This is a genomic window from Aldersonia kunmingensis, from assembly GCF_001646865.1.
Taxonomy (GTDB): Bacteria; Actinomycetota; Actinomycetes; order Mycobacteriales; family Mycobacteriaceae; genus Aldersonia; species Aldersonia kunmingensis.
The window spans coordinates 1-56,248 of sequence record NZ_LRRB01000301.1 but is presented as its reverse complement, the minus strand read 5'-3'; the positions used below and the strand labels follow the sequence as shown (position 1 = coordinate 56,248).

Below are 56,248 nucleotides of genomic sequence, written 5' to 3'. Positions count from 1 at the left end.
GCCGTGGCCAGTCGCTCATCGTGTGGGCGATCGCGGAGGGCCGAGCCGCGGCTGCCGCCGTCGACACGTTCCTCGAGGGCGAGAGCGCCCTGCCGTCTCCGATCGTGCCGACGGCAATCGCGCAGAAGTAATTCGGCTCAGACCGAAGGCTGTAACCGAAGGCCACCACCGTTCGCGGTGGTGGCCTTCGGTCTTTTCGGCGTTCAGTCGAGATCCATTGCAGTGGTACGTGTTTCAACTGTCTGCCCGGTCGACAGCATTGGTACCGACCAGTAGGCTTTCTGGGAGTCAAATGCCGGACAGGGGGAAGGCAGATGAGTTCTACTGGTGCGCCATTGCGAGTCGTCACCGAAGAGGTGAAAGCCGTTGGGCGGTATGCCGGCGACCTCGCCGAGCAGCTGAAATCCGGCTCGATGTCGTTGGACCGCGACGTGCTGGAGTTGTTCGGCAGTTGGAAGGGGACTGCTGCCGACGCGTACCGAAGCGGTTGGGAAGAAATGCATGACGGCGCACTCAAGGCTTGGGATGCGCTGATCGAGCTCGCCGAAAAGCTCGGTGTCACTGCCGAGGCGTATAAGGCGCAGGACGATGCGACCACAGCGGCGGTTGCCTCGGTCCGAACGGACTGAGGCCCATGACATCTAAGTTCGAGTTCGATCTCGACGAGATCGAGCTGGTGACAACACGTGTCCGGGGTTTCAGTGGTTTCGTCACGGATCTCCTCGACGGTCTCGACACCCGCGTTGGGCAGCTTGTCCAGGAGGGCAAGTGGAGCGGGGTCGCGGCCGAGGCATATGCGGAGGCGCACCAGATTTGGGCGGTGGCGGCGCGCGAGGTCGTTGATGGGCTGACCCAGATGGAAGCCGCTGCGCGCTCGGCCGGCGAACACTATGCGGACGCAATGGAAGTCAACAAGCGGATGACGGGCGGCTGACATGGTTGCCGTAGAGCCGCAGTCGTATTACTCCGCCGCGCAGAGCTGCTACAACCTGTCCCGCGACTTCCAAACCGCCTTCAATCCGCTGCAGACCGCGCTGCTCGAGACCGGTGGGATGGCCGGCGGCTATCAGGCGGCGAAGGCTTGGGCCACGAGCTACGACCAGCGTGCGCTCGCCGTGGTCATGGCCGCCACCGATTTCGCCAGGGCCACTCAACGTCTCGGCGATGTCTTCATCGCGTGCGGCTACAACTGGGACTGGAAGAACTACGCCGCGAACCGCGACCCCAACAAGGGGGCGGGACCAATGCGTCCCAGCAGCATCCCGACCGACCTGCCGTACCCCCCGACCGCCATCACCGGCGTTGTGACCTCGAAGAAGAACGGCAACGGCCTCGAAACGGACTATCCGGAGTTGCTCGAGAAGGCGACCGCCAAGGTCGCGGGCGGCGAGATTCCGGACGGCAACACCGACCGGCTCGCCCGCGCCGCAACCGCGTGGCGGACATTCGCCGCCCATGACACGGTCAACAACGCAGCGAACACACTGCGGACCCTGCAGCACGTCCTGAGCTTCCTCGATGCGCCCGACATCTCGAACCTCAACGGGCATATCGACACACTTGCCAAGGGCGTCAAAGAGATTCAACTGGCCTCGAACGACATCTCGAAGTCCGTGGAGGCGCACAACATTGCGCTGACGGCATTCCGGTCGGAAGTGAACACTCAGGTCACCGCCATCATCGTGGGGTCCGCAATTTCGATCGGCGTCATTGCCGTCTCGATTGTCGGCGGCACGCGGGCGGCCACCGCTGGGGCGTCGATCGAGTCCGCGGCAACATCGATAGCCAGTCTGGCCGGGTCCTTCCTGTCGACGCTGGCCGGGATTTCGTTCAGTGCCGAGGCGGTCTCGACGGCGGCGCTCGTTGCGATCACCGGTTTGACGCTGGCGACTGTCGCGGGCGATGACGCGCAGTCGAAGTCACCCCACACTCAGCCGTCGCAGGCGGCCGATCCCGCAGCCAAACCATCGGGAACGCCCGAGACGATCCGTCCGCAGGACGACGACGAGACGACGCGAGGCAAGGCTCGTGAGAACGAAGCTGCCGATGTCCTGGCAAGGGGCGGTTACGAAGTCGAGCACGGACCCAAGGTCGCAGGCGACAAGAATCCCGACTACCGCATCGAGGGCGAGATCTTTGATGCCTATTCGCCGTCGACCGACAATGTCCGCAATATCGGGGCCAACATCGAAAAGAAGGTGGCGGACGGGCAGACGGACCGTATCGTCCTGAATCTGGCCGATTCGAACGCCACCCCCGAGGCGGTCGGCAAGCAGTTGCGTGACTGGCCAGTTCCAGGATTGAAGGAAGTAATCGTTGTCGACAAGGCGGGCAATATCGTGCCCATCTACCCCTAACCGCCGGAGAGGCGAGTTGTATGGCCATTTCCTATAGCTTCGATATTGCGACGCTTGCCAGTGCGGCCGAGGTCGCGCGTGAGCTGTTGTCGATTGCGCAGAGCAGCGCGCTGTTCGACGCCGAGGTCACCGCCGAAACCCTCCTGGACAGCGGGGCAAAGACCGTGCATGGCACGTGGATTCGCGTGACCCCGGCTACGCCGTTGAATTGGGATCGGACCGGCGAGAGCCTCGGTTTCACGCCAACCGTCTGGATTGTGTTCCGATTCGGACGGGAGTCCGACAATTCGGAGCAGTCGGCAGACAAGCTCCGGATCGTCTCGGGGCTGCTGGATCGGATTTCGGGCGATGCCGTGCTCTACTTCGGCGACGGCGACGAGAACATCTGGCTGGTTCGCCGAAACGACGAACTCACGTTGAACGAGCTCGACGACATCTGGCGTCCCGAGCGGCTCGCACTGATTACCCAGCCCTACAGTCGCGAGACCCAGCACTGGACCGAGTAGACGCGCGGCGCACAGGTCAGGCCGGCGCGTTGACGTGCTCGAGGATCACCTCGACCGCGCGCGCCGCGCTTTGGCAGGCGCCCTCCATCGTCGTGGTCCAGTCGGTGCGGGTCCAGTCACCCGCCAGCGCGAGGCCGCGCACCGCGGTGCGCTGCTCCGGCCGGATTCCGGAGGTGCCGGGACGTTGGGCGAACGTGGATTTCGGCATTCGCACCACGTGACTGTGGATCACCTGAGCATCGGCGGCTTCGGGGTAGTAGCGCCGCAGCATGTCCATCTGGATCTCGGTGATCTCGGTGTTCGACTTGGCGGTCAGCTCGTACGCGGCGGACACCGTCGTCGAATAGAAGTGGTGCCGCGCCGAATCGCGGCCGTGCATCCGCTGGCGATCCCACACCTGTTCCAGCACACCCTCGCCGCCGTGCAGGATCTCGCCCCAGTCGCTCATTCCGATCGATCGGTCCAGGTAGAGGTTGACGCTGACGATCGGGACCGGCGTCAATTGCTCAGCGGCCGCATAGATCTGCTCGTGGCCGGGCACCTGGTCGAGCAAACCGCGGATGTTCCACACCGGCACGGCGCAGACGACGGCGTCGGCGGCGATGCGCTCGCCGTCATTGAGCGTGACGCCGGTGACCGCGCCGTCGGACACGTCGATCGATGCGACGACGGCCCGGTGGCGCACGTCGACGCCGGCGTCGGCGAACACCTTTTCGGCACCGTCGATGAACAGGGTGTCGAGGTCGACGGTGGGGTAGCCGATCGAGATCGGGGTCCGGGTCGCCAATGCACGCCGGATCCCTGTCACCAGGAGATCGGCGGGCACCTTGGCCGAGGAGATGTCGGTCTTGTCGCCGGTCAGGCCGATCACGATGCCGTCCCACAACGCGTCACGGGCCGACTGCGGCAAGCCGATTCGGCGGAACCACTCGTCGGCGGTGACCTCGTCGAGCCAGTCCGGTTGCTTCAGCGCCTGGCGGATCAGGGTCACTTGCGCACGCGCCGTGCGCAGCCTGTCCAGGCCGCTGACACCGGGCAGGTCGCCGACCGCTGTCCGTAGGCCCGAGAGCCCGGAGAACGAATTGCGGCGGGCATCGCCGCCGGGCATGCGGATGGTCATGTGTCCGGGGAAGTGGACGTGCTCGCGCGTGCCCACACTGTCGAGGTAGCGCATGAGGTGCTCGTAACCGCTCGCAAAGACATGCTGGCCGTTGTCGGGCACGTCGTCGACGGCCGCCAGGGGCATGGCGATCGTGCGGCCACCGAGCGAGCCGCGCCGCTCGAGCACCGTAACCCGTTGTCCCGCTTCGGCAAGCCAGACTGCCGACGCCAGTCCGGCGAGACCACCACCCACGACGATGCAATGCATCCGGCAAGGCTAACCGGGGCCAAGCCACTGTCCTAGCGAGTTAGGTTACCCTTCCTGAAGGCTCGGGCGAGAGGGAGACGAGATGACTCGCGGCTTCAACGGTGCGCTCATGCGTGCGTTCGGCGCGCAGGACCACATCGCGACGGTCACCGAGGTGACGAACGTGGCCTCGCACTGCAAGCGTGTGCGGTTCCGTTCCGACACCCTCTTCAACGAAGCGCTGCCCGGTCCGACCGCCTGGATTCGCGGCTGGTTCCCGGACGGGGAGGGCAAGGAGTTCCAGCGCGGATACACCTTCTCCGAACAGAACCCGGATGCCGGGGAATTCGCCATCGATTTCGTGATGCACGAGCCCGCCGGACCCGCCTCCCGGTGGGCGAGCGCGGTCGAGCCCGGTGCGACGCTGGCGATGATGTCGATGAGTTCGGTGCCTTTCGAGGTGCCCGCGGAGAACCCGCCACTGGGTTACCTGCTGGTCGGCGACTCCGCCTCGTTGCCCGCGATGAATTCGATCGTCGCGGTGGTGCCCGACGAGATTCCGGTCGAGCTGTATATCGAGCAGCACGAACCGGCCGATCGCGAACTCCCGCTCGCCACCCACCCGCGGCTGCGTGTGCACTGGGTGCCGCGCACGGACGCCACGTCGCTGGCGGCGGCGCTCGAGGTTCGTGACTGGTCGGATTGGTACGTGTGGACCGGCCCCGAGACGGGCTCGCTCAAGGAGATCCGCAAGCGGATCAAGGAATTCGGTTTCCCCAAGTCGGAGATCCACGCCCAGGCGTACTGGGTGCAGGGCAAGGCGATGGGCAAGGAACGCGATCCGGAGGCCGTCACACCAGCGGTGGATCCAGCGCAGCCCGCCGCAGCCGAAACCGCGGAACCGGTCGCGGACCCGTCCACGGCAGAAGCCTCGGGGGCCGCGCAGGGCCGTTGGCGCGCAAACGCGGCCGGTCGTCTGCTCGCCCCCCTGCGCCCGACGCTGATCGCCGCCGGATTCCTGCAGGCGATCGTGACTCTGGTTCAGTTCGCGCCGTACCTGCTGCTCGTTGAACTCGGCCGACGACTCCTCGCGGGCGCACCGAGTTCGGAGTTGTGGTCGGTCGGCATCCTCGCGCTGATCCTGCTCGGCGTCGGCACCGCGCTGGAGTCGGCGTTGCTGTTCTGGCTGCACGCCGTGGATGGCAAGTTCGCCCGTGACCTGCGCCAGCGCTTGCTCGGCAAGCTTGCACGACTTCCGTTGGGCTGGTTCACCGCACGTAATTCCGGCAGCATCAAGTCGCTCATCCAGGACAACACGCTGTCGCTGCACTACCTGGTGACGCACGCGGTGGTCGACGCGGTAGCGGCCATTGTCGCCCCGCTGGCGGTGCTGATCTATCTGTTCACCGTCGACGCCGGTCTGGCCATGTTCCTGCTGCTGCCGGTACTCGGCTACATCGTGACGATGTGGCGGATGATGGTGCAGTCGGGCTCGAAGGTCGCGATGGCGCAGACATGGGCCGAGCGCATGAACGGCGAGGCCGCGTCCTACCTCGATGCGCAGCCGGTGATCCGGATCTTCGGCGGCGTCATGGCGTCGAACTTCCGGCGAAACCTCGACGGCTACATCGATTTTCTCGAGGGCTGGCAGCGGCCGTTCGTCCGCGCGAAGACCATCATGGATCTGGTTACCCGGCCGACGACCTTCCTCTGGCTGATCGCGGCGATGGGCACCTTCTTCGTCATCTGGGGTTGGATCACGCCCGTCGATCTGCTGCCGTTCCTGTTGCTTGGCACCACCTTCGGCGCCCGATTGCTCGGAATCGGCTACGGCCTGGCCGGATTGCGCGGCGGCATGCTCGCCGCCCGGGACATCCAGATCGCGCTGGATGAGCCCGAGTTGCCGACGCGTGACACAGCCGCGACACCGGGTCGGCCGGCCGGCGAGGTTGCCATCGAACATCTCCGGTTCGGATACCGGCCGGATCTGCCGGTGCTGCATGACATCTCCCTCACCCTTGCCCCAGGGACGGTGACGGCATTGGTCGGGCCCTCTGGCTCGGGAAAGTCGACGCTGGCCGCGTTGCTGGCCCGTTTCCACGATGTCGATGCGGGCAGCATCCGCATCGGCGGGCGCGACATCACGACGATGGCTCCCGACGAGCTCTATCGCCACGTGGGATTCGTGTTGCAGCAGACCCAGTTGGTCGCGGCAACCGTCGCGCAGAACATCGCGCTCGCGGTACCCGACGCGTCAAGGGAACAGATCGAGGAGGCGGCCCGCGCGGCCAACATCCACGACCGGATCCTGCGGTTGCCGCAGGGCTACGACACACCGCTCGGGCCGGATGCCGCGCTGTCCGGCGGTGAGCGCCAGCGACTCGCCATCGCGCGGGCGCTGCTCGCGGATGCGCCGGTGCTGATCCTCGACGAGGCCACCGCCTTCGCCGACCCCGAGTCGGAGTACCTGGTGCAGCAGTCGCTGAGCAGGCTCGCCACCAACCGGACGGTGCTCGTGATCGCGCACCGTCTACACACCGTGGTCGACGCGGACCGGATCGTCGTGCTCGACGGCGGACGGATCGCCGAATCCGGTACCCACACCGAACTGATCGCGGCCAGTGGCCGCTACCGGGCCCTGTGGGAATCCGCCTCGACCGAGGCCCTGACGACGGGAGCACGGCCATGATCCGCACCTTGCTGACCCTGCTACCGGCGGACGAGCGGCGGACCGTCTGGAGGTTCGCAACGCTGGCGATCATTTCGGTGATCGCGCGCGCCGCAGGAGTTGTGCTTCTCGTCCCGCTTGTCGCGGCCCTGATCGACGGGCACAACGACGACGCTGTGGCCTGGCTGGCAGCGCTCACCGTCGCCACCATCATCGGGTGGGCGGTCGACGCGATGGCCTCGCGGCTGGGCTACGACCTGGGTTTCGGTTTGCTGAACAGCGCGCAGCACGGTGTCGCCGAGCGGCTCTCGCGTATTCGGCTGACGTGGTTCACCGGGGCGAACACCGCGACCGCCCGCCAGGCGATCGCCGCGACCGGCCCGGATCTGGTGGGCGTGATCATCTACCTGGTGGTCCCTGTCCTCAGCGCCTTGTTGCTGCCGGTCGCCATCGCGATCGCGCTGATCCCGATTCAATGGCAACTCGCGCTCGTGGCGCTCGCCGGAGTGCCGCTGCTGCTCGGTTCGATGTGGGCCACCACCGCGATCACCCAAAAGGCCGAGCACACCGCGGATGAGGCGAACACGCGGCTGAACGAACGAGTCGTCGAATTCGCCCGCACCCAGGCGACATTGCGGGTGTCGCGGCGGGTGGAGCCCGAGCGTTCGCTGGCCGGAGATGCCTTGGCGCAGCAGCATGGGGCGACCGTTCGGTTGCTGCTGATGCAAGTGCCCGGCCAGTTGCTGTTCAGCATCGCGAGCCAGGTCGCCCTGTTCGCACTCGCCGCGACCGCGGCGTGGCTCACCGTGGACGGCGACCTCGGGACCGCGCAGGCTGTTGCGCTGATCGTTGTCGCCGTGCGCTACCTCGAACCGTTCACGGCCCTCGCGGGCCTGGCGCCCGGGCTCGAGTCGACCCGGTTGACGTTGCGCCGGATCGGTGCGGTTCTCGACGGTCCACTGGGTTCGCCGGGTGAGAACGCATACGCCGTATCCGGTTCGCCGCGAATCGAATTCGATCACGTGACGTTCCGCTATGGCGATACCGACCAGGCCGTGCTCGACGACCTGAGCCTGGTCTTCGAACCCGGTACCACGACGGCGATCGTCGGTCCGTCCGGATCGGGTAAGAGCACCATCCTCGCCTTGATCGCCGGTCTGCAGGAACCGGATTCGGGCCGTGTCCTCGTCGACGGCGTGGACATCGCGACCCTCGCACACGAGACGCGACGAGCACTGTCGAGCGTCGTGTTCCAGCAGCCGTATCTGTTTGCCGGAAGCATCGAGGAGAACATCCTGGCGGGCGACCCGGCGGCGACACCGGACCGGATCGCGGAGGCCGGCGCACTCGCGCGTGTCGACGAGATCGTCGAGCGACTGCCGGATGGTATGCGATCCGAGGTCGGCGAGGGCGGTGCGGTGCTGTCCGGGGGCGAGCGCCAGCGGATCAGCATCGCGCGGGCGCTGCTGAAACCGGCGCCGATCCTGTTGATCGATGAGGCGACGAGCGCGCTCGACAACGAGAACGAGCGGGCGGTGGTGGACGCGCTGTCCGCGGACGACATCGCGCGCACCCGGGTGATCGTCGCGCACCGGCAGGCCGGTATTCGCCGGGCCGACCGGGTTGTGGTGATCGAAGACGGGCGGGTCACCGAGTCGGGAACGCCCGCCGACCTTCGGGCCGCCGGCGGTGCCTTCGCCAAGTTCTGGGAGCACCAGGGGGCAGCGGCATCGTGGAAGCTCACCGAGGTCCCGATCGACTGAGAAATCGCCGCACCCGCCCCGTGCCAAACTCCACGTATGAGCGTGTCGCGGGTTTGGTACGTCGCATACGGCTCGAACATGTCGGCCGCCCGCCTGGCCTGCTACCTGGAAGGTGGCTGCCCGCCGGGCGGCCGCATCGTTCACGCCGGTGCTCGCGATGGTTCCGCGCCGCTGCGCACCCTCGCGGTCATGTTGCCGGGCACGATCTTCTTCGCCGGCGAATCCAAGACATGGGGTGGTGGGCGCGCCTACTACGACCCGCTCGTCGATGGCCCGACACCGGCGCGCGCGTACCTCGTTACGCGCGAGCAGTTCGAGGACATCCGGGATCAGGAGCCGCCGGTGTACGACCGACTGCTCGAGGTCGGTGTGCTCGACAAGGCGCCGATGTACACGTTCACCAGCGCACACGGCAGTGCCGAGGTTGCGCCGACCCGGCCCGCATCGGCGTATCTGCGCACCATTGCGGAGGGGCTTGCCGAGGCCCACGGCTGGACCGACGACCGCATCTCCGAGTACCTCGCGCGACTGTCGGGTGGCCGTGGCGGAGCATTCGGGTAACTGGGACGTGAGACACGCCGTGGCTGGCTAGCGACCTTCGCCGAGCCGGAGTAATTTCTGATTGCCGAGTCCGAAATGACACAAAAGCGTGACGTCGACCCCGGGCCGGTGAGATGCCGAGGTGGCATCCCGAGATTTGTCGAAGGCCGAGGTTCATGCGCGCACGTCGAATGCTTTCCCTGTTCGCAGCGGCTACTTGTTTCGCGGCGACCGTCGTCGCCGGTGTGACCACCGGATCCGGTTCTGCTGCAGCACAACCCGGCTGCCCGAGCCTGTACGTCGTGGCGATCCCGGGCACGTGGGAGACCTCCGACAACCCTGATAAGCGGCCCGTCCCGGGCATGCTCGCCGCAGTCACCAATGGCCTGCCGCGCAATGTCCGCACCGATTACGTCGTCTATGCCGCGACCGCCTTCCCGTGGGAAGGCGATATCTACTCACGCTCGAAGGGCGAGGCCGTATCCCGGGCGCGCGGCATGGTGGCCGCGATGGGCGGCGCCTGCCCGGGTACGCGAATCGCGCTGCTCGGCTTCAGCCAGGGCGCGGACGCCGCCGGTGATCTCGCCGCGGAGATCGGCACTGGCATTGGTGTCGTGCCGCCGAACCGGGTCGCCGCGGTTGGACTGCTCTCGGATCCTCGCCGCTCGCCGACGGACGCGCTCGTCGGCCCACCCGTCGGCGGTGCCGGTGCCGGGGGTCCGCGCATCGGAGGGTTCGGGTTGGTGAGCCCGCAGACCCGCACCTTCTGCGCGCCCGGCGACCTGTACTGCTCGACCGCAAGCGACGACTACTTCTTCCGCATCGCGGGTTTCCTGGCGCAGCTGTCCGACCCAAGCCCGGCGAACGTGTGGCGCTACGCCCAGGAGGCCGGCGTGATTGCGGGTGACCTCCTGGCGGGCGGGGGCATCGGCCTGCTGCAGCAGCAGTTCAACGACCAGAGCAATCAGCAGCGCGAGCAGCAGCTACGCAACTTCTACCGGTCGGGCGTGCACTCCGACTACCGGAACTTCGCCGTCGAGCGCAACGGCACATCGGCGACCCAGTGGCTGCACAACTGGCTGATCGATCTGAGCTGAGCCCGGACCTGAAAGCGGCCGGAGCAGGGCTTCCCGGGTGCAAACCTTGTTCCCGGGGCCAAAATTTCGACCAATCGAACACAATTTGCACCCGTTTGGCGGGCGCTAGCGGGGCTTTGCAGCGGCCCGGTCGATATTGCGCGGTAGGAGGTCCCACACGTGCGCGGTCTCGTTCACCGAGGCGACCGCGCGGCGGCCCGAGCGGGACACCAGGATGCGGGTCATCGAGCAGTAGTCGATCTGGAATCCGAGACTGCGCTGGTTCCCGAGGATGTGCTGCAGGTAGCAATTGATCACGCCGCCGTGCGCGAAGACGGCAACGGTCTCGGTGTGCTCGCACGTGTCGACGATCGAGTCGATGCCGGCGATGACCCGCCCCTTGAACGCGGCCTCGTCGATCTGCTCGGGCAGCTCACCCTGCATCAGCCGCTCGAAGCCACCCTGCACTTTGGCGTCCTCGACCGGAATGTAGAACGGCAGCTCGCGGTCGTACTCGGCGATGCCGTCGATGATCCCGACCTCGTGGCCGAACCGCGCGGCGCTGGGCTCGGCGGTCTGCTGGGCGCGTAACTGCGGGCTGCTGAACAGCCGCGAGACACCGAATCGCTCGATCGCGGCCGGTACTCGGTCGGACTGCTGCCGGCCGAGGTCGTCCAGCGCCGGGTCCGCTGCCGTCTCGGAGGTTCTCCCGTGGGCGGTGGGCAGGCCGTGGCGGATCAGTAGCAGTTGCACCAACCCACGATAGGTGGGGGCCTAATTCGGCTTCGCGAGCGGGAACCCTGTTCGAGAAGGACCGTCTCGCGTTAAGGGAACAGGACCGAGGACAAATTTGGACTGGGTTCTGCCCCTAACCCCCCGCCGTCGTTGGGCATCCCCACGTAAAGGCTGTCCCAGAAGAACATGAAGATCGAGAGGAGCGTGGACTCGAGGTCCACGGAACCGGCGAGACGAAACAGCGGCGCGATCGGTTGCGCCGCTGTGTCGCCTACTCCGCCGGCTTCACGGCCAGCACAGGCTTCGGGCAGTTCAGCAGCAGCCGCTGTGCGGTACTCCCGAGCAGCAATTTGCCCACTGGCGTGCGGTGCCGGATACCGATGACGAGCAGTTCGGCATCCTCTGCGGCCATCGCGTCGAGCAGCGTGTCCCCCGCGTCGTCGCCGACCTCCTGGTGGATTTCGTGGGGCACGCCGCTTGCTGCCAGCGCCTCCTCGAGCCGGACTACGCCGTCCGCCGACGCGAACTTCGGGTCGGTCCAGGAGTCACCCTTCGAGGAGTTGATCACCCGCACCGCCGCGCCGCGCACCTTGGCCTCCGCAAGACCGTGGTCCAGCGCAGCGGACCCGTACTGGTCGGCACTGAACCCGATGACGATGGTCATGCGTTCTCACGCTCCCGTTCGATCATTTCCTGGACGGTCGGATCCGGCCGCCGGTGCCGGATCAGCTGGACGATCGCCGGCAGCGCGAGGAGCGCCACGATCAGCACGTACACGACCACCGCGACTGGCTCGCTGAACAGGTTGCTCCAGTCGCCACCGCCGAGCTGCAGAGTTTGGCGCAGCTGCCGCTCGATGCGTGGCCCGAGGATGACCCCGATGATGAGCGGTAGCACGGGCAATCCGAAGCGGCGCATCATCAGGCCGAGCAGACCGAACACCAGCAGTAGCGCCAGGTCCAGCGGCTGGAGGTTCACCGCGAATGCGCCGAGCGTGGCGAAGAACAGGATGCCGGCGTACAGGTACGGACGCGGCGTGCGCAGCAGCTTCGCCCACAGCGGGGCCAGCGGCAGGTTCAGGACCAGCAACAGGAAGTTGCCGATGAAAAGCGACGCGATGAGCGTCCAGATCAGCAGCGGCTCCTTCTCGAACAGCGTCGGCCCGGGCTGGATGCCGTAGGAGACGAACGCGGTCAGCATCACCGCGGCGGTCGCATTGGTCGGCAGGCCCAGCGAGAGCATCGGCACCAGCGTGCCCGCCGCAGAGGCGTTGTTCGCCGCCTCGGGGCCGGCGACACCCTCGATGGCTCCCTTGCCGAACTCGTCCTTGTGCTTCGAGAGCCTCTTCTCGGTGATGTAGGACAGGAAAGTCGGCAGCTCGGCACCGCCGGCGGGCAGTGCGCCGAACGGGAAGCCGTAGGCGGTGCCGCGCAGCCACGGCTTCCACGAGCGCTTCCAGTCCTGCTTGCCCATCCACGGCCGGCCCACCGGGATGACCTCGGCCGGGCGCCGCCGCAGATGAGCGGCTACCCACAGCGCCTCGCCGAGCGCGAACACCGCGACCGCCACCACGACGATGTCGATTCCGTCCGAGAGCTGGGGCAGCCCGAAGGTCGCCCGCGGCTGACCGGTGAGGAAGTCGATACCGACCAGACCGATCGCCAGGCCGAGCAGCAGCGAGATGACGCCGCGCAGTTTCGATGAGCCGAGAATCGCGGTCACCGCGACCAGCGCGAGAAGCATGATCGCCAAATACGACGGCGCGCCCAGCGTCACCGCGAAGCTCGACACCATCGGCGCGAACAGCACCAGCAGCATGGTCCCGATCGATCCGGCGACGAAGGACCCGATCGCGGCCGTCGCCAAAGCCTGTGCGGCTCTGCCGGCTTTGGCCATCCTGTTGCCCTCGATTGCCGTGATCACCGACGACGACTCACCTGGAGTATTGAGCAGAATCGAAGTGGTCGAGCCGCCATACATGCCGCCGTAGTAGATGCCCGCGAACATGATGAACGCTGCACTCGGGCTGACGTTGTAGGTGACCGGCAGCAGCAGCGCCACCGTCATCGCCGGTCCGATGCCGGGCAGTACGCCGACGGCCGTGCCGAGCAACACCCCGAGGCAGGCGTACAGCAGGTTAGTCGGCGTCGCGGCCTGGCTGAACCCCTCGAGCAGCCACGTCAGATTGTCCATTTCACAAGATCCCGTCGAGAATGCCTGCGGGCAGGGGGATTCCGAGCCCGACGTAGAAGATGTAGAAGCTGCCGAACGCCATCACCGCGCCGATCGCGATATTGCGCACCCAGTGCTTGTTGCCGAGAACGGTTGCCGCCGCGGCGAATAGGAACGTGCCGGTGATTGCCCAGCCGAGTGGGTTGATCAGCAGGATCGTCGCAACGAAGATCGCCACCAGCAGACCGACGGTTCGCCAGTCGCTAGGCTCGGACAGGTCGATGTCCTCGCCCTCTTCTGCCGCACCGACCGAGCCGCGCATGATCGCGATCGCGAAAACGATTGCACAGATCAGCAGTCCGGCCCCGATCACAAACGGAAAGAACCGAGGCCCAACCGGATCCACTTTCGCGAACGAGTTGGTGAGTTGCGCGGCGTCGACGATGAGGAAAGTGCCGACGATGGCGAGCACGGCGCACACGACGAACTGCGCTTTGTCGGTTCGCTTGTGCTCGGGTTCCACGCCGGGTGTTTCGAGTTGTGAGGTCATGCCAGCCCCAATTCGCTGAGGGTCGATCCGACCCGCTGGTCCTGGTCCACGAGGAACTGCTCGAATTCGGGCCCGGTGACGAATGCGTCGGTCCAGCCGTTGCGCACCAGAGCCTCCTTCCATTCCTCGGTGCCGTGTAATTCGGTGAGCGCGGCGACCATCGCAGCCCGTGCCTCGTCCGAAATACCTGGCGGAGCGAGGACTCCACGCCAGTTGGTGAATTCGAGCGGCACACCGGCCTCGGTCAGCGTCGGCGCATCGATACCGGGTGCGCGCTCGGCGCCGGATACCGCGAGGACGCGAATCTGACCGGCCTCGATCTGGTCGATGTACTCGCCGAGACCGGAGGTGCCGGCGTCGATCTTCTTGCCGAGCAGTGCGGTGAGCAGGTCGCCGCCACCGTCGTAGGAGATGAAGTTGACGGTCTTCGGGTCGATGCCTACGGCCTGAGCGGTCTGCATCGGGAACAGGTGATCGGGGCCGCCGGGTGAGGATCCACCGCCGATGGTGACCGACGACGGGTCGGCCTTCCATGCCGCCACCAGGTCGCCGACCGTCTGGAACGGCGAGTCGGCGGGAACGAGGATGCCTTCCTGTTCCTCGACGATCTTCGCCAGCGGCGTCGCGTCGGTTACGCGCGCCGACGAACCGTTGGTGTAACCCGAGCCGACAACGCCCAGGCCCATCATCATCATGAGGTCGTCGTTGCCGCGCTCGTTCATCAGCCGGGCCATCGCGACGGTGCCGCCGGCGCCGATCACGTTGAACACTTCGACGCGGCCGGTGATGTCCCGGTCTTCCATGATCTTCACGCCTGTCCGTGCGGTGAGGTCGTAGCCGCCGCCAGGACTGTTGGGCACCATCATCCGCACTCGGTGCAGGCCGGTGTCGTCGTCACCGCGGGTCACTCCGCATGCGCTGACCAGCACCGTGGCCGCCGCGACCAGCGCGGTGAGCCAGATGCCGCGCGGGTGTCTCGACATGACTTCCTCTTTCCTCGCAGATGTGGTCTGAGGCAATACTGGAATAGGGAGTGACACAGGTCACTGATACGAAACCAACGGAAGTAGAGTTCTTTGTGGTCACGACTGCTCGGTAGCGGACGCAGTGTGGCGGGGCGTTTCCTCCTGCTGCAGGTCGTCCTGCTCGCGGTCGTGCTGGTCGCTATCGGTGCCGTGTCGGTCCACCTGTCCAGCAACGAGTTCGGCGATCTGCGTGCGCAGCGGATGCTGTCGGTCGCGGAGAATCTCGCGTCGACGCCGGTAGTCCGCGATCAGTACGACAATCCCGCTGTCGCGCAGGTCCTCGCGCCGGAGGTGGACCGCGCGGTGGACCTGTCCGGAGCGGACCTGGCCGAGATCGTCGCGCCCGGGGGCGTGGTCCTCGTGTCATCGGATCCGGCGCGTGAGCACGGCCCGGCGGAACTCGGTGCCAGCGACGTGACCGCCGGACGTGCCTGGTCCGGCGACCTCGACGTTTCCGGCGATCACTCGATCGCGGGGCATGTGCCCGTGCTCGACATCGACGGCAATGTGCTCGCGATTGTGACGGTGAGCGAGGCGTATCCGTCGCTCTGGCAACTGCTGACCGCGGGCGGCGCGCAGCTGTTGCTCTACCTCGGCATCGGGGCCGCGCTGGGACTCGCGGGTTCTTTCCTGCTGGCGCGCCGTCTCGAACGAGACACCCGCGGACTCGAGGTTGCCGAGATCGCGAATCTCGCCGACCACCGCGAGGCGCTGCTGCACAGCATCCGGGAAGGCGTCGTGGGCATCGACAATTCGGGCAGGATCACTTTGCTCAACGACAGCGCACAGGAACTACTCGGGCTGCCGGCGAGCGCCGTCGGCCGCCACCTCGAGGACGTGGATCTGGATCCCGCAGTGCGGCAGTTCCTCGGTTCCGACGCCAGCGAGCACGACGTGGTGTTGTCCACCGGCGACCGGGTGCTCGCGCTGAACCGCCGGCCCGCATCCAGCCGTGGCCGCCGCGTCGGCATCGTGACGACGATGCGCGATTCCACCGAACTGGCCTCGATGCAGAGCCAGCTCACGTCGCACAAGAGCGTCACCGACACCCTGCGTGCGCAGACGCACGAGTTCGCCAACCAGCTGCACACCATTTCCGGGCTCACCCAACTCGGCGAGTTCGACGCAGTGACCGATTTCGTCGGCACGCTCACCCGGCGGCGAGCCGAGATCAGCGACGCGGTCACGCGGCGCATCGCCGATCCTGCCGTCGCGGCATTGCTCATCGCGAAGACGTCGCTGGCCGCCGAATCGGGTGTGGCACTTAACCTCGCCGACGATTCCCGTCTCGCGGCCCTCGACCCCGCGATGTCAACGGACGTGATCACCATCCTGGGCAATCTGATCGACAACGCCGTCGACGTTTCCGAAGGCAGCGCCAATGCGACGGTGACCGTGCGGGTGCGCGACGATGGCGAATTGCTCGTCGAGGTAACCGATTCCGGGCCGGGTGTTCCCGAAGAGTTGCGCGAGACGATCTTTGCCCGCGGTGTCACGTCCAAGCCGGACGCGCCCGGCGGGCGGGGGATCGGGCTGGCGCTGGTTCGGTTGGTGAGTGCTCAGCACGGCGGTTCGGTAGCTGTGGGCAACCTCGAATCCGGCTCGCGTGGAGCAGTTTTCACGGTGCGAATGCCACATGTTGAGGCGGGGGTGCAGCGATGACGCAGGGTCGGGTATTCGGCGTGCTCGTGGTCGACGACGATTTCATGGTCGCCGAGATTCATCGCCGCGTTGTGGACAAGACACCCGGCTTCCGGACAGTCGGAGTGGCGAACAGCGGCGCCGACGCGCTCGCCGGGATCGCCGAACACGCACCTGATCTCGTTCTGCTCGACGTGTACCTACCCGACCTGACCGGCGTGGAGATACTCAGAAGGCTGCGCGCCGAAGGAAACCCGGTGGGCGTCATCATGATTACCGCCGCGCGCGAACTCGACACGATCAGTGCCGCGCTGCACGGGGGGGCGGCGGACTATCTCATCAAGCCATTCGAAATCGCTGCGCTGCAAGAGAAGCTGGCCGCCTTTGCCGCCCGGCTGAGCGCGCTCGAAACCGGTAGTGCCGACCAATCTCTGGTTGACACGCTATTCGGATCGGCTCGGGCGGTGGCCAAAGCACCGCTGCCCAAGGGGCTGAGCGCCGAAACCGGCACAGTGGTGCTCGCCGCGGTGGGCAAAGCCGGAGAGCTCTCTGCGACGGAATGTGCGGAGCTGGCAGGCATGTCGCGAGTGAGCGCACGCCGCTACCTCGAGTATTACCTCGAACAGGGCGACCTCGAGATTCGCCTGCAGTACGGCAGGGCAGGGCGGCCGGAGCGTCGGTATCGGCGTTCGTAGCCTGCGCGCCTACTTCGGCTTGGCGAGCGGGAAGGCCAGCGTCTCGCGGATGCTGCCGCCGGTAATGAGCATGACCACGCGGTCCACGCCCATGCCGAGACCGCCCGTCGGCGGCATCGCATGCTCGAGGGCTTGCAGGAAGTCCTCGTCGAGTTCCATCGCTTCCTCGTCGCCGCCTGCCGCGAGCATGGACTGCTCGGTGAGGCGTTGCCGCTGATCGACCGGGTCGGTCAGCTCGCTGTAGGCGGTACCGAGTTCGATACCCCAGGCCACCAGATCCCACTTGGCGGCGACACCCGCGATGGTCGGATGCGGCCGGGTCAGCGGGGACATCGAGGTGGGGAAGTTGGTATAGAAGGTAGGGAACTCGGTCTGGTCCTCCACGAGGTGCTCGTACATCTCCTGTGCGACAGCACCGGACTCCCAGTCCGGCTGGTAAGGGATCTCGTTCTCGTCGCACAGCCGGCGCAGCTCGTCGAGCGAGGTCTCCGGGGAGACATCCACGCCGAGCGCCTCCGCGACCGCGCCGTGCATCGTCTTGACCGGCCACTCGCCGGAGATATCCACTTCCACCATCTCGCCGTCGGGCCCGGGCCGCAGGATGATCTCCCGTCCGTGCGCGGCCAGCGCGGCAGCCTGAATCAGCTCGCGGCACAGCACCATCATTTTCTCGTAGTCGCTGTGCGCCTCGTATGCCTCGAGGATCGTGAACTCGGGGTTGTGCTTGAAGTCCACGCCCTCGTTGCGGAATACGCGGCCGATCTCGAACACCCTCTCCATACCCGCCACGCACAGCCGCTTCAGGTACAGCTCGGGCGCGATACGCAGGTAGAGGTCGAGGTCGTAGGCGTTGATATGGGTGCGGAACGGTGCCGCATTCGCACCACCGTGCACCTGCTGCAGGATCGGCGTCTCCACCTCGAGATAGCCGCGGGCCTTGAAGGAGTCGCGTAGCGAGGTCACCACTGCGCTGCGCATGACGAGCAGCTCACGCGAATGCGGGTTGATTGCGAGGTCGACGTAGCGCTGCCGAACCCGCGTCTCCGGGTCGGATAGGCCCTTGTACTTGTCCGGCAGCGGGTGCAGGCACTTGCCGATCATCCGCCAGTCCTGGGCGAGCAGCGAGAACTCGCCGCGGCGGCTGCGGCCGAGCTTGCCGCTCACCTCGATCAGGTCGCCGAGGTCGTAGTGCGCGCCGAACTCATCGCAGGCCACCTCGCCGGCGCGGGAGCGCTCGATCAGCAGCTGGATGTCACCGGACCAGTCGCGCAGCAGGGCGAACGTGACGCCGCCGTAGTCGCGGATCCGGAGCAACCGGCCCGCGAGGCGAACCATGGTCCCGCTGGGTAACTCAAGGGCTTCGGCGACGGCATGGGTTGGCGGGTAGGCGACCGGGTACGGGTCAATGCCGGCCGCCTCGATGCCGTCGAGCTTGGCCATCCGGACCCGCACCTGCTCGGGCCGGCGCGGGCCTGTCGGGAGTTCGGCTTCGGCCTCCACGAAATCCGGCGCGCTGCCGTCCGCGTGCAGGCCCGCGATGGTCGCCGGCACCGCCGCCCGGACGCCGGTGTGGACGTGCGTGTCGTCGTGCATCAGTCGTGGAATGAAGCCTTCCGCCAACGCGGCAGCGATGCCGACTCGCGGAATCTGCCGGTTGTCGTCGAAGCACAGGTAGCGCGGCTCCCACTCCGGCTGGTACTTCACGTTCGATCGGTAGAGCGCCTCGAGCTGCCACCACCGCGAGAAGAACAGCAGCACACCGCGCCACATCCGCAGGACCGGGCCGGCGCCGATGCGCCCGCCCTCCTCGAACACCGAGCGGAACACCGCGAAGTTCAGCGAGATCTTGACGACCACGTTGGACAGCGCCAGCTCGGACACCATCATTTCCATGACGCCGTTGGGTGCCTTGGGGTTTCGCCGCATCAGGTCGAGCGATGCACCGCTGCGCCCCCACGGCACGAGCGACAGCATGCCCAGCACTGTGCCGTCCGGATCAACTGCCTCGACAAGCAGGCAGTCGCCGTCGGTTGAGTCGCCGAGCCGGCCGAGCGCCATCGAGAAACCGCGCTCGGTTTCGGTATCGCGCCAGTCGTCGGCGTGCTGAACGATCTGCTTCATCTCGTCTTCGGGGATATCGCGGTGCCGCCGGATCCGCACGGTGACACCGAGTTTGTGCACACGGTTGACCGCCTGGCGCACCACCTTCATCTCGGGGCCGCTCAGCGAGTAGTTCTTGCAGTTGATGATCGCCTCGTCGCCGAGCTGAATCACGGTCAGCCCGGCACGGTGGTACTCGGCGGCGCCGAGTTCGCTCGCGCCCATCACCGCTGGTGTCCAGCCGTACTTTTCGGCCAGATCGAGCCAGGCGTCGATGGCGTGCGGCCAGTTCTCGTGCTGGCCGATCGGGTCACCGCTGGCCAGGCACACGCCGAACTCGACGCGGTAGGTGAGCGCCGCCTTGCCGGACTCGGCGAACACGACCGCCTTGTCGCGACGGGTGGCGAAGTAGCCCAGCGAGTCGTCGACATCGGAGCGACTGAGCAGCCCGCGAAGGGCGGATTCGTCAGTGCCGGTGAGTGCGTTGCTCGCGCGCTGCGACCGGAACAGCGTGACCACTGCGGCCAGCAATGCGAGCGCGCCGAACAGGCCGAGCAGTGTGTTTACGAACCCGTGCGGCCGCCCGTCGAAGTTCTCGTTGTCGACGAAGACGAGCCCCGTGACGCGGTTGAGCGCCCAGTAGAAGGTTTGGTCCTCGGGCAATGAACCGGGGAACAGCGCGACGATGCCCCAGCCGACGAGTGTGCCGACAACGAGTCCGACGATCAGCACGCCGAGCGCCTTCCACACCGCTCCGCGTCGCACCCGCGTGTAGAACTCGCCGTAGGACGCAATCAGGATGCCTATGACCACCACATGCACACCGAGTGCGATTGCGGCATGGACGTTTCCGTCCTCGATGATCTTGGCGAGATTGTCCAGGGCGACCAGGACCAGGTAGACCGTGAGTAGCCACCAGGCAATCCGTTTGCGCGAGGCCAGCGCGCCCGCGAGCAGGCCGAGCACGAGAGCCCAGGCGAGGCTGGTGTCCGGCGCGTCGAAGTAGTAGTCGTCGATGTACTGGCGCACGTCGTGCACGAGATAACGAATTGTCGGCGAGATGCTCCACACCAGACACAGCGCCGCGAAGATCCCGAGCACCAGACCGGCGATATGCGGGACCTGGCTGAATCGTCCGTGTTTGCGTCCGATCACCCGCCTCGGGGGCAACGTGGACGTTTCGGGCGCCTGTGGATCCACTGTCGCGGTCACGTGTCGAAACTAGCTGCTGGCGGCTACTATTTCCGCGCTTCCACCTCGGCTACCGCGCGTCGCGCGGTCGGGGAAGTATGGAGGGGTGTCAGAACCTATCGACGTGCCGATACGCGACGAATCGATCAAGCTCGGCCAGTTCCTCAAGCTCGCCAATCTGGTCGAGCACGGATCCGAGGGCAAGAGCCTGATCGCAGAGGGCATCGTTCGCGTGAACGATGAGGTGGAAACCCGCCGAGGGCGGCAATTACACGCGGGAGACGTCGTCTCGCTCGCGGGGCACCTGGCGCGCGTAGTAGCGAGCTGACGCGTTCCGGTTCGGTAACGGCGCGCGTCAGCGTTTGCTCACCAACGAGCTTGTATCCACACTGATCACACAAGCACCACTAGTCACACAAGTAACACCAGTCACAGGGGTGGGGCTGTGGCGATGCGATCAGGAGCTCATATGCGCACGTCTCGAATCTTCCGCGCCAGGGTCTGGCTCGTGTTCCTCACCGGCATGGGCCTGGCAGTTCCCACCGGGGTAGGCCTCGTGGTTCCCGGTATTGCGAACTCCGATCCCGGGCCGGCGCCGTCCCCGCTCGCCATCGCGATCGACACGCTCGAGTCCAACGCGAGCGATCCGAATAGTCACCGTGTCGAAGACGCGAATAGTCTCAGCGCCGCCGAAGCGATCATCAAGGTCGGCGTCGCAGAGGCGGCCGCCGCGTCCGATCTGATGAACGGCTACCAGTCGGCGGTGCAGGGGATGGCCAAGCTTGGCATCGACACATTCCTGTACCCGACGGCCGCACCGTTCTGCGCCGGCGGTTCGAGGCTCCCGCTCGACGCGGCACCTGCCGCTGCCGGAGCGGTGCCCGGACCATGGCCAAAAATCACCCTGCCGCTGATCGGGCCGGTCGATGCGGTGCAGGCGGGCCAGACGCTGTTCGCGTTCGTGCCGTACGGCCTCGCGTCCGACGGCGACAAGACCACCGGCATGCAGGTGGCCTGGTTCAACATGGACACGCTCAAGGGTGGTTTCGCGCCGATGGGCACGGTTGCGGAGACCGCCGAGGCGGCGATCCCGCCGACCCTGCCCGAGGCCGCCCGCCCGGCCGTCTCCTCGGCGGTGAAATCGTTCCTGACCTCGACGATGCCGCTCGGCGGCGTGCGGGCAGTGCCGGTACAGACCGGGGAAGGCACGGTGCTCGCCGCTGTGTTCGGAACCGTTCAGAACGGCGAGGCATCGTGCTTCTTCTTCCCGACGGTGGGCATCACCGAGGTGTCGTGACGCTCACGGGAATTCGGTGCGCGCCTGGTTGATCAGGTTCGGAATGAACGACCCGCCGCTCGCGTAGTTGCGCCCCGAATCGTGCGCGCTCTGCACCGCAACGGTGTGCGGCACCCCGTCCCACCACGCGAAGAACGAGCCACCGGACTGGCCAACCGCGACGTCGCCCCAGTGGTAGATCGACTCGTTGCTGTCCGGCTGGGCATTGTCGCCGTCGAATGAGATGCCGCCCTGCCAAGTCGGACGCCGGCCTCCGAAGTCGTCGGGATATCCGACGTGCGTCCACCAGGCGTTGCCATCCCACGCGTCGGTGTAGGACCGCGAGCCGAGCCAGCCGGTTCGGTCGCCGATGCGCCAGTCGAGCACGGCAACGATGTAGTCGTGCCGCAACTCGTCGGTATCGAGCGGCGGTATCACCTTCCGGAAGCTGTAGTACTTGATCGCGCGGCCGGTGCCGAACGGTCCGGGTAGCCGGTCGAAGAATCCGGGCACGAAATCCATCCAGCCCGCGGATCCGTCGGCCCGCCAGTCCACGATGTGCGAGCAGGTCAGCACGTGCCGGGGTCCGACCATGCAGCCCGATGCGCTGCCGCGTGGCGTGGAATCCAGGCCGTTGCACCCCCACGGATATGCGGTGTCCCACAGCACCTGCCGATTCTCAGGCAGGAAGACGGTGGTCGGCTGCGGACGAGCGCCGGCGTCCGCGTGCGAAACCTGCGGGTAGTACGCCGCGGGCAGCCCGGCCGGTGCGGCCTCGGGTGTCGAACGGACCGGAAGATGTTCCGGCACACCGGCATCCGTGCTGATCTTCGGCAGTGCCGCTACCCGCTTGCCGAATAACGCGTCCGCCTCGTCGAGCTGTTCGGGCGTCGCCTTGCTTACATCGCCGCCCAGCGATTCGCGCAGCTGTGCTTCCACCTCGGCGGCGATCGCCGCATCCGGTGACTCGACTATCTCGACGAGTACCGACGCCGGAATCGTGCGCTCGCCGAGCCGTCTGGGCCGATAGCTGATCCGCAGTTCGGTGGCCGACGATTCGGCGGTACTGCCGTCTGCGGCAACGGAAAGCGCGGCCGTCGAGGACTGAGCCACCTGTGCTTCGGTGGTCGGCAGGTCGAGTGCGAACTCGATGTCGAGATCGGCGGAGCCGGTCGCGTCCCGATCAGGCGGGTTGGCGGCCAGCTCCGCCAGCGTGCTCGGTGGATCGGTGAAGCGCGTGCTGAATCGAGACATGATGGACCCCTTTACGTTTCGGTCGGCCGACGGGCTGCCGGCCGACCGTGGAAACTGTCGGGGTCCAGAGTGCGGACGAGCGGTGTCCGGTTCGCGAGTACTCGACTACGCGAATTCCGGTCGAGAACTACTCGGCACGGGCCACGACGCCGTCGGCGTCGCTGTAGGCCATCTCGCCGGGAACGAAGGTGACGCCGCCGATCTCGACCGGCACGTTCTTCTCACCTGACCCGGTCTGGGTGCTCTTGCGCGGGTTGGTACCGAGCGCCTTGATGCCGATGTCGAGCGTGCGCAGGATCGCGGAGTCCCGCACCGCGCCGTTCACGATCACGCCGGACCAGCCGTTGTCGACGCCGCGGCCCGCGATAATGTCGCCGACCAGCGCGGTGTGCACGCTCGCGCCGCCGTCCACGACCAGCACGCCGCCGTTGCCCGGCTCGCTGAGCGTCTGCTTGACCAGCAGGTTGTCCTGGAAGCAGCGGATGGTGGTGACGCGGCCGGAGAAGGCCTCGCGCCCGCCGAACTGACGGAACTGGGTATCGCAGCTGCGGATGTCCGGGCCGATCTCGTCGGCGAGGTCGGCGGTGGCGATGGGCTCGGTGGGCGTCGCGGAGTCAGTCACGTACTCAACGGTAGCTTCCGCCCCGGCGTGATCGGGCGCACGTCAACACCGAGCAAGCGGCCGCCGCCCGTGGAAGCATCGGAAGCAGAGCGATCCATCGCATGGCAGGTACGTCAGCTGAAGGGGAGCGCGGATGTCCGAAGTTCGAATCGAAGCCGATCGAGTCGACAGTGGAGGGTCCGCGCACGCGCGGAGCAGGGTCGAGGTACTCGCCGCCCTGGCCACCTCGAAAGAGGGGCTGAACTCGGGCGATGCCACGGCGCGGCTCGCCGAGCACGGGCCCAACAAGCTCGCCGAACCCGAAAAGAAGCCGGCTTGGCGGCGCTTCCTCGTCCAGTTCGACAACATCTTGATCTACATCCTGATCGGCGCGGGCGTGCTGAAGGCGATCCTCGGAGACTGGATCGATTTCTGGGTGATCATCGCTGTCGCGCTGGTGAACGCCATCGTTGGCTATATCCAGGAGGGCAAGGCCGAGCAGGCGCTCGCCGGAATCCGCAACATGCTGTCGCTGTCTGCTCAGGCGCGACGGGACGGCGAGTGGATCTCTGTCGACGCGGAGACGCTGGTGCCGGGCGATATCGTCCGCATCGGCTCAGGGGACCGCATTCCAGCCGACATGCGGTTGCTCGAGGCGATCAACCTCCAGGTGGAGGAATCCGCACTGACCGGCGAGTCGGTGCCTACCAACAAGGACACCGCACACGTCGAGTCCGATGCCGGACTCGGCGACCGCCATTCGATGGTTTACTCCGGCACGATCGTCACCACCGGAACTGGGATCGGCGTCGTCACCGCCACCGGCAAACACACCGAACTCGGCCGTATCCAAACGCTCATCGAGCAGGTCGAATCACTCGATACCCCGCTGACTCGCAAGCTGGACCGGTTCGGGACGCAGTTGTCCCTGCTGATCCTGGGCATGGCGGCGGTCATGCTCGTGATCGGCAAGGTGATCCACGATTTCGCCGTCGACGATTTGATCTCGGCGGCAATCGGATTCGCAGTCGCCGCGATCCCCGAGGGACTACCGGCCGTCGTGACGATCACGCTTGCGCTCGGCGTCCAGCAGATGGCCAAGCGCCGCGCGATCACTCGCAAGTTGCCTGCGGTAGAGGCACTTGGCGCGGTCAACGTGATTTGCTCCGATAAGACCGGCACGTTGACTCAGAACGAAATGACCGCCCGCACCATTGTCACGAGGGCCGGGGACTACGAAATCACCGGAACCGGCTATCAACCCGACGGCTCGATCGAGTTCGCGGGGGCCGCGGCCACTCTCGACGGGCATGCCGAACTCGCAGCGCTGGTCGAGGCCTTCGCGATCTGCAATGACGCCCGGCTGATGCACAAGGACGACGACTGGCGGCTCGTCGGTGAACCCACCGAGGGCGCCTTGCGAGTGCTGGGAATGAAGGCCGGTCTCGATGATGTCCCCTACGAGCGGATCGCCGTGGTGCCGTTCGAATCGGTGAACAAGTTCATGGTCACCCTCAATGACACCCCGGACGGTCGGCGCGTGTTGCTGCTCAAGGGTGCGCCGGACCGACTGCTGGAGCGAAGCTTCACCCAGCTTGGCCCGAACGGTGCGATCGAGCAGTGCGACAGGCTCTGGTGGGAGGACCAGGTGGACCGGCTCAGCGCCCAGGGCCTGCGTGTACTTGCTGCAGCGTGCAAATCCGCGGACCCCGGCAAGGAAACGGTCGATATCGACGATGTGGCGGAGGGGATCACGTTTCTCGGCATCGTCGGCATTGTGGACCCGCCTCGGCCCGAGGCCGTCGACGCGATCGCGGAATGCCACCGCGCGGGGATCCGGGTCAAGATGATCACCGGTGACCACGCCGGCACCGCACGGGCCATCGCGAAGGAAATGGGCATCGTCACCGATGCCAGTGCGGAGGTCCTCACCGGCGCCGAACTCGAGGCAATGAGTCAGACCCGCCTGCGCGAAGTAGTCAACGACGTCGATGTCTACGCCCGGACGAGTCCCGAGCACAAGATCCGGATCGTCAGCGCGCTCCAGGCGCACGGCAAAGTCGTCGCGATGACCGGCGACGGCGTGAACGATGCTCCTGCGCTTACGCGTGCAGATATCGGTGTGGCAATGGGAATCAAGGGCACCGAGGCCACCAAGGAGGCCGCGGGAATCGTTCTTGCCGACGACAATTTCGCCACCATCGAACGGGCGGTGGAAGAGGGCCGCCGGATCTACGACAACATCCGCAAGTCGGTGTTGTTCCTTCTGCCGACCAACGGCGCGCAGTCGCTCGTGATCCTGCTTGCGGTGCTGTTCGGCTTCACCTTGCCGCTCGAGCCCACGCAGATCCTGTGGGTGAATATGGTTACGGCAGTGACACTTTCGCTCGCACTTGTCTTCGAGCCTGCCGAACCGGGGATCATGACGAGACCGCCACGCGTGGGCAAGGCGTCACTGGTGGGTGCCGGCGAACTGGCCATGATCGCCTACGTCTCGATCGTGGTCGCGGGCGCAACGATCGCGGTGTACTTCATCGCCGATTCCGGTGACCACTCGATAGAGGAGGCGCAGACCGCCGCGGTGACGATGCTGGTGCTCGGTCAGGTGGCCTACCTGTTCAACTGCCGCTTCCTGAACTCGTCGAGCGTTCGGATGGAGGTCTTCCGCGGAAATTCGATGGTCGGCTGGACCTGCCTCGCCATGATCGTGCTGCAGCTGATCTTCGTCTACGCACCGTTCATGCACACCTGGTTCGGCTCGGCAGCCCTGCCGGCAGCGGACTGGGGTTTCACCATCGTGCTCGCCATCGGCGTGTTCTTCCTGGTCGAGCTGGGTAAGTTGGTGCGCAACCGGATCGCGTAAACCTCTCCCGCCGCGCACCTTTCGCCGCGACCGCGCACGCCCGGGCATGCGCGGGTACTCGAAAGAGTGCGCGGCGATATGTCTTTCGGCCCTAGCGGGCTCAGAGCCTGCGCGCGATGATCGCGCCGTGTGGCCGGTAGCCGCTCCCCGTCCGCCTGTGGGTCTCGGCCACCTCGAAGCCGGCCGTGACCAGCTCCTGGTCGAGGTCAGCCACCGGCCATCGATAGGCAGTGGTGACGGCATGATCGAAACTCTCGATCGACTCTCCATCGAAGAAGCCCACCAACAATCCTCCGCCCGACCCGATCACACGCGCGAACTCCGCGAGCGGGACCCGTATCTCCTGCGGGCTGTAGTGAATGAGCGAGTACCAGGCGAGCACACCACCCAGTGATCCCGTCGCGACGCCCAATTTCTCGAAGCCACCGAGTTCGAAGGCGATGTCCGGAAGCTCTCCACGCGCCCGCTCGATGAAGTCGGGAACCTTGTCGATCCCGCGCACTGCCAGTCCACGTTCGGCCAGAAATCCCGACCACTGTCCCGGACCACACCCGGCGTCGAGCACTGGTCCGGTGAGCGTACCGGCCCAAGCGCTCACCAAAGCCTGGTCCGATGGATGTACCGACGTCATCGAGCCGAAGAGATCGATGTACTCCTGCGCCCTGGCCGAGTAGGCCGCTCGGACTGTGTCGACGCTTTGGACGCTCGCACTTTCCATGCGGCCAATGATCGTCGTTGATTGCCGGACGCGCGCGATCCGACGCACTGCGCAGCGGGTCGGCAATATGCAACCAATGGTTGCGCGAACCAGCTGATGGGTCTACCGTGAAGTGCAACAAAAGGTTGCATATAGCGGAAGGTGAACCGGATGGAATACGGCAACATCGTGCGCGAGATTTACGTTGAGGCGCCCCCCGAAATTGTCTTCGAGGTGGTCAGCAAGCCCGAGCACGTCTCGCAGTGGTGGGCTGACGAGGCCGAATTCGAGTCGACACCCGGCGGGACCGGTGAACTGGTGTGGGGCGAGCGAGTGGATGTCGTCCCGATGGTGGTGGTGGATTCCGACCCGCCCCGACTGTTCTCGTTCCGCTGGTGCCATCCCGACGGGAACCTCGACGACGAGCGTTCGCTGCTGGTCACTTTCGAACTCAGCCCGTCCGGCACGGGCACCCAACTTCGCCTCACCGAGTCGGGGTTCCGGGAGATGGGTTGGGAGGAGGCGACATTGGCGCACCACTACAAGGACCACATCTCTGGCTGGGACACCTACGTGCCGCAGCTCGGCGAATATGCGGCGGGTCTGGTGCGCAGTCTGTGAGTACGAAAGTCGATGACGATCTCTGGTCCGCGGTGGGCGATCCCACCCGCCGTCGGATGCTCGATCTGCTCCTCGCATCGGACGGTGGGACTGCCACGAGCCTGAGCGAGCAGTTGCCGGTGACCCGGCAAGCGATTGCGAAGCATCTCGGAGTCCTCGACCGAGTCGGACTGGTGCACGTCGTGCCGGTCGGCCGGGAGCGGAGGTATCGCGTGGACGACGAACAGCTCGCACGCGCTGTCGCGCAACTGAATTCGGTCGGCACTGCCTGGGATACCCGGCTCCGCCGGATCAGGCGCATCGCGGAGACCATCGCGCGCGCGACGGAACAACAAGAAGAAACCGAACAAGAGAAGTAGGCATGGGAAGGAAGATTCGAAATGGTGGACATTCTGCACAGGATCGGCGTCAAAGCTCCCTTGGCCGAAGTCTATTCGGCGCTCACCACGGCCGACGGACTATCCCGCTGGTGGGCGAGCAACACCACCGGCTCCGGTGACAGCCTCGGTGGCGAGCTCCAATTCCGCTTCATGGAAGGCGGATTCGACATGAAAGTGCTCGAGCTTGCGCCGAACGAACACGTGCTGTGGGAAGTCATCGACGGGCCCGAGGAGTGGATCGGCACCCGGATCGACTGGAAGCTCACGCGAGCCGACGATTTCACCGTCGTGCTCTTCCAGCATCAGGGGTGGGAGCAGCCGGTGGAGTTCATGTACCACTGCAGCACCAAGTGGGCGGCGTTCCTGCTGAGCCTGAAATCGCTGCTCGAATCAGGTCAGGGCGCGCCTGATCCGAATGACTTGGTGCTCGGGAACTGGCGGTAACTCAGCGCCCGTGACGCCGTTCGTAGTCGCTACGGACGGCGTCCTCGCGTGCCTGCTCCGACTTGCGGGCCAATTCCGGATCGAGGCCATGCTTGACGAGGCGGGAGCGGCGGTAGACGTAGGTGAGCGCGATCGTGAAGTACACCAGGGGGATGAACAGCAGGGCCATCATCGACGGGCCCATCCAGCTCGGGCCGGGGACCAGCAGGAATAGCGACAGGACCGGGATCATCGGGAGCAGGAACCGCAGCAGGTAGCGCCGCGTGGCGCCGGGGCCGGTTTGGTCCTCGAGCACCCACTCGCGCATCGAGTCGGGCAGCGTCGCACCGCAGACATACCTCACCCGTTGGAACCAGGTGGGCTTCGTCTGGGAGAACATGGCTACAGAGTGCCGGGAAAGCGGACGAATCGGCAAATTGGCGGGCCATAGCCGGCGGCAGGCGGTCGACCGCGGGTGAGGTGTTGAGCTGCAGTGATGTGATTCGAGTGTCGCGCTGAGGGTGCCACCCTGGTGACGGATCACGCGCCGCGGGGTAGTTTGTCTGTAACTCCAAGTTACTGATTAGTAGGGAGGCGACGATGCCTGCACCGTCCGCTGCCGATTTCGCACGCATGCGGCAGTTCGCCGCGATCGAGGACCCCGACGCCCGGCAATCCCGGTCGGTCGACGAGGTGTTCACCGGCAAGGAGATCGCCACCATCCCGGTCGGCACCGCCGAGGATGTGACGGCCGCTTTCGCCAAGGCACGCGTTGCGCAAGAGCGGTGGGCCAAGGTGCCGGTGAAAGACCGGGTCGCCGTCTTCGAGCGGTTCCGCGAACTGGTTGTCGCCAAGCGTGAGTTCCTGATGAACGTCGCCCAGGCCGAGACCGGCAAGGCGCGGTCGGCGGCCCAGGAAGAGGTCGTCGACGTCCTGCTCAACACGCGCTACTACTCGCGGACCGCGCCGAAGCTGCTCGCCTCGAAGCGCGTGCAGGGCCTGCTGCCGTCGCTTACCAAGGCCGTCGTCAACTACCACCCCAAGGGCGTGGTGGGCGTGATCTCGCCGTGGAACTACCCGATCACGCTGTCGATCTCCGACTCGATCCCGGCGCTGATCGCCGGCAACGCGGTAGTCGTGAAGCCGGACAGCCAGACCCCGTATTGCACGCTGGCCTGCGCCGAGCTGCTGTACCAGGCGGGACTGCCGCGCGACGTGCTCGCTGTGGTGCCCGGTCCCGGTTCGGTGGTGGGCACCGCGATCGTGGAGAACTGCGACTTCCTGATGTTCACCGGCTCCACCGCCACCGGCCGGACGCTGGCCGAGCAGTGCGGGCGCCGGCTGATCGGCTTCTCGGCCGAGCTCGGCGGCAAGAACCCGATGATCGTCACCAAGAACGCGAACCTCGACGTCGTGGCTCGCGCCGCGACCCGCGCGTGCTTCTCGAACGCCGGTCAGCTGTGCATCTCGATCGAGCGGATCTACGTCGACCGCGCCGTGTTCGACGAGTTCACCGAGAAGTTCGGTGCGCGTGTACGCGACATGGCGCTCGGCGCGGACTACGACTTCAGCGCCGACATGGGCAGTCTTATCTCCGAGGACCAGGTCAAGACCGTCTCCAGCCATGTCGACGACGCGAAGGTGAAGGGCGCCAAGGTGATTGCGGGCGGCAACCCCCGACCCGACATTGGCCCGCTGTTCTACGAGCCGACCGTGCTGACCGGCGTCACCGAAGAGATGGAGTGCGCGCGCAACGAGACGTTCGGTCCGCTGGTGTCGATCTACCCGGTCGACAGCATCGAGGAAGCGATCGAGCGCGCCAACGACACCGACTACGGCCTGAACGCCAGCGTGTGGGCGGGCTCGACAGCCGAGGGCGAGGCCATCGCGGCGCGGCTGAAGAGCGGCACTGTGAATGTCGACGAGGGTTACGCGCCTGCGTTCGGCAGCACCGCGGCCCCGATGGGCGGCATGAAGGCCTCCGGTGTCGGCCGCCGGCACGGTCCGGAAGGTCTGCTCAAGTATTGCGAGTCGCAGACCGTGGCGACGAGCCGCGTGATGACGCTCGACCCGCCGAAGGGTGTGTCGCAGAACGTCTGGCAGAAGTCGTTCGTGCCGATGTTCCGTGCGCTGCAGCGCTTGCCGGGGCGCTGATCACAGTTGCTCTTTCCGGAGTGAACGGAAGCGTTCACTCCGTCTAACGCAACGAATCTTCCGTTCACGGCTTGGTCAGGCGGGCGGCCTCGGCCACCACGGCATCGATGCCGCCCGCTGCGAAGGCACGCTGCTGCCGGATTGCACCGTTGCCCTGGGTGTTTCGCACCCGAAGGCCGGCGATCGTCTTGTCGTACTCGCCGAGGTCATCGAGCGCGGGACGGACGTGCTCGATCATCTCGTCGAGCAGCGTGGCCGCGGGTCGCGATGTGCTGGTTCGAAGGTCGAACCCGTTGCCCGCCAAACCGTCCCGCGACGCCAGCCACTGGGCAGTGCGGACCGCACCGTCGGACACTTCCGGCGCGATATTGCCTGCATCGAGTTCGCGCAGTGCGGTGAGTACCAGCGCGCGCACGATCGTCGCGAAGCACACCGTCTCCTCAACGGTCGCGGGGACGTCCGCGATACGCACCTCGATGGTCGGGAAGTTCTCCGACGCCCGGATGTCCCAATAGACCATGCCGTCGTCGAGGATCAGGCCGCTGTCGATGAGCGTTGCCTTCAACTCGTCGTAGTGCTTGGCCGACTGGAAATATGGGGGCGGACCGGCGGCCGGCCAACGCGACCACAACACGCGGCGCCAGCTCGCGAAGCCGCTGTCCGCGTCCCGGTAAATCGCCGAATTCGCGGTCAGCGCAAGCAGTATTGGCAGGGCGGGCCGCAGATGGTTGCTCACCTGGACCGCGGCCTCCCGGTCCGGGACCGCAACGTGCACATGACATCCCGAGATGCCCTGTTCGTGCGCGAGCATGCCGTAGTGCTCTGCGATCCGCCGGTACCGAGGACTGTCGGTGACAGGAAACGAATCGGGGACCGTGGGCGGTACACCGGTCGCCAGCACGCCGACCCCCACCGACCGCGCCGCGCGTATCGCGGTCGAACGCAACTCGACGAGGTGGTGGCGCAACTCCGCGCTGCTCGACACCACCGGGGTCGTCGTCTCCACCTGACAGGTGGTGAGCTCGAGTTGCAGCTCGAGCCCGAGATCCTTGGCCGCATTCGCGACGTCTCGGTTGCGAGCGACCGGATGCCCCGTCACGGGATCTATGAGCAGCAGCTCTTCTTCGACGCCGATGGTGGGAAGCTCGCCGGTGCTCACAGGCGTGATGTACCCGAATCGGACACTGGTCACACGCGCTGAACTGCGGAAAGTGCGCTGTGGATTAGCTGGGCAGCGTGCGATGGTGTACGGATGCCGAACCCGATTCCGAACTGGCTGATGAAACCGATGCTCGCCCCGCTCCCATCCGTGCGGCGGACGATCGCGTCACTGTGGCCGGCCGATGGAGATCGGATCACCAACCGGCTGATCGTCGTGACCGGTGGATCTTCCGGAATCGGCCTGGCCACTGCAAACCGACTCGCCGAACTCGGCGCGGAGGTGGTTCTCGTGGCGCGCCGCGCGACCGAACTCGAGTCCGTCCGCGACGACATCGTGGGCAAGGGCGGACGCGCGCACGCGCTGTCGTGTGACCTCACCGATCAGGATGCGGTGCGTGGGCTCGCCGAGGAAATCCACTCGCGGTGGGGCGGCGCCGATGTCTTGATCAACAACGCGGGCCACTCGATTCGCCGCACAGTGGCCGACTCGGTCGACCGCTTCCACGACTTCGAGCGCACGATGGCCATCAACTATTTCGGGCCGGTCGGGCTGACCCTCGGGCTGTTGCCCGCGATGATCGAGCGCGGCGAGGGGCACGTCATCAATGTGGCTACGTGGGGAGTGCCCGCGGAGATCATGCCGAAGTTCGCGGCCTACCACGCCTCGAAAGCGGCGCTGACCGCATTCGGGCGCAGCCTCGCGGCCGAGGTGGCCGACCAGGGAATTCATGTGTCCACGGTGCATTTTCCGCTGGTGAAGACGCCGATGATCGCTCCAACGGAGGACTATCGCGGCTTCCCGACGCTCACGCCTGAAGAGGCTGCCGAGTGGATAGTGAGCGCGGTTCGGACCCGGCCGGTGGATCTTCGGCCGCGATATGTCGAGCTGATTCGCGCCGTCGCGGCAGTGTCGCCGGGAATGGCCAGTGCCGTGCTTCGCGGCGCGTCATGAATCCGCGCTGTGGATGAATCCAGCGCTGTGGATGAACCTGTTCCCATCTCCGGAGTGAACGGAAGCGTTCACCGTTCAACGCAACAAATCTTCCATTCACGTCATCGGATGTGCACGGTCAACTGGCTACGCGGTAACAGCGAGCACCGCCGCGAGCCCGAAAACCGCTGCGGTGGCGCACGCCTCGAGGATCGCCCGGCGCAGGGAAACCTCGGCATCGGTTCGGTGCGCGCTCGCCGCGACCACCCATGTGCGACGCCACCACCAACCGAGCACGACCAGCGCCGCGAACGCGGCGAGCTTGGCGACAACGATCCGTCCGTAGCCGGTGTCGAGCAGGTCGCCGACGCCGCCGAGGCGCACGAGCGCGTTGATCACCCCTGTCGCGCCCAGCACGATCACGCACCGCACCGCCCACACCGAGTACGACGGCAGCAGTTCCGCCCAGTCGCGGCGCGTTCGGGCGGTCAGTGCGATGGCGACGAGCAACCCGAACCAAAGCGCTGCGGCGAGGGTGTGTGCTGCCGCGAGGATCGAGCCGAACAGTTGCTGCGACATGTGCCCGGTGATCGGGCGCAGCACCAGCGCGACAGCCGCCAACACGAGCGCGACGTCGGCGCCACCGGTCGGGACTGCCCGGCCACGCGGATTCGCCGGGACGGTGCGGAACCGGAACGCCGCATACACCGCGACCGCCAGGGTCAGCGCGAGAACCACAATGCCGACGCGACCGGAGTTGATGTCCCGAACGAAATCGGCAAGGCCCTCCACGTCCAACTCGGTTGCGATCCGGTTCTCCACATCGGCCGCGGTGAGGACCAAAAGCGCTGCCTCGCAGGCGGACCACACGGCGGCGACCGCGGCAATCGAACGCCAGTCGGGCGCGCTCGAGGCACGGCCCGGCACAAGGCGAGGGAGGGCGGCGAGCCCGATCGCCACAGCGCCGAGGCCATCGGCGAGCGCGCGGACCATGCCTAAGGCCTGCGGTGTTGCCGGCGCAGCGAGCGCCCACGCCAGGAGGACGCCGAGCATGGTGGTGGGCACGGCCAGCGCGATGCGCCACCGTTCCGAATAGGTGGCCGTGCCCACCATCGCTCAGCCGTTCTTGGGTTTGCGCAGTACGAACGCCAGCCCACCCGCGAACAGCACGACGGCAACCACCACGAACGGCCAGATCGGCAGGCCGTCGTCGGAGTCGTCGGTCGCTTCCGTCGTTGCGGACGGGGTCCCGCTGCCCTCTTGGGTGAGCGTGAAGGTGCGGGTACCGGTCACCGCATGTCCGTCCGCGGACGTCACGCGGTATGCGACGGTGTAGTCACCGACCGGTCCGAGTTCGCCGAGGCCGACACTGACCGTCGCGCCCTGCACCGCCGGTTCACCGTTGGACCACAGGTTCCCGTCGGGCCCGGTCACGGTCAACGCGGCAAAGCTCTCCTGCAGCGCTTCGTTGAATGTGACGCTCGCCCGGTCCGGGCCGGATTCGACGCGCTCGCCGTTCGGCGGTTCGCTCGACACCACCACGGAATGGGCCGCGGCCGGTCCTGCACCGAGCAGTGCGCCGATCGCGATGACGAATATCGCGATCAGCAGGCGCTTCACGACCGGCGTCCGCGGAGGAATGCGCCGATGCCGAACGCCGCCCCGATTGCGCCGACCACGAGGGCAATGCCGCCGAGCCAGATCGCTGTCGAGTCGGAATCCGATTCGTCGGACGCCTCGTCCATATCGTGCATGGGCATGGCGGCGCCGCCGTGGTGGTCGCCGCCATGGCCCTCGGCCAGGGTGATTGACGGAGCCGGGTGTTCGGGCTCGCTGCCGTCCGACTTCTCCGCCTGATCCCAGGCGACAACCTGTCCGTCGCTGTAGGTCTGGGTGGCCGAGAAGCTGAGCTCCTCCGCCTCGGGCAGCGGGCCAACCGACAGCGGGAACTGCTGGAAGTAGCCCGGCGGGATGCCCGGTGCGCCCGGATCCGCGGTCCAGGTCACCGAGGTGATCTCCTGATCGGCGTTCTTTTCGATGGTGGACTGCCAGCCCGGCATCGGCTGCGGGCGGGCGGACTTGAACTCGGGCAGCGTAACGGTGAGCTTCGTCGTGGTGGCGGTGAGCGACTCGGTTGGCACCTTGAAGGTGAGCACGGAGTAGCCGCCCTGGGTGGCCCCGGGCGCATCGACGGTGACATGGGCCGCGGCGATGCCGGCGGAAAGCAGCACGGCGGAACCCGCTGCGGCGATCGTGAAAAGGACACGCGAAATAACGCTGTTCATGAGTTTCTCTCTGGGACTATCGGATTGGTGGTCGAAGGATGGCCGTCAGGCCGCCACCAGGGGAGGTCCGCGCCGAGAGATCGGGCTGGGGGAGGTGCCGCCGACCGGCGATGCCGCCATGAAAGTCTCTGTGTGCCAGGAACATCCGGCAGGGGTGAACCGTATGGTCGCCAGCCGTGCGACGGCATCCACGAAGGCCTGCAGTCGTTCGACGGCGAGAATCAATGCGCCACAAAGCACCGTGGCGATGCAATGGGCGCTCACCATCAGCAGCGGGCCGAGCGCCGACGGGGCGTGCTGATGGGCGGTCAGTGCGCCGAGCGTGACGTGACCGGCGAGCTGCCCGATGCCGAGTAGGGCGAGGGCCGCGGCCGGGCCGATGGCACGCAACGAGGCCGCGCATCCGCCGACGGCAGCGGCCAGCACCAGCACGATGGCAAGCGCGGCCGAGTCCGGATACGCGCCGCCGCCGAGACCGTGTGCGGCGACGGTGAGCGCGCCGGCACCCGCGCCGACAAACACGCCGCGCAGGCGATTCGGAGCGGGTGCGGCGGACATCGAACGTTGGGTCAGCGCACGCCGAGTCGGGTGAGCAGATCGGCTTCGATGCCGCTGAGCTCGCCGGAGATCGCCTGATGGGCGCTGCGGCGACGTGGGGCGGGCATGTGCTCGGCAGTGCGCACCGCGGTGTCCAGATCGGAGAGCCGCTCGCGGGTCGCGGCAACGAACTTCGCCGTTTCGGCGTCGTCGCCGTGTTTCGCCACCAGCCGGGCCGTCGAATGCTCCGCGTTCGCGATGCGCGCCGACAACTTCGCGCCGTGCCCGCTGTACTCGCCGAGCTGCTCGACGCCGACACCGAGCTGCGAGGCGCGCCGCGTGTCGATCTGGCCGCGCAGGTATGTGGCGCCGCGATAAGCGAGCGGGGTGAGGAGGGGGATCAGCACCCGGGCGACCCCGATGTACTTGCGCACGGACGCGACGCTGAAGGGGTCCTTCGTCGCCTTCTCGGCGAGCTTCAGATTGGCCTTCTCCTCGGCCTTCAGGGCCGAGATCTGCGCCTTCTCCAGCTTCCGATGCCCGCGGGAGTCCTCACGGAGGCGCTTGCGTTCGTTCTTGGCGCTCAGCTTGGCCTCGAGCTTTGCCTTCTTCTCCAGTGCCTTCGCCTCGGCCTTGCGGGTCGCGCGGGATTTGCGCTTCTTGAACAACCCCATCGACGGCCTTTCACTTGTAATCCGTGGCGGTGTCCCGATCAGGCTCACCCTATCGGGTCGGCCGAAGTGCCCGCGATGATGTCGCACCAGGCGGTAATAATTCACCCATCGTGCAACGCAACGGAGAAGTCGTGAACGGTCCGCAAACCGGCGCGCAACAAAGTACGGATGACGCGCCGTCACGCCGAGGTGTATTCGTCGGCCCTCGCCGGCTGATGTCCTGCCGACATCGGCTGCACCTCGACACCACCTTCCCGCAGCTCGTCGCGGGCGCAACCGAGGACTCGGGGGTCAAGCAGCGCCGCGATGCAGCGATGGCGCAGCGCTCATCGGTCCGTGACCTCATCGGTGCGGTCGTGGGCGGTCGGAGCATCTCGCGCGAGGGTTCCTGGTCGACGCGGTCGGCCGCGACAATGCAGGCCTTTGCCGACGGCGAGAGCCATATTTGGGACGCCGTACTGCCCTCCGAATCGGACACCGGCCGCGAGGGCGTCGCGGAGCTGCTGATCCGGGATCACGAACGCGGCGGCTACATCCCCGTGATTGTGGTGAACCACAAGGTCACCGATCCTCGCTCGGACCCGACCATTCTGGAGGGCGCCGCGATCACATCCGACCTCTACGTGTGGGCGCCGGCCACCGACCCGCTGCGCAAGGTTCGCTCGCAGCCACGCGACCAGATGCGGCTCGCGCATATCTACCGAATGCTGCAGCGGCACGGCCTCGCCAGTCCCGCACTGCTCGGCGGGGCGATCGGCTACGGCGCAGACTGCATCCTTGTGCACGACCTCGGGCCGCTGCTCGACGAGTACGACCGCCGCTATGCCGACCGCATCACGGTGGCGCGCGGCGAGATCGAAACCGAGCCCTCCCAGGTTCCCGAATGCCGGTCGTGTCCGTGGTGGCCGCGCTGCCAGTCGTGGCTCGCCGAACGACACGACGTCAGCCTGGTCGCGATCGGTTCGCGCGCCGAGGTACTGCGCGAGGAGGGCGTCCGCACGATCGACGACCTCGCGCGCTGGAACGGGCCGGCGCCGGAGAAATGGCAACACGGTCCCTTCGAGGACACAGTGCTCACCGCGCGGGCCTGGCTGGCCGGCGCATCCCTGGTTCGTCGCGTCGAGCACGTCACCGTGCCGCGCGCCGATATAGAGGTCGACGTCGACCTGGAGAGCTTCCAGGAGCATGGCGCCTATCTGTGGGGCGCGCTGCTGAACGACGTGGCAGCCGAAACGTCGAAATACCACCCGTTCGTGACGTGGGAACCGCTACCGACGCACGACGAGGCGCGCTCGTTCGCGGAGTTCTGGACCTGGCTGATGCGGATCCGCGCGGACGCGGTCAAGCAGGGCAAAACCTTTGCTGCCTACTGCTATTCGCGTGCAGCCGAGGACAAGTGGCTGCTCGATTCGGCGCGGCGGTTCGCCGGCGCACCGGGCGTACCGACCGTCGAACAGATTCGCGCGTTCATCAACAGCCCCGAGTGGGTCGACATCTACCAAGTGGTGAGCGATCAGTTTGTGTGTCCGAACGGCAAGGGCCTCAAGAAGATTGCTCCGGTCGCCGGATTCGGTTGGCGGGACGCGGAGGCGGGCGGCGAGGCGTCGATGGCCTGGTACCGCGAGGCCGTCGGCTACGAGGGCGAGCCCGACACCACGCAGCGCACCCGCATCCTCGCCTACAACGAGGACGATGTGCTCGCCACGAAGGCGCTGCGCGAATGGATGAGCGGCCCGGCCGACACCGCGGTGCCGTTCGTGGACGACCTGTCCGCGCCGTACCTGTCCTCGAACCCAGCCTGAGGCGCGCACTGTTCGCGCTCGTGATCACCGCGCCCGCTGCACCTGCATAACTGCACGTCGCAGCCTTTGCGTACGATGGCGGGCGTCGAATTTCGCGTTTCGAAGGGGACTGCAGTGACCACGCACGTCGAGCAACTCGAGTTTCAGGCCGAGACCCGCCAGCTGCTGGAGCTGATGATTCACTCCGTTTATTCGGAAAAGGACATCTTCCTGCGCGAGCTGATCTCCAACTCGTCCGATGCGCTGGACAAGCTCCGGCTCGAGCAGTTCAAGGACAAGGACCTCGAGGTCGATACCTCGGATCTGCATATCGAGCTTGCGGTCGACAAGGAAGCGCGCACCCTCACTGTGCGGGACAACGGGATCGGCATGTCCCGTGACGAGGTGGTGGACCTGATCGGCACGCTCGCCAAGTCGGGTACCGGAGAGCTGCGCAAGAAGCTCGCGGAGGCCAAGAACGACGCCGCCACCGAGGAGCTGATCGGGCAGTTCGGCATCGGCTTCTACTCGACGTTCATGGTCGCGGACCGCGTGACCCTGGTGACCCGCAAGGCCGGCGAACACCACGGCACGAAGTGGGAATCCGAGGGCGCGGGCACGTACACGATCGAAGAGCTCGAGCAGGCGCCGCAGGGAACCACGGTCACGCTGCACCTCAAGCCCGAGGACTCCGAGGACCACCTGTTCGACTACACCGCGGACTTCAAGCTGCGTGAGATCGTCAAGAAGTACTCCGATTTCATCGCGTGGCCCGTGCGGATGGATGTCGAGCGCACGCGCACGAAGCCGAAGGCCGAGGACGCGCCCGAGGACGCGCCGGCCGAGACCGAGACCGTCGTCGAGACCGACACCCTGAACTCCCGCAAGGCGCTGTGGACCCGCCCGAAGACCGAGGTCAGCGACGAGGAGTACAAGGAGTTCTACCGCCACGTCGCGCACGCCTGGGATGAGCCGCTCGAGATCATCCCGATGAAGGCCGAGGGCACGTTCGAATACCAGGCGCTGCTCTTCATTCCGTCGCAGGCGCCGTTCGACACCTTCATGCGCGAGCACAAGCGCGGCGTGCATCTCTACGTCAAGCGCGTGTTCATCATGGACGACTGCGAGGCGCTGATGCCCGAGCACCTGCGCTTCGTGCGCGGTGTCGTCGACGCACAGGACCTGTCGCTCAACGTCTCTCGCGAGATCCTGCAGCAGGACCGGCAGATCTCGATGATTCAGCGACGCCTCGTGAAGAAGGTGCTCGCCACGATCAAGGACATGCAGTCCACCGACGCGGACAAGTACAAGACGTTCTGGACACAGTTCGGCCGGGTCCTCAAGGAGGGCCTGATGTCGGACTTCGACAACCGCGAAACCCTGCTGCAGGTCTCGTCATTCGAATCGACGCACAGCGAGGACGAGTTCACCACCCTCGCCGGCTACGTCGAGCGGATGAAGGATGGCCAGGAGGCGATCTACTACCTCACCGGCGACTCCCGCCAGCAGCTCGAGAAGTCACCGCACATGGAGTCGTTCAAGGCCAAGGGCGTCGAGGTTCTGCTGCTCACCGACCCGGTCGACGAGGTGTGGGTCGGCCAGGTTCCGGAGTTCGACGGCAAGCCGTTCCAGTCGATTGCCAAGGGCGAGGTCGACCTCGGTACCGAGGAAGAGCGCAAGGCCGCCGAGGAAAAGCGCGAGGAGCAGGAGAAGGACTTCTCGGAGCTGCTGACATGGCTGACCGAGACGCTGTCCGACCAGGTGAAGCAGGTGCGACTGTCGGCGCGACTCACGGACTCGCCGGCCTGCTTGGTGGGCGACACGTTCGATATGACCCCGCAACTCGAGCAGATGTTCCGGGCTTCGGGGCAGCCGGTGCCGCATTCGAAGCGGATTCTGGAGCTCAACCCGACCCATCCACTGGTGACCGGAATGCGCACCGCACAGGCCGACCGAAAGGACGACCCGGCGCTGGCCGAGACGGCAGAATTGCTTTACGGCACTGCGCTGCTTGCCGAGGGCGGGGAACTCGAGGACCCGGCTCATTTCGCGAAGCTGCTCGCGAACCGGCTGACCCGCACGGTGTAACCGACTCCGCGGAGGCGCAATGACGACGCAAACCACGACGTCATTGCGCTTCGCCGTACTGCTCACGCTGTGCGGCGGTTTCATGGACGCCTACACCTACATCGCGCGCGGTGGGGTGTTCGCGAACGCACAGACCGGCAACGTCGTGCTGCTCGGCGTCGACCTCTCGGAGTCGAAATGGCACGCCGCCTCGCAGCACCTCTGGCCGATCCTCGCGTTCATCGCGGGTGTGGCGTTCGCGGCCTACATCAAGAGCGAGCGGGCGCACCGATGGGACGAGAATCCGGTCCGATGGGCGATCTGGCTCCAGGCGATAGTCCTGTTCATCGTGGGTTTCGTCCCGGATTCCGTGCCCAATGCCTTCGCGACCATTCCGATCGCCTTCGTCGCCGCTATGCAGATCGGACTGTTTCGCCAGGTCGGCGACCTGGCCTATCTGGCGATCGTCACATCCGGAAACCTGATGCGGCTCACCGAAGCCGGCTACGCCGCCCTGGTCGACCACGATGATGAACAGTGGTTTGCGGTGCGGGTGTATGGCGCGATCGTCACCACGTTCGCGATCGGCGCCGTGGGCGGTGCGGTGGCGACGAGTGCTTGGCACGAGCGCGCGGCGTGGATACCCGCCGGGTTGCTGGGAGCGACACTGGTCCTGATCTTTGTCGACAACCGGGTGCGACGAGATCGGCAAGCGAGCTAGGCGGTGGCCCGCCCCAGGGTCACGGCGCCGTAGGGCTTGGGCACGCCGTCTTGGTAGAAGTGCTCGGCGTCGGTGATGGCGAAACCTGCCGCGGTGACGAGGTCCTGCGGGTCACGGGTCAGGTGGCAACCGCCGGCGACGAGTTTCTGCAGCGGCTCGAGGCGATGCTGCCAGCGCTGGACGCTCTCGTCCGGCGCGAGGCCGTGTTCGAGGAAGGTGAACGTGCCGCCGGGGACCAGGACGCGCTGCACCTCGAGGAGTGCGGCGTCAACATCGGGGATGGTGCAGAGCGTGAACGTGACGAGCGCGGAGTCGAAACTGTTGTCCTCGAACGGCAGCGATTCGCCGTTCAAACCCGCACGTTTCACGTGAATCGTTGTGGCGTCCAAGCGTTTACGGGCCAGTTTCCAGCCGAGGTCTTCCGGCTCGACTCCGGTGACCGAATCGACGCCTGCCGGGTAGTGCGGCACGTTCAGGCCGCTGCCGAACCCGATCTCGACCACGTTGCCGTGCAAACCGGCGCAGACGCGATCGCGCAGGGGCGTGATCATCGATGAGCCGCAGGTCAGATTGACCAGCCGCGGCAGGACGTGCGTGCGGTAGAGCGCCACTGGATCAGCCTAAACCGGGCCGGACGGGTCAGCGGCCGCCGTACAGTTTTTCCCATGAACCGTCCCGGCCTCGGCGCGTTTGTGCTCGTCGCGAGCTGTCTTGCGCTCGCTGCCTGTGGATCGGATTCGGATTCCGACACGTCCAGCGCGGAGAGCCACGCGAGTGCGCTGGAACAGGCGGCCAGTGGCACGACCGGCGCCACGGCGGGATCGGCGGAGGCCGACATCGACGCCTGCGCGTTGCTGTCCGACGAGGACGTGGCACCGCTGATCGGGACCACTGTGCCCGGGCAATCGACATCGACGGATCCGGAGTTGCCGGGCTGCACGTGGGAGAACCCCGAAACCTACACGTCGGTGTCCATCGACATCTCCAATCCCGGTACCGCACCGGACAACACGTTGCCCGAGCCGGACCCAGCTCTACAGACCCGACCGGCCCCCGACGGAATGCGCTACTACATGACCGGTGCGGTCGAGTTCGCCGCCGACGACAGGGTGGTCAGCGTGCAAGTGGCGAACCTGAGCTCGGCAGAAGAGAGCGACGCCGCCGCACTGGCCCTGGCCAACAAGATCAAAGCCGAGATGAGCTGACCGCGCCCAGCGTCGCGTGACCCAAAGCGAACCGCCCGGACACCTCGAGGTGCCCGGGCGGTCTCAGCTCTGCCGAATTAGCGCGGCGCCATGCGCAGCGCGCCATCCATGCGGATGGTCTCGCCGTTGAGGTAGTCGTGCTCGACGATCATCTGGGTCAGCTGCGCGTACTCGTCCGGGCGGCACAGCCGCGACGGGAACGGAACACCGGCCTCGAGGCCCTTGCGGTACTCCTCGGTGACACCGGCGAGCATCGGGGTGTCAACGATGCCGGGGGCGATGGTGTTGACCCGGATGCCGAACTGCGCGAGGTCACGCGCGGCCGGGATGGTCATGCCGTGCACGCCGCCCTTCGAGGCCGAGTACGCGATCTGGCCGATCTGGCCCTCGAACGCCGCGACGGAGGCGGTGTTGATGATGACGCCGCGCTGGCCGGAGGCGTCCACAGGCTCGGTCTTCTGGATGGCGTCGGCGGCAAGGCGCATGACGTTGAAGGTGCCGAGCAGGTTGATGGTGATGACCGTGCGGAACAGCTCGAGATCGTGCGGGCCGTTCTTGGACAGGATGCGGCCGGCCCAGCCGACTCCGGCGCAGTTGACCACGATGCGCGGCGGAACGCCCGACTCGACGATCTTGTCGATCGCGGCCTTGACCTCGTCGTTGCTGGTCACATCGGCGGCGAGCAGCGTGACGCCGGCCGGGACGTTGTCGCCCGCCTTGTCGATCGACTGCTGCAGGTCGAGACCGAAAACGGTCGCACCCGCATCGGCGAGTCGCTTGGCGGTCGCGGCGCCGAGGCCGGAGGCCGCGCCGGTCACGATTGCGGCGGAACCCGAGATTTCCACGTTTGCATCTCCTCTTCTGGCAACCCCTCGGCCGCCGGTTGACGGACAGAGCCTATCGAGGCGGGAACTAAAGGCCGCCCGCGACCGTTTGTGAACATAAGTGTTCGCAAATGGTAGGGTGGTACTCATGACACGCAAGGCCAATGACCTAACCGGGCGCCGGGTGCTGATCACCGGCGCCGCTCGCGGGATCGGCGCCGCACTGGCGCGACAGCTTCACGCTCGCGGGGCGAAGGTCGCATTGCTCGGCATCGAGCCCGAATTGCTCGGTGCGGTTGCCGCCGAATGCGGCGATGCGCCGTGGCGCTACTGCGACGTGGGCGACCGGGCGAAGGTGGACGCCGCGGTGGAAGACCTCGTTGCCGAGCTCGGCGGGCTCGACGTACTCGTCGCCAATGCGGGTATTGCCAAGCAGTTGGCGCTCGTCGGGGGCGACCCGGAGGTGTTCGAGCAGACGATGCGGGTGAACACGCTTGGCGTCTTCTACTGCATCCGAGCCGCGGGTCCGCATCTCAGCCACGAAAACGGATACGTGCTGCTCACCTCATCCCTCGCGGCCGCGATCAACCTCCCGTTGCTCGGTGCCTACAGCGCGTCGAAGGCGGCGGTGCAGGCGCTCGGCAAGACGCTGCGTCAGGAGTTGCGGCCCTCGGGCGCAAAGGTGGGCATCGCCTACTTCGCCGAACTCGACACCGATATGACCAGCCGTGGGTTCGGCACCGAAGCCGCCCGGGTGGCGCTCGGCGGCAAGCCGCTCTCCGGACCGGCCCCACTGCAGCCGGCCATCGACGCACTCGAGCGCGCGATCGCGCGCCGCGACCGCCAGGTCGTCTCGCCGTCCTGGGTAGCCGGAGTGCTGCTCGTGCGCGGTATCGCGCAGCGGGTTGTGGAGCTCGGCAGGCGCGGGTCGGTGGCGCGTGCGGTTGAGATCGCGCGCGACGAGAAGGCGTCATTCACCACTGAACAGCCGGTCGCCTGAACAGGCGCCCGGGCGAGGGGCGAAACTACAAGGGTGACTGCTTCGGAGGAAGCCGTGTCGGCTGGATCGAAACGAGCCGTACCCAGTGTGTCGGTGAAGCTGCCCCGCGGGCGGCACGGGCTGTCCCGTGACGAGGTGGTGCACTCCCAACGTGAGCGGATTCTGCTCGCGATGGCCGAGGCGATGGCCGACAAGGGCTACGCCGCGACTGCTGTCGCGGACGTGCTGCGCCGCGCCAAGGTATCCCGGGAGACGTTTTACCAGCAGTTCTCCTCCAAGGAGGATTGCTTCCGGGCCGCGTACGCGCGCGCAGTCGAGCAGGTGATGCACCGCATCTTCCGCACCGGATTGGCCGGCGATGGAGATACCGGGACCGTCGATCCCGTTATCTTCCGCACCGGATTGGCCGGCGATGGAGATACCGGGACCGTCGATCCCGTCCGGCTCGAGCGGCTGCTCGGCGCCTATCTCGACGCGCTCGCCGACGAACCCGCATACGCCAGGATGTTCCTGATCGAGGTGTACGCCGCCGGGCGCGAAACGCTCACACAGCGCGCCGAGCTGCAGGAAAGATTCGTCGGCCTCATCGCGGACGTGCTGCACGCGCGCACACCCGAGCAGCACTTCGCCTGCCAGACCCTGGCCGCGGCGCTCAGCTCGATGGTGACGTCGAAGATCGCCGTCGGTGACGTCGAAGGTCTGCGCGCGCTGCGGGAGCCGATCGTGGACATGGTCCGCCGAGGTGGGCCGCTCTACGGCGAGTTCGCGGGATAGCCGCGTCAGACGTTGCTGGTCTCGTCGCTCGGCAGTGCGGCAACCTGGACATCGCCGCGAGCCCGCCTCGCGCGAAGCGCGAACCAGAGCCCCCGCCGCGACTGAATGGCGAGCCACGATCCGCCGACAAGAGCGGCAACGCCGATCCCGCCCGCGATCTGCAGCGGCAGAGCAGCCTCGGACGCGAACGAATCAACCAGCATCACGCCACCGAAGAGCAGGAACAGGCCGCCCGCGACCATCGCGATGACTCGCTCGGGCAGGTGCTTGCCGAGTAGCGCACCCACGCCGATGGCGAGCGCGTCGGCGGCAACCATGCCGATCGTGGAGCCGATCCACACGCCGACCCAGTCCCGGTCGGCGGCGAGGGTCACTGTCGCGAGCATCGTCTTGTCGCCGAGCTCGGCGAGCAGGAATGCCGACATGACGGCGAAGAATGCGGGAGCGCTGGTGCGCGTCGCCTTGGTCTGTTCGTCGGCGCTGAGCGAATCGCCGCGCAGCGTCCATAGGCCGAAACCGAGGAAGGCGATGCCGGCGGCAATGCCGATCGCGTGGGTCGGCAAGGCTGCGCCGAGGAAGTAGCCGATGGCCACCGAAACCAGGTGGACGGCTGTGGTGGCCGCGGTGATCGCGCCGAGCACGACCCACCAGCGGTAGCGCAGCGCGAACGTCATCGCCATGAGCTGCGACTTGTCACCGAGTTCGGCGATGAAGATCACGCCGAAGCTCAGTAGCAGGGCAGCAAGCATGGTTTTACGACTCCTGGTAAGGCATACCTAACGGGACTTGGCCGACATTACCCACGGTAATGAGGTCACACAACATCCAGGATTCCGAATTGCCAATGCGCACAATAAGTTTGGGAGCTACTGTGACTAAAGTTCGGGAACCCTTACGAGGCCAGCAGCATCGCCAAAACCGCGGTATCGGGATCGCTGATCGGGTCCACCCCGACCCGGCTCACGATGGACGTCACGGTGCCGTCGGACTCCGCCTCCACCCAGGCCGCGCGGTGGTCGAGCCCGAGGTGCGGAATACCAGGCAGCAGTAGGCATCCCGACGCCGCTCCGGTGCATTCCGGCAGCGAAGGACGGGTCTCCGACGGCGGGTGCAAAACCAGCAGAGCGTGCGGCTGATGCTGCGCGAAACGGCCCGGTTCGATCGCAGAATCGCCCAGCACAGTGCCCTCCGACATGACCAGTCCGACCGTGCCTGGCTGCGGATCGTCGGGCAATTCCTCGCGTGCACCGAACACCGTTGACGTGGAAAGCAAGCCCGGAAGTGTGGCGACTCGCACAGCGAGAACGAGCAGCTGGGCCCATTCCTTGGTGGTGTTCGGCCAGCGTCCGGAGATGACGAAGCCGCTCAGCGTCCCGGCGGCGTGAAAAGGAGACACCCCGATGTAGTCATTGGCGTGGAAATCGTCCTCACGCATCGTGCCTCCTCAGCCGTCCGCCGGGAAGCGCTGCGCGCGGCGTGATCCCGGTCACTGTTACCGGCCACGCTGCCCAGCGGGAAGATCAGAATGCGGCACGAAATGCCTGGCACACAATATGGACCGAGTGCCAGCACTCCGGAGGCGACTGTGCGCAATTGTCGTGAAACGACTGTGCGCGGCCGACGATTGGATTCGTCGGCCGCGCACAGGCGGAAAAGCTGATGTAGCGCGGGGCATGCCCCGAGAGTGCTACGGGAAGATCAGGCCACCGGTCTGCGACGTGGCGGCAGCGAAGCGCTGCTGCACGTCGGCCCAGTTGACGACGTTCCAGAACGCCTTCACGTAATCGGCCTTGACGTTCTTGTACTGCAGGTAGAAGGCGTGCTCCCACATATCGACCTGCAGCAGCGGGATGATGCCGAGCGGCACGTTGGCCTGCTGGTCGTAGAGCTGGAAGGTGAGCAGCTTCTTGCCGAGGGTGTCGTAACCGAACACCGCCCAGCCCGAGCCCTGCAGACCGTTTGCCGCAGCGGTGAACTGCGCGCGGAACTTGTCGAACGAACCGAACTGGTCGTCGATGGCCGCGGCCAGGTCGCCTTCCGGCTTGTCGCCACCGTTGGGGGACAGGTTCTTCCACCAGATCGAGTGGTTGACGTGGCCGCCGAGGTGGAACGCGAGGTTCTTCTCGTTCAGGAAGATCGCGGCGTGATCGTCCGCTTCCCGTGCGGCAGCAAGCTTTTCGATGGCGGTGTTAACGCCGGCGACGTACGCTGCGTGGTGCTTGGAGTGGTGCACCTCGTTGATCTGACCCGAGATGTGCGGCTCCAGAGCGCCGTAGTCGTAATCGAGATCGGGCAGGGTGTAGTCGGCCACGATTTTCCCTTCTCGGTCCGGGGCTGATCGGCCCACGTGGAAAATGTTTCGCTGGTCTAGCCAGCCTTTCCTATTCGTACACCTACCGCAACAAAGGTGATCACCCGGATCGGAACCCACCGCACACGTGTCCGGTCGTGTGTCTCGATTGGTCAGCCGGGTGAACTCCCCCTTAACATCAAGCGGCGTGAGCGAGAACGAGCGTGGCAGGCCGCCTCCCTCGCGGCTGTTCGCGCTCGACGCGTCACCGCCTGCGGAGCGATGTCAGCCCAGCACAGGAGCGAAGCCTGGGCAGCGCCCAACGAGCCGAATGCGGCTCGGTGGCGTGGATCTACTGCGGACCATCGCGGTTTTCGCGGTGCTCTACTCGCACATCTCGTATTACTTCATCGACGATCTGCACAGCCCGTGGTGGCTACTCGACGTTGTCAACAAGGGCCTGATCGAGGGCTTCAAGCTCAACAACCACCTCTCGTTCGTCGGGGTGGCGTTCTTCATGATTCTGACCGGGCTGCTGATCACCGGATCGGTCACCCGGCACTCGACAACGCACTTCCTCGGCAACCGGATCGGGCGGCTGCTCCCGCTGCTCTGGGTGTCGGTCGCGGCCGCGATTCTGCTCGTGAAGCTGCACATCAACGGGATGTTCAGTCCCCAGGACGGCATCGGCACCGTCGACGCGGCGCTGAGTTTCGTGCTCGGCGGGTTCTTCCTGAAACCCGAGGTCGCCGTCCTCGGCGTCACGTGGACGCTCACCGTCCAGATCCTCTTCTACCTGTACTGCGTTGCCGCCCGGCCGCTGCTGCGCGTCCTGCCGGGCATGGTGCCGCTCGTCGGTGCGGCGTTGTGCAGCGCGGCGCTCGCGTACAACGCGCTCGTCCCGGAAGCGGCGACGGTGCCGATGCTGTCCAAGATTGCCGCGACGATGCCCGCGATCTTCGTCGGGCAGATCATCTATTTCGCATGGAACGGCATCGTGAGCTGGCCGTGGCTGGCCGCCGCGATCGCGGCACAGGTCGGCGTCGTCGAACTCGCCACCGAGACCCACGCGTACTGGGCGGGCGAGCGCTACCTGTGGACGATCGTCGTGGTCACCGTGACCGTGCTGGTGCTCGCGAAGAGCCGTGGCGCGATCGCCTCATCTCCGGTGGTGCACTGGGTCGGCACCCGCAGCTACGCGATCTACCTGCTGCACACGCTGATCCTGTACCGGGTGTTCGAACTCTGCGTCGGCTGGCTCGGCACGACCGGCGCAATCACCGCTTTCCTCGTTGTCACGGCGGCGGCCAGTGAGCTCGCCTACCGGGCGGTCGAACTGCCCGCGAACCGTTGGATCAGCGCACGTCTGAAAACGCGCGAGCAACGCGACCGCGCGTAGCATTTTCAGCATGTCCTGGTATGACGAACTGCTCGGTCGGGTCGGAATCAAATCAGAAATGGTGACGGCAGAGAACGCGTTGCCGGGGCGCCAGGAAGCGATGCGGGTTCCCGAGGCGCATTACGTCAACGGGCATCGGTTGCAGCCGCCGTTCCCCGAGGGGCTCCAGACGGCGGTCGTCGCGATGGGCTGCTTCTGGGGCGCGGAGAAGGAGTTCTGGGAACTCGACGGCGTCTACAGCACGGCAGTCGGCTACGCGGGTGGCTTCACCCCGAACCCGACGTACGAGGAGGCGTGCTCCGGTCGCACCGGGCACGCCGAGGCAGTTCTCGTGGTCTTCGATCCGAAGGTGATCGGCTACGAGGGCGTGCTCAAGCAGTTCTGGGAGAACCACGACCCCACGCAGGGCATGCGGCAGGGCAACGATCACGGCACCCAGTACCGCTCTGCGATCTACACCGTCGGCGAAGAGCAGGCGACAGTAGCGAAGGCGACCGCCGATGCGTATGGCGAGCGACTTGCCGCTGCCGGCTACGGCGCCGTCACCACGGAGATCGCGCCGCTCGGCGAGTTCTACTATGCCGAGGACTACCACCAGCAGTATCTGGCGAAGAACCCGAACGGGTACTGCCCGGTGCATGCGACCGGTGTCAGCTGCCCGGTCGGGCTGGGTGCATAGTCCGGCTCCGCCGGGGTGGGCCTGAGACCCGCGCGGGTTAAAGCGGCGGCGCGACCTCGTCGGCTACCGCACGTGGATCGTGGTGATCGTGCGCGTCCCACCAGCGCTTGCTGTCCGCCATGAACGTGTGGAGCGAAATGTTCCTGCCGGTGTCGTCGGTTACCGACAGGTCGCCGAACCACACGCGCAGGTCGAGTTCGCGCGGGTCGGTGCCCTCCTGCAGAGACAGCTCGAGCAGGTGCTTGTCATCGGTGCCCGACAGGGTGGTGTCGATGCTGAGCAGCTCGCGCCACTGCGTCCAGCTGCTTTCGGGCAGGTCAATGAACTCCCAGCCGTGTAGCGCGGCGCCGCCGAAGCTCTGCACGACCTCGTCGAGCTTGTTCAGATCGAGCGGATAGACGGTCGCTTCCGTGTCGTTCCATGACTGTGCGCGCAGCGACGCCGCGATTCGCCCGACCTGATCCAGCTGAAGCGTCACCGGGCGATGCGAGCGATTCGACCCGTCATCGGGCAGCGTTAGCACGTCGAGCCGCATGGTGACCCGGGCCGCCGCCTGGTCGACCTCGATGCCGAGGCAGGTGGCCTCGGACAGCGCGCTGTTGAGCCCGGTTCGGTGTCCATCACTCCAGTCCACCTGGTCAGGCTAAATCGACTCGGCACGGCTGGCCCGTGGTTTCACCGGATCGTTCGGCGGCGTTAGCAGCCGCGATGCAGGAAGATTCAGATATCCGGAAAATCCTTGAAATCACAGGGAACCGGTCGGTTCTTTTTTGCGTCAGAATTGATGTCGGAGTTTGAAGGGCCATGGACCCTCGGGCTCGGACAGATCGACCCGTTGGGTGGAGTGGCTGTTCCGACGTACTGAGGGGAATGCCGGAGTGTCCACTCCACCTGATGTGGGTGCCGGCGGTCACACGATCCACAACATGTGGAGAAACCTGTTGAAATGTGGACAAGCCCGGTTTAATTCACCCGCCCAGAAGCGCAGGGATTGTGCACCCCCGGGAACATCGCGCCAAGGATGTGCGCGCACCGTGGAGCGTGACAGTATCGATCCCGTGACATTTCCTGGCACACCTACCGTCCCGATCGGCGACGTCCCGGCGGAGTTGTCCGCCGATGCCGTTCTGCTCGACGTGCGTGAGCCCGATGAATGGGAGCAGGGACACGCTCCCGGCGCTGTGCACATTCCGATGGCCGATGTGCCGTCCCGCGTCGGTGACCTCAACATGGATGCCGACATGTACGTGATCTGCCGCCAGGGCGGACGCTCCGCGCGTGTCGTCGACTACCTCAACCAGATCGGCTTCGAGGCAGTGAACGTCGATGGCGGCATGGTGGCGTGGCAGATGGCCGGTCGGCCGTTGGTCGCGGACGGCGAACACGAGGCGACGATCTTCTGATGCGACCGGGCATGCCGTCGAGTTCCGGGCCGCCGGTGCAGCTATGCGCGCGGTGTGGAGCGCAGTGGCCGGTGCACGGGCAGCCGATCCAGTGGTGCCCGCGCTGCCACGGCGTGCTGCTCGCCCCCGCTCGCCGGGACACCCCGGCACGAGCCCGCAACTACCGGTGGGTGGCGCGCAAGCCAGAGGAACAGCGCCGCGCCCGCTCCGCGCGGCCGGCCACCCCGACGCCGCGCTACGCGCAGACACCGCAGTGGGGCCTGATCGATCCGCCTCCGCTTCAACAGACCGACTCACGAGCCCCGCTGGCGTACTTCGCCGACCGCGTCGAACCGCTGTTGATCGTCACCGCGATGCTGTTCGTGCTCGCCGCGGTGGCGGAGGGATTCCGGTACGGCGTGCTGCTGCGCAACCGCGGCCACCTCATCGAGCAGTGGGTGCTGACCTGCTCCGATGCCGCCGTGTGGTCGACAGCGGTGATGTCGCTTCTGGCCGCGCTCTTCGCCGCGCTCGCTGCGGTCGGGTGGTTGATCCGTGCGCGCGCAGACGAATACGAAAGCCGCGGCCGGCACGATCCGCGTGCGACTCCGACCCTGGTCGCCGGTTGTGTGGTGCCGTTGCTCAATCTCGTCGCTCCAGGCGTGTTCCTCACCGAACTCGCGCAGCATCGTCCGCATCCGCAACGCCTCGCGGTGCGGATCTGGTGGTGCACATGGGTGTTCGGCGCAGCGATGGCGGTTGCGGCGATCGCGTGGCGCTCGGCGGACTCGTTGCAGGCCAAGGCGGATGGCGTCATATTCACGGCGGTCACGGATCTCGTCGGAGCCGCTGTCGCGCTGGTGACGCTCGCGACGGTTTTCGCGCTCGAAGGGCGGGACGTGCGCGGTCGCCCGCGCCGCGTGAAGCGCTGGCTCGCCGCCACCGGCCCGCATCGCCCGATCATCGAGCCGATTCGCGGCGTGGTGGACCGAGCCGAGTCTGAGCCCGCCGCCGAACCGGTGGACGCGGAGGAAACCGAGGTGGACGCTGCCGCTGACGCCGAACCGATCGAAGCCGCATCCGCCGACGATCGAGAAAAGGTGTCCGCGGAGTGAGCACGCTGGTCAAGCCGCCGTTCGTCGTCGCGCACCGCGGTTCCTCCGCCGAGCGCAAAGAGCACACGCTCGCGGCCTACGAACTCGCGCTTGCGGATGGCGCGGACGGCGTCGAGTGCGATGTGCGGCTGACCAAGGACGGGAAGCTGGTCTGCATTCATGACCGGACCGTCAACCGGACCTCCTCGGGCGTGGGACTGGTCAGCGAGATGACGATGGACGAGCTCACCGAGCTCGATTTCGGCACGCCGTCCGGCCCGGCGAAGATCCTCACGCTCAGCGACCTGCTCACGCTCGTGCTGGACTGGCGCAGCCGGCCGACCAAGATCTTCATCGAGACCAAGCATCCGGTGCGCTACGGCTCGCTGGTTGAGGCCAAGGTGCTAGCCGAGCTGCAGCGTTTCGGTATCGCGTCGCCGGCCTCCGCCGACCACTCCCGTGCGGTGGTGATGTCGTTCTCGGCCACCGCTGTGTGGCGTATCCGCCGCTCCGCTCCGCTTCTGCCCACCGTGCTGCTCGGCGAATCGTCCCGCTATCTCGGGGGCGGTGCCGCGACCACGGTCGGCGCCACCGCGGTCGGTCCATCGGTCAAAACGTTGCGCGAGCACCCTGACCTGGTGGACCGCGCGGCAGCGGCCGGTCGATCCACCTACTGCTGGACGGTCGATGACCCGGACGACGTGAAGCTCTGTCGCGAGCTCGGAGTCAGCTGGATCGCGACCAACCACCCCGCACGGACCAAGGCGCTGCTCGCCCAGGCGCTCTGACGAACTCGTCTGCGCAGAACCAGCGAGGGCACCGGCGCTGCGGCGTGTAGGTTCACGGTTCGTGGCTAAGAAGAGCAAGCGGAACACCCCGAAGCCGGATAGCAACCGGGCAGCCAAACTCGCCGAGCGGCGCGCCGAGCAGGAGCGGCAGGCCGCCGTAACGGTCGTGCGCCCGTTCGAGGGCCTCGCCGCCGAGTGCGATCTGGTCGCCTTGCGGGAGTTCGTGCCGTCCGCGGTCGCGACGCTGCCGATGCGCTCATCCGACCGCCCGGTGACGCTGGGAACGGTGCTGCCGGGCGCGGTCGCCGGGCTCGTCCGCGAAGAGGGCACCCAGGCGCGTGGGTTCGTCGCGGTGCAGACCCAGGTGGCCGGCCCCGACCCGGCGGCCGACATCGCCTTCGCCGCGACCTGGGCGGCAACCGCCGGTGCCGGGGAGACGCTGGCGGGGGCCGAGCCGGATGACAGCACTCCCGCGCTGGTGGATGTCATCGATCCGGCCGCCGAGCTGGACATCACCGTGCACAACGATTTCAACTGGTGGATCCCCGAGGGCGTGAAGCCGGACGCGGAAACCGCGGCGTCGGTGGAGCGAGCGAATCAGGTGATCATGCCCTCGGCGCGACTCGAGGGCCTCGCCGCGGCGTGGTGGGTCGATGCGGGTGAGAAGGCGCACTTGCGCTGGGTGCGGCCGGAATCGGAGGACGACCTGATGCTCGCGCTCGCGCGGCTGCATGCCCAGGGCGCGCTGCACCTCGGCGAGGGTTCGCGGTTCGCGGGTTCGTTCCGCACCTACGGTCTGCTCGTCCCCGTGTTCGACCTCGATCCCGAGCTGCACCCGAGTGAATGGAACTCTGCCGCAACCGAATTCGAGGCGAAGCTGCTGGAGGCGCTGGCTGTCGACGCACCGCTGACCTCCGAGGAGCGGCGTTCGCGTGACGGCATCCGAAGCCGTCAGGTCACCCTGCGCTGAGCGGATAAAGCTGCGCCGCACACCTTTTCGCTCTTCGCACACGCAATTGCGTATGCATCTGACGAAAAGGTGTGCGGCCGCTGTGGCTAGCGGGCTGGACCAGCCACCGGGGGAGCGCCGACAGAATCGGCCGGCGCACTCATTTCACGTGCGATGAAGTTCTCCAGATCGAACAGGTTGGATTGCGCGCGCTCGGCGACCGTGAGCAGAGTCGAAATGCTCGCGACTTCCTCGACCTGTTCCTTGAGGAACCACTGCATGAACTGCTCACCCATGTAATCGCCTTCGTCGCGGGCGGTTCGGGCGAGGTGAACGATCTGCTCGGTGACCTCGCGCTCCTGGCGGAGTGCGAGAGCGAGCGGCTCGCGGCTATCCGCGAAATCCGACTGCGCGCGGTCGATTCCGGTGAACTCGACCGAGATGCCGCGATCGATGAGGTACCGAACCTGCATCATCGCGTGATTGTGTTCTTCGACAGCCTGGTTGTAGAAGCGATTGGCGAGCTGCGGAAGATCGGCATTGTCGAACCAGACCGCGATAGCGATGTACTGGTGTTCGGCGGTCAATTCGTGGCGGATCTGATCCTGCAGCAGCGCATGAAACTTGGTGTCCGTAGACGCTGTCGCGGAGGTCATGCGGCAACGGTAACCGCAGGTAGAGCGCGTGTCACCCAAGGTTGCACTTAATTAGGACAGTATTACCTCAGAACTGGAATGCGTTGCCTGGGTATTTCTTTCGGTCCTAATTGGGCGGCGTGGCGCAGCTCATAAATCGACTGAACTCAGCGAGGCGCTACGGTCCGGGCGTAACAAGCTCCGGCGGCAGTGGTTCGTCCCGGGCGAGCGCGCCGAAAAAGAGCTTCGTGCGGTCGTCATCCCACACCACGACATTGCCGCTGCCCGTGTCCTCGAACCCGGCAATCGGAACGGTCGTCGTCACCAGATCACCGCGCATCGCCCAACCCAACGCCGCGAGGTTCCACAGGTGATCGCCGTTGTCGACGGTCAGCGCATCGGCGGTGCGAGTGGCCAGCGGCAGGGCGCGGAACGGATTCAGCAGTGTGGTCGGACTGGCGGCCTTGGCGGCGAGCGCATTCATGAACATGCGTTGGTTGTTCGCGCGCTGCAGGTCGGCGAGCGCCGTGGCGCGGCTGCGGACGAAGCCGAGTGCCTCGGGGCCGGTGAGGTTCTGGCAGCTGGCCGGGAGATTGATGCCCGCGAGCGGATCGTCGATCGGTTCGTCGAGGCACATCTTGATTCCGCCGATCGCATCCACGACACCGGCGAAACCGCCGAAGCCGACCTCGGCGTAGTGGTCGATGTGCAAATTCGTCGACAACTCGACGGTCTGCACCAGGAGTTGCGGACCACCGAAGGCGAACGCCGCGTTGATCTTGTCCTCGCCGTAGCCGGGAACATCCACATACGAATCGCGCGGGATGCTGATCATCGTTGTGGCACCGGACTTCGGGATGTGCACAAGGATGATCGTGTCGGTGCGGGCATTGCCAACGTCACCGCCGGTGGCCAGGGACTGTTCCTGATCCGGCGTGAGGCCGACGCGGCTGTCCGAACCGACAAGCAACCAGTTCGTGCCCGGTGTATCCCCGGGACGCCCCGGGTAGTCGGTCAGCGCGTCGATCCGGTTCAGCGACCGATCGAGGTAGATCACCGCGGCAACCCCGGCGAGCACGATCACCAGCAGTGTGGCCGAGATGATCCGGCCGATGCGGATACGCCGGCGACGCGGTGCGGGGTGGGCAGCCTCCTGCGGCGGTCGTCTCGCGGGCGGCGGTGGTGGAGTGGCGCGGCGAGGAGTCGCGCCGGGTGGACGATCGGTGTATCGCAGCGGCTGCTGGGGCGGTGCGTGCTGCACCCCGCCCAGCACGGCGCCGTGCGGATCGCCCGACGGGCGCGACTCACGCTGCGGTCGATGTCGTTGTGGCCGTTCCGGCGGCTGCGACCAGGCGCGCTCGTCCGGTCTGCCGTCATAGGGCCGCTGCAGGGGCCGTCCGTCGCGGCGAATGATCGCGGTGTTCTCCTGCGCGTCCGGCCACTGCCCGGCGCGCGGATCGGATGGCGGTGGACCCGGTCGGCGCGGCGGCTGCGGGCGTCCGCCCTGTGGTGATTGCGGGCGTCCGCCCGGCGGCGGGGGCTGCCGTCGCTGGGGTTCGCGCGGGGGTTCACCGTTCACGGTCATCGACTGTACGCAGGATCAGCGTTCCGCCTCCTTGTTGCCGCATGCCAAAATCGCCGACGTGCGAGTGGGAATGACAATGCCGGTGATGGAGCCAAACCTGGATGCGGCGACGCTGAAGGCTTGGGCGCGAGCCGTCGACGAAGGACCGTTCTCCTCATTGTGTTGGGGTGAACGCATCGCCTTCGACAATCCCGAAGCCCTGACGCTGCTGGGCGCGCTCGCGGCGTGGACCGATCGAGTCCGGTTGGTCACGACAGTCGTGGTGCCACAGCTGCACGACCCGGTGCTGCTCGCCAAGAGTCTGGCCACCGGTGACCTGCTCTGCGAGGGCCGGTTGACGGTCGGACTCGGCGTCGGCGGGCGGCGAGAGGACTACGCGGCCGTCGGGGCCGACCCGGCGACCCAGACCATGCGTCAGATGGCAGAGCGCGTGGCCGTGATGAAACGGGTCTGGGCGGGGGAGAAGTTCACCGATTCGGTGCTGCCGGTGGGACCGCCGCCGGTGCAGCAGGGCGGCCCGGAACTCCTGGTCGGCACGATCGGTCCGAAGACGGTTCGCAGCGCCGCCACCTGGGCAGCGGGCCTGGCCGGTACGACCCTGGATCTCGACACGGCCAAACAGAACGAACTCTTCGATGTCGCTCGTGTCGCGTGGGCGGAGGCCGGACGGCCCAAACCGCATCTCGCAACCTCATTCTGGTTCGCTTTCGGGGAACCGGCGGATGCGCGTGCACAGATGCACACTCATCTGCGTCGGTACATGAACTGGATTCCGGTGGAAATCGTCGACGCCATCGCCCCCAACACGGGGTGGTCGGGCAGCGAGGACGAACTGCTTGCCACACTGCAGC

At 66.4% G+C, this 56,248-nt stretch carries 57 protein-coding genes (1 of these 57 cut by a window edge); 32 read left to right on the top strand and 25 right to left on the bottom strand.

The annotated features are described in order from the left end of the window. The 5 genes from A8G08_RS24225 to A8G08_RS24205 form a co-directional block, all read left to right on the top strand. The coding region annotated (locus A8G08_RS24225) for a glutamate synthase subunit beta (RefSeq protein WP_169823364.1) crosses the window boundary (this coding region is incomplete at its 5' end): on the top strand, positions 1-131 show 131 of its 933 nt. The annotated region extends 802 nt beyond the left edge of the window. A gap of 183 nt (positions 132-314) precedes the next feature. Then, positions 315-629, top strand: coding sequence for a WXG100 family type VII secretion target (locus A8G08_RS24220; RefSeq protein WP_068279924.1), 315 nt, complete (start codon positions 315-317; stop codon positions 627-629). 5 nt (positions 630-634) lie between these two features. After that, the gene (locus A8G08_RS24215; protein ID WP_068279921.1) at positions 635-934 is read left to right on the top strand and encodes a WXG100 family type VII secretion target; all 300 of its coding nucleotides are present in this window, start codon (positions 635-637) and stop codon (positions 932-934) included. 1 nt (position 935) lies between these two features. Next, a complete protein-coding gene (locus tag A8G08_RS27680) occupies positions 936-2,357 on the top strand; it encodes a CdiA C-terminal domain-containing protein (RefSeq protein WP_068279916.1) in 1,422 nt (473 codons plus the stop codon). A 20-nt stretch (positions 2,358-2,377) separates the two neighbouring features. Continuing rightward, the gene (locus A8G08_RS24205) at positions 2,378-2,863 is read left to right on the top strand and encodes a SitI3 family protein (RefSeq protein ID WP_068279915.1); all 486 of its coding nucleotides are present in this window, start codon (positions 2,378-2,380) and stop codon (positions 2,861-2,863) included. Between the two features lie 16 nt (positions 2,864-2,879). Here A8G08_RS24205 and A8G08_RS24200 read toward each other — a convergent pair whose 3' ends face one another. Beyond that, positions 2,880-4,232, bottom strand: coding sequence for a hydroxysqualene dehydroxylase (locus A8G08_RS24200; protein ID WP_068279910.1), 1,353 nt, complete (start codon positions 4,230-4,232; stop codon positions 2,880-2,882). 82 nt (positions 4,233-4,314) lie between these two features. On the opposite strand from A8G08_RS24200, the gene A8G08_RS24195 reads away from it, so the two are divergent. The 4 genes from A8G08_RS24195 (at position 4,315) to A8G08_RS24180 (ending at position 10,279) form a co-directional block, all read left to right on the top strand. Beyond that, entirely contained in the window at positions 4,315-6,900 is a 2,586-nt protein-coding gene (locus A8G08_RS24195; RefSeq protein ID WP_068279908.1) for an ABC transporter ATP-binding protein/permease, read from the top strand. Next, positions 6,897-8,642, top strand: a complete 1,746-nt coding sequence (locus A8G08_RS24190; RefSeq protein ID WP_068279954.1) for an ABC transporter ATP-binding protein — start codon at positions 6,897-6,899, stop codon at positions 8,640-8,642. Before A8G08_RS24195 ends, A8G08_RS24190 begins: the two co-directional genes overlap by 4 nt. 36 nt (positions 8,643-8,678) lie before the next feature. Continuing rightward, positions 8,679-9,203 (top strand): hypothetical protein, encoded by a 525-nt coding sequence (locus tag A8G08_RS24185; protein WP_068279905.1) that lies wholly within the window; start codon positions 8,679-8,681, stop codon positions 9,201-9,203. Positions 9,204-9,358: 155 nt separating this feature from the next. Further along, entirely contained in the window at positions 9,359-10,279 is a 921-nt protein-coding gene (locus A8G08_RS24180) for a cutinase family protein (protein ID WP_068279902.1), read from the top strand. 105 nt (positions 10,280-10,384) lie between these two features. On the opposite strand, the gene A8G08_RS24175 is transcribed toward A8G08_RS24180, so the two are convergent. From A8G08_RS24175 to A8G08_RS24155, 5 genes are all read right to left on the bottom strand, one after another. Continuing rightward, positions 10,385-11,011, bottom strand: coding sequence for a histidine phosphatase family protein (locus A8G08_RS24175; protein WP_068279951.1), 627 nt, complete (start codon positions 11,009-11,011; stop codon positions 10,385-10,387). Between the two features lie 253 nt (positions 11,012-11,264). Continuing rightward, positions 11,265-11,657, bottom strand: coding sequence for a universal stress protein (locus A8G08_RS24170; RefSeq protein ID WP_068279897.1), 393 nt, complete (start codon positions 11,655-11,657; stop codon positions 11,265-11,267). After that, positions 11,654-13,186, bottom strand: coding sequence for a tripartite tricarboxylate transporter permease (locus tag A8G08_RS24165; protein WP_068279894.1), 1,533 nt, complete (start codon positions 13,184-13,186; stop codon positions 11,654-11,656). The genes A8G08_RS24170 and A8G08_RS24165 overlap by 4 nt, the downstream gene beginning before the upstream one ends. Before the next feature lies 1 nt (position 13,187). Next, positions 13,188-13,715, bottom strand: coding sequence for a tripartite tricarboxylate transporter TctB family protein (locus A8G08_RS24160; protein ID WP_068279891.1), 528 nt, complete (start codon positions 13,713-13,715; stop codon positions 13,188-13,190). Beyond that, positions 13,712-14,698, bottom strand: coding sequence for a Bug family tripartite tricarboxylate transporter substrate binding protein (locus tag A8G08_RS24155; protein WP_068279889.1), 987 nt, complete (start codon positions 14,696-14,698; stop codon positions 13,712-13,714). Before A8G08_RS24155 ends, A8G08_RS24160 begins: the two co-directional genes overlap by 4 nt. A gap of 93 nt (positions 14,699-14,791) precedes the next feature. Here A8G08_RS24155 and A8G08_RS24150 point away from each other — a divergent pair, with 93 nt between their 5' ends. Then, the gene (locus A8G08_RS24150; protein ID WP_068279886.1) at positions 14,792-16,402 is read left to right on the top strand and encodes a sensor histidine kinase; all 1,611 of its coding nucleotides are present in this window, start codon (positions 14,792-14,794) and stop codon (positions 16,400-16,402) included. Further along, a complete protein-coding gene (locus A8G08_RS24145) occupies positions 16,399-17,076 on the top strand; it encodes a response regulator (RefSeq protein ID WP_068279884.1) in 678 nt (225 codons plus the stop codon). The genes A8G08_RS24150 and A8G08_RS24145 overlap by 4 nt, the downstream gene beginning before the upstream one ends. A 9-nt stretch (positions 17,077-17,085) precedes the next feature. Here the strand turns inward: A8G08_RS24145 and lysX are convergent, their stop codons facing one another. Further along, positions 17,086-20,388, bottom strand: a complete 3,303-nt coding sequence (gene lysX, locus A8G08_RS24140; RefSeq protein WP_084436823.1) for a bifunctional lysylphosphatidylglycerol synthetase/lysine--tRNA ligase LysX — start codon at positions 20,386-20,388, stop codon at positions 17,086-17,088. An 85-nt stretch (positions 20,389-20,473) separates the two neighbouring features. On the opposite strand from lysX, the gene A8G08_RS24135 reads away from it, so the two are divergent. Beyond that, on the top strand, positions 20,474-20,695 hold the full coding sequence (locus A8G08_RS24135; protein WP_068279881.1) for an RNA-binding S4 domain-containing protein: 222 nt from the start codon (positions 20,474-20,476) through the stop codon (positions 20,693-20,695). A gap of 141 nt (positions 20,696-20,836) precedes the next feature. After that, positions 20,837-21,664, top strand: a complete 828-nt coding sequence (locus A8G08_RS24130) for a hypothetical protein (RefSeq protein ID WP_157108768.1) — start codon at positions 20,837-20,839, stop codon at positions 21,662-21,664. A gap of 3 nt (positions 21,665-21,667) precedes the next feature. Here the strand turns inward: A8G08_RS24130 and A8G08_RS24125 are convergent, their stop codons facing one another. Together A8G08_RS24125 and rraA are read right to left on the bottom strand one after the other, a co-directional pair. Beyond that, positions 21,668-22,897 carry a hypothetical protein gene (locus tag A8G08_RS24125; protein WP_068279874.1) on the bottom strand — a complete coding sequence of 410 codons (1,230 nt, stop codon included), beginning with the start codon at positions 22,895-22,897 and terminating at the stop codon, positions 21,668-21,670. A gap of 127 nt (positions 22,898-23,024) precedes the next feature. Further along, a complete protein-coding gene (gene rraA / locus A8G08_RS24120; RefSeq protein ID WP_068279870.1) occupies positions 23,025-23,519 on the bottom strand; it encodes a ribonuclease E activity regulator RraA in 495 nt (164 codons plus the stop codon). Between the two features lie 133 nt (positions 23,520-23,652). Here rraA and A8G08_RS24115 point away from each other — a divergent pair, with 133 nt between their 5' ends. Further along, complete coding sequence (locus A8G08_RS24115) at positions 23,653-26,361, top strand: cation-translocating P-type ATPase (RefSeq protein ID WP_068279867.1); 2,709 nt, start codon at positions 23,653-23,655, stop codon at positions 26,359-26,361. Positions 26,362-26,461: 100 nt separating this feature from the next. Here the strand turns inward: A8G08_RS24115 and A8G08_RS24110 are convergent, their stop codons facing one another. Continuing rightward, the gene (locus tag A8G08_RS24110; RefSeq protein ID WP_157108767.1) at positions 26,462-27,079 is read right to left on the bottom strand and encodes a class I SAM-dependent methyltransferase; all 618 of its coding nucleotides are present in this window, start codon (positions 27,077-27,079) and stop codon (positions 26,462-26,464) included. A gap of 150 nt (positions 27,080-27,229) precedes the next feature. Here A8G08_RS24110 and A8G08_RS24105 point away from each other — a divergent pair, with 150 nt between their 5' ends. The 3 genes from A8G08_RS24105 to A8G08_RS24095 are packed head-to-tail and all read left to right on the top strand — an operon-like array spanning position 27,230 to position 28,503. Beyond that, positions 27,230-27,679, top strand: a complete 450-nt coding sequence (locus A8G08_RS24105; RefSeq protein ID WP_068279865.1) for an SRPBCC domain-containing protein — start codon at positions 27,230-27,232, stop codon at positions 27,677-27,679. After that, on the top strand, positions 27,676-28,038 hold the full coding sequence (locus A8G08_RS24100) for an ArsR/SmtB family transcription factor (RefSeq protein WP_068279862.1): 363 nt from the start codon (positions 27,676-27,678) through the stop codon (positions 28,036-28,038). The genes A8G08_RS24105 and A8G08_RS24100 overlap by 4 nt, the downstream gene beginning before the upstream one ends. A 21-nt stretch (positions 28,039-28,059) precedes the next feature. Continuing rightward, positions 28,060-28,503 (top strand): SRPBCC family protein, encoded by a 444-nt coding sequence (locus A8G08_RS24095; protein WP_068279860.1) that lies wholly within the window; start codon positions 28,060-28,062, stop codon positions 28,501-28,503. 1 nt (position 28,504) lies between these two features. Here A8G08_RS24095 and A8G08_RS24090 read toward each other — a convergent pair whose 3' ends face one another. Further along, entirely contained in the window at positions 28,505-28,882 is a 378-nt protein-coding gene (locus tag A8G08_RS24090; RefSeq protein ID WP_068279858.1) for a DUF5313 family protein, read from the bottom strand. 200 nt (positions 28,883-29,082) lie between these two features. Between A8G08_RS24090 and A8G08_RS24085 the strand changes: the two genes are divergently transcribed. Next, positions 29,083-30,636: a succinic semialdehyde dehydrogenase gene (locus tag A8G08_RS24085; protein ID WP_068279857.1), complete on the top strand. Its 1,554-nt coding sequence runs from the start codon at positions 29,083-29,085 to the stop codon at positions 30,634-30,636. 64 nt (positions 30,637-30,700) lie between these two features. Here A8G08_RS24085 and A8G08_RS24080 read toward each other — a convergent pair whose 3' ends face one another. Beyond that, on the bottom strand, positions 30,701-31,771 hold the full coding sequence (locus tag A8G08_RS24080; RefSeq protein ID WP_068279937.1) for a carboxylate-amine ligase: 1,071 nt from the start codon (positions 31,769-31,771) through the stop codon (positions 30,701-30,703). 117 nt (positions 31,772-31,888) lie between these two features. On the opposite strand from A8G08_RS24080, the gene A8G08_RS24075 reads away from it, so the two are divergent. Continuing rightward, the gene (locus A8G08_RS24075; protein ID WP_068279856.1) at positions 31,889-32,749 is read left to right on the top strand and encodes an SDR family oxidoreductase; all 861 of its coding nucleotides are present in this window, start codon (positions 31,889-31,891) and stop codon (positions 32,747-32,749) included. A 126-nt stretch (positions 32,750-32,875) separates the two neighbouring features. Here the strand turns inward: A8G08_RS24075 and A8G08_RS24070 are convergent, their stop codons facing one another. The 5 genes from A8G08_RS24070 to A8G08_RS24050 are packed head-to-tail and all read right to left on the bottom strand — an operon-like array spanning position 32,876 to position 36,224. Continuing rightward, the gene (locus A8G08_RS24070; protein ID WP_068279854.1) at positions 32,876-33,841 is read right to left on the bottom strand and encodes a CopD family protein; all 966 of its coding nucleotides are present in this window, start codon (positions 33,839-33,841) and stop codon (positions 32,876-32,878) included. Positions 33,842-33,844: 3 nt separating this feature from the next. Further along, complete coding sequence (locus A8G08_RS24065) at positions 33,845-34,348, bottom strand: copper resistance CopC family protein (RefSeq protein ID WP_068279851.1); 504 nt, start codon at positions 34,346-34,348, stop codon at positions 33,845-33,847. Further along, positions 34,345-35,013 (bottom strand): YcnI family copper-binding membrane protein, encoded by a 669-nt coding sequence (locus A8G08_RS24060; protein WP_068279850.1) that lies wholly within the window; start codon positions 35,011-35,013, stop codon positions 34,345-34,347. Before A8G08_RS24060 ends, A8G08_RS24065 begins: the two co-directional genes overlap by 4 nt. Before the next feature lie 45 nt (positions 35,014-35,058). Beyond that, positions 35,059-35,571, bottom strand: coding sequence for a hypothetical protein (locus A8G08_RS24055; RefSeq protein ID WP_068279849.1), 513 nt, complete (start codon positions 35,569-35,571; stop codon positions 35,059-35,061). 11 nt (positions 35,572-35,582) lie between these two features. After that, entirely contained in the window at positions 35,583-36,224 is a 642-nt protein-coding gene (locus tag A8G08_RS24050) for a DUF6474 family protein (RefSeq protein WP_068279845.1), read from the bottom strand. A gap of 215 nt (positions 36,225-36,439) precedes the next feature. Here A8G08_RS24050 and A8G08_RS24045 point away from each other — a divergent pair, with 215 nt between their 5' ends. The 3 genes from A8G08_RS24045 to A8G08_RS24035 all read left to right on the top strand — a co-directional run bounded on the left by A8G08_RS24045 (position 36,440) and on the right by A8G08_RS24035 (position 40,793). Further along, on the top strand, positions 36,440-38,026 hold the full coding sequence (locus tag A8G08_RS24045; RefSeq protein WP_068279842.1) for a TM0106 family RecB-like putative nuclease: 1,587 nt from the start codon (positions 36,440-36,442) through the stop codon (positions 38,024-38,026). 114 nt (positions 38,027-38,140) lie between these two features. Next, a complete protein-coding gene (htpG, locus tag A8G08_RS24040; RefSeq protein WP_068279936.1) occupies positions 38,141-40,093 on the top strand; it encodes a molecular chaperone HtpG in 1,953 nt (650 codons plus the stop codon). 19 nt (positions 40,094-40,112) lie between these two features. After that, positions 40,113-40,793 carry a YoaK family protein gene (locus A8G08_RS24035; RefSeq protein ID WP_068279839.1) on the top strand — a complete coding sequence of 227 codons (681 nt, stop codon included), beginning with the start codon at positions 40,113-40,115 and terminating at the stop codon, positions 40,791-40,793. On the opposite strand, the gene A8G08_RS24030 is transcribed toward A8G08_RS24035, so the two are convergent. Further along, entirely contained in the window at positions 40,790-41,404 is a 615-nt protein-coding gene (locus A8G08_RS24030) for a class I SAM-dependent methyltransferase (protein ID WP_425394594.1), read from the bottom strand. The genes A8G08_RS24035 and A8G08_RS24030 overlap by 4 nt on opposite strands. A gap of 54 nt (positions 41,405-41,458) precedes the next feature. Here A8G08_RS24030 and A8G08_RS24025 point away from each other — a divergent pair, with 54 nt between their 5' ends. Next, a complete protein-coding gene (locus A8G08_RS24025) occupies positions 41,459-41,998 on the top strand; it encodes a DUF3558 domain-containing protein (protein WP_068279834.1) in 540 nt (179 codons plus the stop codon). A 77-nt stretch (positions 41,999-42,075) separates the two neighbouring features. Here A8G08_RS24025 and A8G08_RS24020 read toward each other — a convergent pair whose 3' ends face one another. Continuing rightward, positions 42,076-42,843 carry an SDR family NAD(P)-dependent oxidoreductase gene (locus A8G08_RS24020; RefSeq protein ID WP_068279830.1) on the bottom strand — a complete coding sequence of 256 codons (768 nt, stop codon included), beginning with the start codon at positions 42,841-42,843 and terminating at the stop codon, positions 42,076-42,078. Positions 42,844-42,970: 127 nt separating this feature from the next. Between A8G08_RS24020 and A8G08_RS24015 the strand changes: the two genes are divergently transcribed. Together A8G08_RS24015 and A8G08_RS24010 are read left to right on the top strand one after the other, a co-directional pair. Next, a complete protein-coding gene (locus A8G08_RS24015; RefSeq protein ID WP_068279827.1) occupies positions 42,971-43,822 on the top strand; it encodes an SDR family NAD(P)-dependent oxidoreductase in 852 nt (283 codons plus the stop codon). A gap of 33 nt (positions 43,823-43,855) precedes the next feature. Beyond that, positions 43,856-44,596, top strand: coding sequence for a TetR/AcrR family transcriptional regulator (locus A8G08_RS24010; RefSeq protein ID WP_245672983.1), 741 nt, complete (start codon positions 43,856-43,858; stop codon positions 44,594-44,596). 5 nt (positions 44,597-44,601) lie between these two features. On the opposite strand, the gene A8G08_RS24005 is transcribed toward A8G08_RS24010, so the two are convergent. The 3 genes from A8G08_RS24005 to A8G08_RS23995 form a co-directional block, all read right to left on the bottom strand. Continuing rightward, positions 44,602-45,345 carry a TMEM165/GDT1 family protein gene (locus tag A8G08_RS24005; RefSeq protein ID WP_068279820.1) on the bottom strand — a complete coding sequence of 248 codons (744 nt, stop codon included), beginning with the start codon at positions 45,343-45,345 and terminating at the stop codon, positions 44,602-44,604. A 143-nt stretch (positions 45,346-45,488) separates the two neighbouring features. Further along, entirely contained in the window at positions 45,489-46,031 is a 543-nt protein-coding gene (locus tag A8G08_RS24000) for a peptidase (RefSeq protein ID WP_068279816.1), read from the bottom strand. A gap of 252 nt (positions 46,032-46,283) precedes the next feature. After that, the gene (locus A8G08_RS23995; protein WP_068279813.1) at positions 46,284-46,907 is read right to left on the bottom strand and encodes a superoxide dismutase; all 624 of its coding nucleotides are present in this window, start codon (positions 46,905-46,907) and stop codon (positions 46,284-46,286) included. Positions 46,908-47,217: 310 nt separating this feature from the next. On the opposite strand from A8G08_RS23995, the gene A8G08_RS23990 reads away from it, so the two are divergent. Together A8G08_RS23990 and msrA are read left to right on the top strand one after the other, a co-directional pair. Next, entirely contained in the window at positions 47,218-48,285 is a 1,068-nt protein-coding gene (locus A8G08_RS23990) for an acyltransferase family protein (protein WP_068279810.1), read from the top strand. A gap of 10 nt (positions 48,286-48,295) precedes the next feature. Beyond that, the gene (msrA, locus tag A8G08_RS23985) at positions 48,296-48,964 is read left to right on the top strand and encodes a peptide-methionine (S)-S-oxide reductase MsrA (RefSeq protein ID WP_068279807.1); all 669 of its coding nucleotides are present in this window, start codon (positions 48,296-48,298) and stop codon (positions 48,962-48,964) included. A 37-nt stretch (positions 48,965-49,001) separates the two neighbouring features. Here the strand turns inward: msrA and A8G08_RS23980 are convergent, their stop codons facing one another. After that, positions 49,002-49,598: a hypothetical protein gene (locus tag A8G08_RS23980; RefSeq protein WP_068279805.1), complete on the bottom strand. Its 597-nt coding sequence runs from the start codon at positions 49,596-49,598 to the stop codon at positions 49,002-49,004. A 424-nt stretch (positions 49,599-50,022) separates the two neighbouring features. Here A8G08_RS23980 and A8G08_RS23975 point away from each other — a divergent pair, with 424 nt between their 5' ends. From A8G08_RS23975 to A8G08_RS23960, 4 genes are all read left to right on the top strand, one after another. Beyond that, the gene (locus A8G08_RS23975; protein ID WP_068279933.1) at positions 50,023-50,367 is read left to right on the top strand and encodes a rhodanese-like domain-containing protein; all 345 of its coding nucleotides are present in this window, start codon (positions 50,023-50,025) and stop codon (positions 50,365-50,367) included. Continuing rightward, entirely contained in the window at positions 50,367-51,461 is a 1,095-nt protein-coding gene (locus A8G08_RS23970) for a DUF4328 domain-containing protein (RefSeq protein ID WP_084436817.1), read from the top strand. The genes A8G08_RS23975 and A8G08_RS23970 overlap by 1 nt, the downstream gene beginning before the upstream one ends. Further along, positions 51,458-52,228 carry a glycerophosphodiester phosphodiesterase gene (locus tag A8G08_RS23965; RefSeq protein ID WP_068279803.1) on the top strand — a complete coding sequence of 257 codons (771 nt, stop codon included), beginning with the start codon at positions 51,458-51,460 and terminating at the stop codon, positions 52,226-52,228. The genes A8G08_RS23970 and A8G08_RS23965 overlap by 4 nt, the downstream gene beginning before the upstream one ends. Before the next feature lie 61 nt (positions 52,229-52,289). After that, the gene (locus A8G08_RS23960) at positions 52,290-53,198 is read left to right on the top strand and encodes a DUF5926 family protein (protein ID WP_068279800.1); all 909 of its coding nucleotides are present in this window, start codon (positions 52,290-52,292) and stop codon (positions 53,196-53,198) included. Between the two features lie 86 nt (positions 53,199-53,284). On the opposite strand, the gene A8G08_RS23955 is transcribed toward A8G08_RS23960, so the two are convergent. Continuing rightward, a complete protein-coding gene (locus A8G08_RS23955) occupies positions 53,285-53,833 on the bottom strand; it encodes a ferritin (RefSeq protein WP_068279798.1) in 549 nt (182 codons plus the stop codon). Between the two features lie 157 nt (positions 53,834-53,990). Further along, positions 53,991-55,226, bottom strand: coding sequence for an LCP family protein (locus A8G08_RS23950; RefSeq protein WP_084436828.1), 1,236 nt, complete (start codon positions 55,224-55,226; stop codon positions 53,991-53,993). Between the two features lie 241 nt (positions 55,227-55,467). On the opposite strand from A8G08_RS23950, the gene A8G08_RS23940 reads away from it, so the two are divergent. Then, a partial coding sequence (locus tag A8G08_RS23940; protein ID WP_068279926.1) for an LLM class flavin-dependent oxidoreductase occupies positions 55,468-56,248 on the top strand: 781 nt, incomplete at its 3' end.

What these genes read in the sequence shown, in the direction of transcription:
- A8G08_RS24220 (WP_068279924.1), top strand. Translation starts at nt 315, where the DNA reads ATGAGTTCTACTGGTGCGCCATTGCGAGTCGTCACCGAAGAGGTGAAA.
- A8G08_RS24215 (WP_068279921.1), top strand. Translation starts at nt 635, where the DNA reads ATGACATCTAAGTTCGAGTTCGATCTCGACGAGATCGAGCTGGTGACA.
- A8G08_RS27680 (WP_068279916.1), top strand. Translation starts at nt 936, where the DNA reads ATGGTTGCCGTAGAGCCGCAGTCGTATTACTCCGCCGCGCAGAGCTGC.
- A8G08_RS24205 (WP_068279915.1), top strand. Translation starts at nt 2,378, where the DNA reads ATGGCCATTTCCTATAGCTTCGATATTGCGACGCTTGCCAGTGCGGCC.
- A8G08_RS24200 (WP_068279910.1), bottom strand. Translation starts at nt 4,232, where the DNA reads ATGCATTGCATCGTCGTGGGTGGTGGTCTCGCCGGACTGGCGTCGGCA.
- A8G08_RS24195 (WP_068279908.1), top strand. Translation starts at nt 4,315, where the DNA reads ATGACTCGCGGCTTCAACGGTGCGCTCATGCGTGCGTTCGGCGCGCAG.
- A8G08_RS24190 (WP_068279954.1), top strand. Translation starts at nt 6,897, where the DNA reads ATGATCCGCACCTTGCTGACCCTGCTACCGGCGGACGAGCGGCGGACC.
- A8G08_RS24185 (WP_068279905.1), top strand. Translation starts at nt 8,679, where the DNA reads ATGAGCGTGTCGCGGGTTTGGTACGTCGCATACGGCTCGAACATGTCG.
- A8G08_RS24180 (WP_068279902.1), top strand. Translation starts at nt 9,359, where the DNA reads ATGCGCGCACGTCGAATGCTTTCCCTGTTCGCAGCGGCTACTTGTTTC.
- A8G08_RS24170 (WP_068279897.1), bottom strand. Translation starts at nt 11,657, where the DNA reads ATGACCATCGTCATCGGGTTCAGTGCCGACCAGTACGGGTCCGCTGCG.
- A8G08_RS24165 (WP_068279894.1), bottom strand. Translation starts at nt 13,186, where the DNA reads ATGGACAATCTGACGTGGCTGCTCGAGGGGTTCAGCCAGGCCGCGACG.
- A8G08_RS24160 (WP_068279891.1), bottom strand. Translation starts at nt 13,715, where the DNA reads ATGACCTCACAACTCGAAACACCCGGCGTGGAACCCGAGCACAAGCGA.
- A8G08_RS24155 (WP_068279889.1), bottom strand. Translation starts at nt 14,698, where the DNA reads ATGTCGAGACACCCGCGCGGCATCTGGCTCACCGCGCTGGTCGCGGCG.
- A8G08_RS24145 (WP_068279884.1), top strand. Translation starts at nt 16,399, where the DNA reads ATGACGCAGGGTCGGGTATTCGGCGTGCTCGTGGTCGACGACGATTTC.
- A8G08_RS24130 (WP_157108768.1), top strand. Translation starts at nt 20,837, where the DNA reads ATGCGCACGTCTCGAATCTTCCGCGCCAGGGTCTGGCTCGTGTTCCTC.
- A8G08_RS24125 (WP_068279874.1), bottom strand. Translation starts at nt 22,897, where the DNA reads ATGTCTCGATTCAGCACGCGCTTCACCGATCCACCGAGCACGCTGGCG.
- A8G08_RS24115 (WP_068279867.1), top strand. Translation starts at nt 23,653, where the DNA reads ATGTCCGAAGTTCGAATCGAAGCCGATCGAGTCGACAGTGGAGGGTCC.
- A8G08_RS24110 (WP_157108767.1), bottom strand. Translation starts at nt 27,079, where the DNA reads ATGGAAAGTGCGAGCGTCCAAAGCGTCGACACAGTCCGAGCGGCCTAC.
- A8G08_RS24105 (WP_068279865.1), top strand. Translation starts at nt 27,230, where the DNA reads ATGGAATACGGCAACATCGTGCGCGAGATTTACGTTGAGGCGCCCCCC.
- A8G08_RS24095 (WP_068279860.1), top strand. Translation starts at nt 28,060, where the DNA reads ATGGTGGACATTCTGCACAGGATCGGCGTCAAAGCTCCCTTGGCCGAA.
- A8G08_RS24090 (WP_068279858.1), bottom strand. Translation starts at nt 28,882, where the DNA reads ATGTTCTCCCAGACGAAGCCCACCTGGTTCCAACGGGTGAGGTATGTC.
- A8G08_RS24085 (WP_068279857.1), top strand. Translation starts at nt 29,083, where the DNA reads ATGCCTGCACCGTCCGCTGCCGATTTCGCACGCATGCGGCAGTTCGCC.
- A8G08_RS24075 (WP_068279856.1), top strand. Translation starts at nt 31,889, where the DNA reads ATGCCGAACCCGATTCCGAACTGGCTGATGAAACCGATGCTCGCCCCG.
- A8G08_RS24070 (WP_068279854.1), bottom strand. Translation starts at nt 33,841, where the DNA reads ATGGTGGGCACGGCCACCTATTCGGAACGGTGGCGCATCGCGCTGGCC.
- A8G08_RS24060 (WP_068279850.1), bottom strand. Translation starts at nt 35,013, where the DNA reads ATGAACAGCGTTATTTCGCGTGTCCTTTTCACGATCGCCGCAGCGGGT.
- A8G08_RS24055 (WP_068279849.1), bottom strand. Translation starts at nt 35,571, where the DNA reads ATGTCCGCCGCACCCGCTCCGAATCGCCTGCGCGGCGTGTTTGTCGGC.
- A8G08_RS24050 (WP_068279845.1), bottom strand. Translation starts at nt 36,224, where the DNA reads ATGGGGTTGTTCAAGAAGCGCAAATCCCGCGCGACCCGCAAGGCCGAG.
- A8G08_RS24045 (WP_068279842.1), top strand. Translation starts at nt 36,440, where the DNA reads ATGTCCTGCCGACATCGGCTGCACCTCGACACCACCTTCCCGCAGCTC.
- A8G08_RS24035 (WP_068279839.1), top strand. Translation starts at nt 40,113, where the DNA reads ATGACGACGCAAACCACGACGTCATTGCGCTTCGCCGTACTGCTCACG.
- A8G08_RS24025 (WP_068279834.1), top strand. Translation starts at nt 41,459, where the DNA reads ATGAACCGTCCCGGCCTCGGCGCGTTTGTGCTCGTCGCGAGCTGTCTT.
- A8G08_RS24015 (WP_068279827.1), top strand. Translation starts at nt 42,971, where the DNA reads ATGACACGCAAGGCCAATGACCTAACCGGGCGCCGGGTGCTGATCACC.
- A8G08_RS24005 (WP_068279820.1), bottom strand. Translation starts at nt 45,345, where the DNA reads ATGCTTGCTGCCCTGCTACTGAGCTTCGGCGTGATCTTCATCGCCGAA.
- A8G08_RS24000 (WP_068279816.1), bottom strand. Translation starts at nt 46,031, where the DNA reads ATGCGTGAGGACGATTTCCACGCCAATGACTACATCGGGGTGTCTCCT.
- A8G08_RS23990 (WP_068279810.1), top strand. Translation starts at nt 47,218, where the DNA reads ATGCGGCTCGGTGGCGTGGATCTACTGCGGACCATCGCGGTTTTCGCG.
- msrA (WP_068279807.1), top strand. Translation starts at nt 48,296, where the DNA reads ATGTCCTGGTATGACGAACTGCTCGGTCGGGTCGGAATCAAATCAGAA.
- A8G08_RS23970 (WP_084436817.1), top strand. Translation starts at nt 50,367, where the DNA reads ATGCGACCGGGCATGCCGTCGAGTTCCGGGCCGCCGGTGCAGCTATGC.
- A8G08_RS23955 (WP_068279798.1), bottom strand. Translation starts at nt 53,833, where the DNA reads ATGACCTCCGCGACAGCGTCTACGGACACCAAGTTTCATGCGCTGCTG.